General features: G+C 63.3%; 57 protein-coding genes (2 of these 57 cut by a window edge). 30 read left to right on the forward strand and 27 right to left on the reverse strand.

What is annotated here, in order from left to right; translation table 11 throughout:
* Window positions 1-307 carry the 5' end (the start) of a diaminopimelate decarboxylase gene (gene lysA / locus G533_RS0109445; RefSeq protein WP_027949749.1) on the reverse strand. 944 nt of this gene lie to the left of the window's left edge, so the window shows 307 of its 1,251 coding nt (coding positions 1-307); it begins with the start codon at window positions 305-307; its stop codon lies beyond the left edge, outside the window.
* A gap of 14 nt (window positions 308-321) precedes the next feature.
* A complete protein-coding gene (gene lptM, locus G533_RS24920; RefSeq protein ID WP_169515390.1) occupies window positions 322-486 on the reverse strand; it encodes an LPS translocon maturation chaperone LptM in 165 nt (54 codons plus the stop codon).
* A gap of 215 nt (window positions 487-701) precedes the next feature.
* On the opposite strand from lptM, the gene G533_RS0109455 reads away from it, so the two are divergent.
* Window positions 702-1,706: a DUF3187 family protein gene (locus tag G533_RS0109455; protein WP_027949750.1), complete on the forward strand. Its 1,005-nt coding sequence runs from the start codon at window positions 702-704 to the stop codon at window positions 1,704-1,706.
* Window positions 1,707-1,746: 40 nt separating this feature from the next.
* On the opposite strand, the gene argH is transcribed toward G533_RS0109455, so the two are convergent.
* On the reverse strand, window positions 1,747-3,150 hold the full coding sequence (gene argH / locus G533_RS0109460; protein WP_027949751.1) for an argininosuccinate lyase: 1,404 nt from the start codon (window positions 3,148-3,150) through the stop codon (window positions 1,747-1,749).
* Between the two features lie 113 nt (window positions 3,151-3,263).
* Here argH and G533_RS21345 point away from each other — a divergent pair, with 113 nt between their 5' ends.
* From G533_RS21345 to G533_RS0109490, 6 genes are all read left to right on the forward strand, one after another.
* Window positions 3,264-4,322, forward strand: coding sequence for a sensor histidine kinase (locus G533_RS21345; protein ID WP_035527414.1), 1,059 nt, complete (start codon window positions 3,264-3,266; stop codon window positions 4,320-4,322).
* Window positions 4,319-5,047 carry a LytR/AlgR family response regulator transcription factor gene (locus G533_RS0109470; RefSeq protein WP_027949752.1) on the forward strand — a complete coding sequence of 243 codons (729 nt, stop codon included), beginning with the start codon at window positions 4,319-4,321 and terminating at the stop codon, window positions 5,045-5,047. The genes G533_RS21345 and G533_RS0109470 overlap by 4 nt, the downstream gene beginning before the upstream one ends.
* A 95-nt stretch (window positions 5,048-5,142) precedes the next feature.
* Window positions 5,143-6,075 (forward strand): hydroxymethylbilane synthase, encoded by a 933-nt coding sequence (gene hemC / locus G533_RS0109475; RefSeq protein ID WP_027949753.1) that lies wholly within the window; start codon window positions 5,143-5,145, stop codon window positions 6,073-6,075.
* Window positions 6,065-6,841, forward strand: coding sequence for a uroporphyrinogen-III synthase (locus G533_RS21350; protein WP_051230160.1), 777 nt, complete (start codon window positions 6,065-6,067; stop codon window positions 6,839-6,841). The genes hemC and G533_RS21350 overlap by 11 nt, the downstream gene beginning before the upstream one ends.
* A complete protein-coding gene (locus G533_RS21355; RefSeq protein WP_051230161.1) occupies window positions 6,838-8,037 on the forward strand; it encodes a uroporphyrinogen-III C-methyltransferase in 1,200 nt (399 codons plus the stop codon). The genes G533_RS21350 and G533_RS21355 overlap by 4 nt, the downstream gene beginning before the upstream one ends.
* Before the next feature lie 2 nt (window positions 8,038-8,039).
* The gene (locus tag G533_RS0109490) at window positions 8,040-9,287 is read left to right on the forward strand and encodes a heme biosynthesis HemY N-terminal domain-containing protein (RefSeq protein ID WP_027949754.1); all 1,248 of its coding nucleotides are present in this window, start codon (window positions 8,040-8,042) and stop codon (window positions 9,285-9,287) included.
* An 8-nt stretch (window positions 9,288-9,295) separates the two neighbouring features.
* Here G533_RS0109490 and ubiD read toward each other — a convergent pair whose 3' ends face one another.
* The 3 genes from ubiD to trxA form a co-directional block, all read right to left on the reverse strand.
* Complete coding sequence (gene ubiD / locus G533_RS0109495) at window positions 9,296-10,801, reverse strand: 4-hydroxy-3-polyprenylbenzoate decarboxylase (RefSeq protein WP_027949755.1); 1,506 nt, start codon at window positions 10,799-10,801, stop codon at window positions 9,296-9,298.
* Between the two features lie 80 nt (window positions 10,802-10,881).
* Complete coding sequence (rho, locus tag G533_RS0109500; protein ID WP_027949756.1) at window positions 10,882-12,150, reverse strand: transcription termination factor Rho; 1,269 nt, start codon at window positions 12,148-12,150, stop codon at window positions 10,882-10,884.
* 247 nt (window positions 12,151-12,397) lie between these two features.
* The gene (trxA, locus tag G533_RS0109505; protein WP_027949757.1) at window positions 12,398-12,724 is read right to left on the reverse strand and encodes a thioredoxin TrxA; all 327 of its coding nucleotides are present in this window, start codon (window positions 12,722-12,724) and stop codon (window positions 12,398-12,400) included.
* A gap of 159 nt (window positions 12,725-12,883) precedes the next feature.
* Between trxA and G533_RS0109510 the strand changes: the two genes are divergently transcribed.
* Entirely contained in the window at window positions 12,884-13,150 is a 267-nt protein-coding gene (locus G533_RS0109510) for a GIY-YIG nuclease family protein (RefSeq protein WP_027949758.1), read from the forward strand.
* Here the strand turns inward: G533_RS0109510 and G533_RS0109515 are convergent.
* The gene (locus G533_RS0109515; protein ID WP_027949759.1) at window positions 13,134-15,032 is read right to left on the reverse strand and encodes an ABC-F family ATP-binding cassette domain-containing protein; all 1,899 of its coding nucleotides are present in this window, start codon (window positions 15,030-15,032) and stop codon (window positions 13,134-13,136) included. The two genes, G533_RS0109510 and G533_RS0109515, sit on opposite strands and share 17 nt — an antisense overlap.
* 51 nt (window positions 15,033-15,083) lie before the next feature.
* Here G533_RS0109515 and G533_RS23475 point away from each other — a divergent pair, with 51 nt between their 5' ends.
* Together G533_RS23475 and G533_RS21365 are read left to right on the forward strand one after the other, a co-directional pair.
* On the forward strand, window positions 15,084-15,572 hold the full coding sequence (locus tag G533_RS23475; RefSeq protein ID WP_051230162.1) for a TIGR02444 family protein: 489 nt from the start codon (window positions 15,084-15,086) through the stop codon (window positions 15,570-15,572).
* Window positions 15,573-15,648: 76 nt separating this feature from the next.
* Window positions 15,649-16,416 carry a BamJ family beta-barrel-assembly machinery protein gene (locus G533_RS21365; RefSeq protein WP_035527419.1) on the forward strand — a complete coding sequence of 256 codons (768 nt, stop codon included), beginning with the start codon at window positions 15,649-15,651 and terminating at the stop codon, window positions 16,414-16,416.
* Here G533_RS21365 and G533_RS0109530 read toward each other — a convergent pair whose 3' ends face one another.
* The 3 genes from G533_RS0109530 to gshA all read right to left on the reverse strand — a co-directional run bounded on the left by G533_RS0109530 (window position 16,417) and on the right by gshA (window position 19,111).
* On the reverse strand, window positions 16,417-16,905 hold the full coding sequence (locus G533_RS0109530) for an Rsd/AlgQ family anti-sigma factor (protein WP_027949760.1): 489 nt from the start codon (window positions 16,903-16,905) through the stop codon (window positions 16,417-16,419). It lies immediately after the preceding gene.
* 87 nt (window positions 16,906-16,992) lie between these two features.
* The gene (locus G533_RS0109535; RefSeq protein WP_027949761.1) at window positions 16,993-17,487 is read right to left on the reverse strand and encodes a disulfide bond formation protein B; all 495 of its coding nucleotides are present in this window, start codon (window positions 17,485-17,487) and stop codon (window positions 16,993-16,995) included.
* 34 nt (window positions 17,488-17,521) lie between these two features.
* Window positions 17,522-19,111, reverse strand: a complete 1,590-nt coding sequence (gene gshA, locus G533_RS0109540; protein WP_240472411.1) for a glutamate--cysteine ligase — start codon at window positions 19,109-19,111, stop codon at window positions 17,522-17,524.
* 165 nt (window positions 19,112-19,276) lie between these two features.
* Between gshA and G533_RS0109545 the strand changes: the two genes are divergently transcribed.
* Both G533_RS0109545 and G533_RS21370 read left to right on the forward strand, forming a co-directional pair.
* Window positions 19,277-21,013: a ShlB/FhaC/HecB family hemolysin secretion/activation protein gene (locus G533_RS0109545; RefSeq protein WP_027949763.1), complete on the forward strand. Its 1,737-nt coding sequence runs from the start codon at window positions 19,277-19,279 to the stop codon at window positions 21,011-21,013.
* A 223-nt stretch (window positions 21,014-21,236) separates the two neighbouring features.
* The gene (locus G533_RS21370; protein ID WP_035527422.1) at window positions 21,237-22,379 is read left to right on the forward strand and encodes a PilT/PilU family type 4a pilus ATPase; all 1,143 of its coding nucleotides are present in this window, start codon (window positions 21,237-21,239) and stop codon (window positions 22,377-22,379) included.
* A gap of 20 nt (window positions 22,380-22,399) precedes the next feature.
* Here G533_RS21370 and G533_RS21375 read toward each other — a convergent pair whose 3' ends face one another.
* The 4 genes from G533_RS21375 to moaA are packed head-to-tail and all read right to left on the reverse strand — an operon-like array spanning window position 22,400 to window position 26,034.
* Window positions 22,400-22,606 (reverse strand): hydrogenase maturation nickel metallochaperone HypA, encoded by a 207-nt coding sequence (locus tag G533_RS21375; protein WP_144079840.1) that lies wholly within the window; start codon window positions 22,604-22,606, stop codon window positions 22,400-22,402.
* A gap of 7 nt (window positions 22,607-22,613) precedes the next feature.
* Window positions 22,614-24,068, reverse strand: a complete 1,455-nt coding sequence (locus G533_RS0109560; protein WP_240472412.1) for a vWA domain-containing protein — start codon at window positions 24,066-24,068, stop codon at window positions 22,614-22,616.
* Entirely contained in the window at window positions 24,061-25,002 is a 942-nt protein-coding gene (locus tag G533_RS0109565) for an AAA family ATPase (protein ID WP_027949765.1), read from the reverse strand. The genes G533_RS0109560 and G533_RS0109565 overlap by 8 nt, the downstream gene beginning before the upstream one ends.
* A gap of 21 nt (window positions 25,003-25,023) precedes the next feature.
* The gene (moaA, locus tag G533_RS0109570; RefSeq protein WP_027949766.1) at window positions 25,024-26,034 is read right to left on the reverse strand and encodes a GTP 3',8-cyclase MoaA; all 1,011 of its coding nucleotides are present in this window, start codon (window positions 26,032-26,034) and stop codon (window positions 25,024-25,026) included.
* Between the two features lie 109 nt (window positions 26,035-26,143).
* Here moaA and G533_RS0109575 point away from each other — a divergent pair, with 109 nt between their 5' ends.
* Both G533_RS0109575 and G533_RS0109580 read left to right on the forward strand, forming a co-directional pair.
* Window positions 26,144-27,214: an SMP-30/gluconolactonase/LRE family protein gene (locus G533_RS0109575; RefSeq protein ID WP_027949767.1), complete on the forward strand. Its 1,071-nt coding sequence runs from the start codon at window positions 26,144-26,146 to the stop codon at window positions 27,212-27,214.
* On the forward strand, window positions 27,211-28,590 hold the full coding sequence (locus tag G533_RS0109580) for an SLC13 family permease (protein WP_027949768.1): 1,380 nt from the start codon (window positions 27,211-27,213) through the stop codon (window positions 28,588-28,590). Before G533_RS0109575 ends, G533_RS0109580 begins: the two co-directional genes overlap by 4 nt.
* A gap of 42 nt (window positions 28,591-28,632) precedes the next feature.
* Here G533_RS0109580 and G533_RS0109585 read toward each other — a convergent pair whose 3' ends face one another.
* Window positions 28,633-29,112, reverse strand: a complete 480-nt coding sequence (locus G533_RS0109585; RefSeq protein WP_027949769.1) for a peroxiredoxin — start codon at window positions 29,110-29,112, stop codon at window positions 28,633-28,635.
* Window positions 29,113-29,163: 51 nt separating this feature from the next.
* Here G533_RS0109585 and G533_RS21380 point away from each other — a divergent pair, with 51 nt between their 5' ends.
* Complete coding sequence (locus G533_RS21380; protein ID WP_205622594.1) at window positions 29,164-29,847, forward strand: methyltransferase domain-containing protein; 684 nt, start codon at window positions 29,164-29,166, stop codon at window positions 29,845-29,847.
* Here G533_RS21380 and G533_RS0109595 read toward each other — a convergent pair.
* From G533_RS0109595 to G533_RS0109605, 3 genes are all read right to left on the reverse strand, one after another.
* A complete protein-coding gene (locus tag G533_RS0109595) occupies window positions 29,825-30,487 on the reverse strand; it encodes a TetR/AcrR family transcriptional regulator (protein WP_027949770.1) in 663 nt (220 codons plus the stop codon). The genes G533_RS21380 and G533_RS0109595 overlap by 23 nt on opposite strands.
* Before the next feature lie 22 nt (window positions 30,488-30,509).
* Window positions 30,510-30,983, reverse strand: a complete 474-nt coding sequence (locus tag G533_RS0109600) for a phasin family protein (RefSeq protein WP_233248662.1) — start codon at window positions 30,981-30,983, stop codon at window positions 30,510-30,512.
* A 173-nt stretch (window positions 30,984-31,156) separates the two neighbouring features.
* Window positions 31,157-31,729 (reverse strand): hypothetical protein, encoded by a 573-nt coding sequence (locus G533_RS0109605; protein ID WP_027949772.1) that lies wholly within the window; start codon window positions 31,727-31,729, stop codon window positions 31,157-31,159.
* 224 nt (window positions 31,730-31,953) lie between these two features.
* On the opposite strand from G533_RS0109605, the gene G533_RS21385 reads away from it, so the two are divergent.
* Window positions 31,954-33,147, forward strand: a complete 1,194-nt coding sequence (locus G533_RS21385) for an efflux RND transporter periplasmic adaptor subunit (RefSeq protein ID WP_051230163.1) — start codon at window positions 31,954-31,956, stop codon at window positions 33,145-33,147.
* Window positions 33,148-33,149: 2 nt separating this feature from the next.
* Window positions 33,150-36,275, forward strand: a complete 3,126-nt coding sequence (locus G533_RS21390) for an efflux RND transporter permease subunit (RefSeq protein WP_051230164.1) — start codon at window positions 33,150-33,152, stop codon at window positions 36,273-36,275.
* 52 nt (window positions 36,276-36,327) lie between these two features.
* Here the strand turns inward: G533_RS21390 and G533_RS0109620 are convergent, their stop codons facing one another.
* Together G533_RS0109620 and hslO are read right to left on the reverse strand one after the other, a co-directional pair.
* Window positions 36,328-37,887 carry a phosphoenolpyruvate carboxykinase gene (locus tag G533_RS0109620; protein ID WP_027949773.1) on the reverse strand — a complete coding sequence of 520 codons (1,560 nt, stop codon included), beginning with the start codon at window positions 37,885-37,887 and terminating at the stop codon, window positions 36,328-36,330.
* A gap of 146 nt (window positions 37,888-38,033) precedes the next feature.
* Window positions 38,034-38,930: an Hsp33 family molecular chaperone HslO gene (gene hslO / locus G533_RS0109625; RefSeq protein ID WP_027949774.1), complete on the reverse strand. Its 897-nt coding sequence runs from the start codon at window positions 38,928-38,930 to the stop codon at window positions 38,034-38,036.
* Window positions 38,931-39,135: 205 nt separating this feature from the next.
* On the opposite strand from hslO, the gene G533_RS0109630 reads away from it, so the two are divergent.
* The 3 genes from G533_RS0109630 (at window position 39,136) to G533_RS0109640 (ending at window position 41,267) form a co-directional block, all read left to right on the forward strand.
* Window positions 39,136-40,002 (forward strand): TIGR03619 family F420-dependent LLM class oxidoreductase, encoded by an 867-nt coding sequence (locus G533_RS0109630; protein ID WP_027949775.1) that lies wholly within the window; start codon window positions 39,136-39,138, stop codon window positions 40,000-40,002.
* A gap of 83 nt (window positions 40,003-40,085) precedes the next feature.
* Entirely contained in the window at window positions 40,086-40,961 is an 876-nt protein-coding gene (locus G533_RS0109635; RefSeq protein ID WP_027949776.1) for a DMT family transporter, read from the forward strand.
* 30 nt (window positions 40,962-40,991) lie between these two features.
* A complete protein-coding gene (locus tag G533_RS0109640; RefSeq protein WP_084638917.1) occupies window positions 40,992-41,267 on the forward strand; it encodes a polyhydroxyalkanoic acid system family protein in 276 nt (91 codons plus the stop codon).
* Here G533_RS0109640 and G533_RS0109645 read toward each other — a convergent pair.
* Both G533_RS0109645 and G533_RS0109650 read right to left on the reverse strand, forming a co-directional pair.
* Entirely contained in the window at window positions 41,260-42,330 is a 1,071-nt protein-coding gene (locus tag G533_RS0109645; RefSeq protein ID WP_051230165.1) for a patatin-like phospholipase family protein, read from the reverse strand. The genes G533_RS0109640 and G533_RS0109645 overlap by 8 nt on opposite strands.
* Window positions 42,320-43,321, reverse strand: a complete 1,002-nt coding sequence (locus G533_RS0109650) for an AraC family transcriptional regulator (RefSeq protein ID WP_035527429.1) — start codon at window positions 43,319-43,321, stop codon at window positions 42,320-42,322. Before G533_RS0109650 ends, G533_RS0109645 begins: the two co-directional genes overlap by 11 nt.
* A 111-nt stretch (window positions 43,322-43,432) precedes the next feature.
* Between G533_RS0109650 and G533_RS21395 the strand changes: the two genes are divergently transcribed.
* Window positions 43,433-44,614 carry a ferritin-like domain-containing protein gene (locus G533_RS21395; RefSeq protein ID WP_051230166.1) on the forward strand — a complete coding sequence of 394 codons (1,182 nt, stop codon included), beginning with the start codon at window positions 43,433-43,435 and terminating at the stop codon, window positions 44,612-44,614.
* A 69-nt stretch (window positions 44,615-44,683) separates the two neighbouring features.
* Here the strand turns inward: G533_RS21395 and rpsT are convergent, their stop codons facing one another.
* Window positions 44,684-44,953: a 30S ribosomal protein S20 gene (gene rpsT, locus G533_RS0109660; protein WP_027949780.1), complete on the reverse strand. Its 270-nt coding sequence runs from the start codon at window positions 44,951-44,953 to the stop codon at window positions 44,684-44,686.
* Between the two features lie 127 nt (window positions 44,954-45,080).
* On the opposite strand from rpsT, the gene G533_RS25240 reads away from it, so the two are divergent.
* Both G533_RS25240 and G533_RS23480 read left to right on the forward strand, forming a co-directional pair.
* On the forward strand, window positions 45,081-45,752 hold the full coding sequence (locus tag G533_RS25240; RefSeq protein WP_051230167.1) for a TetR/AcrR family transcriptional regulator: 672 nt from the start codon (window positions 45,081-45,083) through the stop codon (window positions 45,750-45,752).
* A 12-nt stretch (window positions 45,753-45,764) separates the two neighbouring features.
* The gene (locus G533_RS23480) at window positions 45,765-46,763 is read left to right on the forward strand and encodes a tyrosine-protein phosphatase (protein WP_051230168.1); all 999 of its coding nucleotides are present in this window, start codon (window positions 45,765-45,767) and stop codon (window positions 46,761-46,763) included.
* Here the strand turns inward: G533_RS23480 and G533_RS0109675 are convergent, their stop codons facing one another.
* Both G533_RS0109675 and G533_RS0109680 read right to left on the reverse strand, forming a co-directional pair.
* Window positions 46,764-47,036 carry a hypothetical protein gene (locus tag G533_RS0109675; RefSeq protein ID WP_027949781.1) on the reverse strand — a complete coding sequence of 91 codons (273 nt, stop codon included), beginning with the start codon at window positions 47,034-47,036 and terminating at the stop codon, window positions 46,764-46,766. It lies immediately after the preceding gene.
* Window positions 47,037-47,311: 275 nt separating this feature from the next.
* Window positions 47,312-47,533 (reverse strand): hypothetical protein, encoded by a 222-nt coding sequence (locus tag G533_RS0109680; protein WP_027949782.1) that lies wholly within the window; start codon window positions 47,531-47,533, stop codon window positions 47,312-47,314.
* Between the two features lie 173 nt (window positions 47,534-47,706).
* On the opposite strand from G533_RS0109680, the gene G533_RS21410 reads away from it, so the two are divergent.
* Window positions 47,707-48,876: a 1-acyl-sn-glycerol-3-phosphate acyltransferase gene (locus G533_RS21410; RefSeq protein WP_035527432.1), complete on the forward strand. Its 1,170-nt coding sequence runs from the start codon at window positions 47,707-47,709 to the stop codon at window positions 48,874-48,876.
* The gene (dinG, locus tag G533_RS0109690) at window positions 48,870-51,002 is read left to right on the forward strand and encodes an ATP-dependent DNA helicase DinG (protein WP_027949783.1); all 2,133 of its coding nucleotides are present in this window, start codon (window positions 48,870-48,872) and stop codon (window positions 51,000-51,002) included. Before G533_RS21410 ends, dinG begins: the two co-directional genes overlap by 7 nt.
* Here dinG and nhaR read toward each other — a convergent pair.
* Window positions 50,980-51,897, reverse strand: coding sequence for a transcriptional activator NhaR (nhaR, locus tag G533_RS21415; protein WP_035527435.1), 918 nt, complete (start codon window positions 51,895-51,897; stop codon window positions 50,980-50,982). The genes dinG and nhaR overlap by 23 nt on opposite strands.
* A gap of 169 nt (window positions 51,898-52,066) precedes the next feature.
* On the opposite strand from nhaR, the gene purE reads away from it, so the two are divergent.
* From purE to G533_RS0109720, 5 genes are read left to right on the forward strand one after another with little or no spacing between them, the layout of a single operon-like run.
* A complete protein-coding gene (gene purE, locus G533_RS0109700; protein WP_027949784.1) occupies window positions 52,067-52,564 on the forward strand; it encodes a 5-(carboxyamino)imidazole ribonucleotide mutase in 498 nt (165 codons plus the stop codon).
* Entirely contained in the window at window positions 52,561-53,655 is a 1,095-nt protein-coding gene (locus tag G533_RS0109705; protein ID WP_027949785.1) for a 5-(carboxyamino)imidazole ribonucleotide synthase, read from the forward strand. Before purE ends, G533_RS0109705 begins: the two co-directional genes overlap by 4 nt.
* 1 nt (window position 53,656) lies before the next feature.
* Window positions 53,657-54,601, forward strand: a complete 945-nt coding sequence (locus G533_RS0109710; RefSeq protein ID WP_027949786.1) for a sodium-dependent bicarbonate transport family permease — start codon at window positions 53,657-53,659, stop codon at window positions 54,599-54,601.
* 2 nt (window positions 54,602-54,603) lie between these two features.
* Complete coding sequence (locus G533_RS0109715) at window positions 54,604-54,906, forward strand: P-II family nitrogen regulator (RefSeq protein ID WP_027949787.1); 303 nt, start codon at window positions 54,604-54,606, stop codon at window positions 54,904-54,906.
* Window positions 54,907-54,935: 29 nt separating this feature from the next.
* Entirely contained in the window at window positions 54,936-55,253 is a 318-nt protein-coding gene (locus tag G533_RS0109720; protein WP_027949788.1) for a YqcC family protein, read from the forward strand.
* A 106-nt stretch (window positions 55,254-55,359) separates the two neighbouring features.
* Here G533_RS0109720 and fadA read toward each other — a convergent pair whose 3' ends face one another.
* Window positions 55,360-55,682, reverse strand: partial view of an acetyl-CoA C-acyltransferase FadA gene (fadA, locus tag G533_RS0109725; protein WP_027949789.1) — the final stretch only. The gene runs 853 nt beyond the window's last position; only the last 323 of its 1,176 coding nucleotides appear in the window; its start codon lies beyond the right edge, outside the window; the stop codon is at window positions 55,360-55,362.

Here is a 55,682-nt window from a genome sequence, read left to right on the forward strand (position 1 = left end):
CGGAAAACACGGTTTTCGCCGGGTCACCACCGGCGGCAATCACGCGCTCCAGTTCGCCCACGGACACGATGTCAAAGCCCGCGCCGAGCCGTGCCAGTACATCGAGTACCGCGAGGTTGGAGTTGGCCTTGACCGCGTAGCAAATGAGGTGGGGCCAGTCGGCCAGGGCATCCTGATAGGCCTGCAGCGCCGTTTCGAGGGCGGCGCGTGAGTACACATAGCATGGCGTGCCGTGCTGCTGGGCGATGGCGTCTGCGGTGACGTCTTCGGCATGCAAGATGCCGTCGCGGAACTGGAAAAAACTCATGGCTCTCTGCGTACTCAGTCGGTTGCGGAAGAAGGTGTTGTGCCAGCCGGCGGCGCACCAACGGCGGGCGCTGCCGGAACGCTGGCGGCGTCCGGGGGCGGCAGCTGCAGTGGGCCTGTTTGCCCGCAGCCCGCCAGTAGCGCCAGGGCGAGCAGCCAGTGGAGGCGCGTGTGAAGCATAACAAGGATTCCGCTGGGAAAAGCGCGCAGTATACCCGAATTGACGCCGGATTCTGCGTTGCCTGGCATGCGCAGGCAACCGTGTGTCGAGCGTGAGGGTCGCCGCGTTCTTGTGCGATAGAGGGTCGAATTGCACGCGGGATCATGGCAGGATTCCAGTCCCATGCTTCGTCGCAAGGCGCAGCCAGCTTTGAATCCTCAATGAGGGCCCACGCGTGCGCGTCACAGTTCCCCCGCTGTTATCGATACGGCAGTTCATCGGCTGCGGCCTGCTCGTCCTGTCGCTGTTGCTGGGCCGCGCCGCGCAGGCCGTTGAGCCCCTCTACGGCAAGAACCTGACGCCGGTGGCTGGCCTTTTCGGTATACCCTCGGCGCGCAGCGCGGCGCTGCTGTCCACGGGTGAAGTGGCATTCGCTGCGCACGGCGCTCTGGCCAGTCACGCCGTCTTTGATGCCTCAGCGTTGGAGGCGCTGCGTCTGGATGGTGAAACCCACCGTTTCGCCCTCGAATGGCGCTATGCCTTTGCGCCGGGCTGGGAGTTCCAGATGGAGCTGCCCTGGCTGAGCCACAGCGGTGGCTCACTCGATGCGCTGATCGACGGCTGGCACAGCCTGTGGGGAATGCCGGATGGCGGCCGCGATACTGTGCCCCGGGACCAGCTGGATTTTCGCTACCAGATCTCCTCTGCGTCACTGTCACTGCGCGACAGTGCCTCGGGGGCGGGTGATGTCACGCTCGCGCTGCACCGCGCACTCGTCGATGACAGCGAGTGGCAGGTGAGCGCGGGGCTCGGTTACAAGCTGGCGACGGGAGAAGAACGCGAGCTCCTCGGCAGCGGTGCGGAAGATGCGTTCGCGGTGCTACGGGCCAGCTGGGCGCCAGCCGGGAGTCGCGGGCAACTGTTCGGTCAGGCCGGCTATTTGCGCGCGGGCCAGATTGCGGGCCTGCAGGCCGTGCAGGAACGCGACCTCTGGTTTGCCGGGGTGGGTGCCGGCTGGGCGGTGCATGAGCGCGTGACCTTGCTGGCCCAGATTGATGCCCAGTCAGCGCCTTTGCAGAGTGATTTGACGGCGTTGGGCGCCGCGGCACTGCTGTTGAATGTAGGCGCGCGCTGGCAAGTGAGCCCCCGCTGGGCGCTGGAGGCCGGGTTTATCGAAGATATCCGCGTAGAGACCGCACCGGACGTCACCTTTCAGGCCAGCCTGCGCTTTACGCCCTGACGCGCTGTCGGCTGCGCCGGGGCAGGCAACGCTGCTGCGCTTACGCTGGCCGTGCGTCGAGACGCTGCAGGGCAGTGCCGGCCGCGGCCTGCACCTGACGCGGCGCGGTGCCTCCCAGGTGGTCGCGCGCGGCGACGGACCCCTCCAGGGTCAGCACATCGAACACATCCGCGGCGATGTCCGCGTGGAAGCCCTGCAGTGTGGCAAGTGACATCTCCGCCAGGTCGGCGCCGCTGGCCACACCGTGGGCGACGGCCTTGCCCACCACTTCGTGGGCATCGCGAAAAGGCAGGCCCTTGCGCACCAGATAGTCGGCGAGGTCCGTGGCGGTGGAAAACCCACGGCGTGCCGCTTCGCGCATCTGCTCGCTGCGGGGCCGGATGGCGGGGACCATGTCGGCGAAGGCGCGCAGGCTGCCCAGCACCGTATCGATCGTGTCGAACAGCGGCTCCTTGTCCTCCTGGTTGTCCTTGTTGTAGGCCAGCGGCTGGCTTTTCATCAGAGTGAGCAGGGAGATCAGGTGCCCATTGACCCGGCCCACCTTGCCCCGCACCAGTTCGGGCACATCCGGGTTTTTCTTCTGCGGCATGATGGATGAACCGGTGCAGAAGCGGTCCGGCAGTTCAATGAAGTTGAACTGGGCCGATGTCCACAGCACCAGCTCCTCGGACATGCGCGACAGATGGGTCATGAGCAGCGCGGCAAAGCTGCAGAATTCGATGGCGAAGTCGCGGTCCGACACCGAATCCAGCGAGTTGGCGGTGGGGCGGTCGAAGCCCAGGGCGCGCGCGGTCATATCGCGGTCGATCGGGTAGGTGGTGCCCGCGAGGGCGGCGGCACCCAGCGGCGACTGGTTCAGACGCGCGCGGCAGTCCATAAGCCGGCCGTAATCGCGCTCCAGCATCTCGTTCCAGGCCAGCAGGTGATGGCCGAACACCACCGGTTGTGCGGTTTGCAGGTGGGTGAAGCCCGGCATGATGGTGTTGCACTGGTCAGCGGCGAGCTCAATGGTACCGCGCTGCAGGCGGGTGAGCTCCGCCGCGATGAGGTCAATCGCTGCACGCAGGTGCAGGCGAATGTCGGTGGCAACCTGGTCGTTGCGCGAACGGCCAGTGTGCAGTTTCTTGCCGGTATTGCCGATCAGCTCGGTCAGGCGCGCCTCAATATTCATGTGTACGTCTTCGCGCTCGATAGACCAGCTGAAGTCGCCCCGGGCAATCTCCGCCTCGACCTGGTCGAGCCCGGCCTGGATCTGTTCGCGCTCCTCTGCGGTGAGCACGCCCACCGCGCAGAGCATGTCGGCGTGGGCACGCGAGCCCTGGATATCTTCCTGCGCCATGCGCTGGTCGAACTGAACCGATGCGGTAAAGCGCTGCACGAATTGATCGGTGGGTTCGGCGAAGCGGCCGCCCCAGAGAGTGTTGGTGTCTGTCTGCTTGCTCATGTTGATCCGTATCTGGTTGGGGGCCCGCTGCAGGCCATGGCTGGCGTTCTGGCGCTTGTGCCGGTCGCGCTTGGGTGCAAGTATACCACCGGGGTGGACGAGGGTTGGTGCACATGCAGGATGCGGGGGAGCAACAGCTGGCGGCGCAAGCGCAGGCCTCGGGCGCGTTCTTCATTCCGGACCTCTGTGCACCGCGTGCGCTGCTGTTCCTGGTTCTGCTCGCCGAGCTCATGGTGCTGATGTACACCCTGGCAGTCAGTAGTCTGCCGCGCTTCGACTGGACGGTGCTGGCGACCGGCTCGGTACTGGTGCAGTGGCTGGTGCTGGCGAGCGCCGTGGCGCTGTGCCTGTTGCGCGGCTGGTTTTCACGCCACAGTCTGTGGCTGGCGGCGGCGGGTAGCCTGCTGCTCGTGGTGATGGTCACGGGTCTGTCCAGTGAGTTGATTTTGCGGTTTTACCCGGCGCTGCTGGCGGATGCTGACGACCGCTGGTGGGTGTTGCGCAACACGCTGGTCGCCGCACTGGTGACCGGCATCGCCCTGCGTTATTTCTACCTGCAGCAGCAGCTGACCCTGCGCGAGCGTTCCGAACTGCAGGCCCGCATTGATTCGTTGCAGGCGCGTATCCGCCCGCACTTCCTGTTCAACACCCTGAATAGTATTGCCAGTCTCATTGCCTCGCATCCTGAGCGCGCCGAGGCCGCCGTCGAAGATCTGGCAGAGCTGTTTCGCGCCAGCTTGCGTCATTCCGGACCGGGTGACACCGTCGCCGAGGAGGTGCGTCGCTGCGAGCTGTACCTTGGCATCGAGCGCCTGCGCCTCGGCGATCGCCTGCAGGTGGAGTGGCAGGTGGCTGAGGGCGTAGGCGCACTACCCATGCCCAGCCTCATCCTGCAGCCGCTGGTGGAAAACGCGGTGTATCACGGCATATCTTTGTTGCCGGGAGGAGGGGTTGTGCGTGTTGCTGTGGCGGCTGAGAACGGGGAGGTGCAGGTGGTGATCGAAAACCCGCGGCCAGAGCCGCCCGCTGCCAGCCGCGGTGAGCGCATGGCATTGACCAATATCGAGCAGCGTCTGCTGGCGCTCTACGGGGAGGCAGCAAGTTTGCACCAATGGGCGGAAAGCGGGCGCTTTCGGGTGGCATTGCGCTACCCGGCGGAGGCCCTGGTGTGAAAGTCCTGCTGGTCGATGACGAGCCTTTGGCGCGCGAGCGCCTGCGTCGACTGCTGCAGCGGCTGCGCCCCGAAGCGTGTGTGATTGAGGCGGATTCGGGGGAGGCCGCACTGGCGCTGTTGGCGAAGGAAGATCCCGCGCTGGTGTTGCTGGATGTGCGCATGCCCGGCATGGATGGTATCGAAGTGGCGGCCGCCATGGACCGCCTGCCGGCACCGCCCGCGGTGATTTTTTGCACCGCGTACGATGAATATGCGCTGGAGGCCCTGCGTCACCAGGCCGTGGCCTACCTGCTGAAGCCCGTGCGTGAGTCGGAGCTCGCTCGGGCGCTGGCCACGGCCGGGCGGGTTAACCGGGTGCAGCTGGCCGCGTTGTCTGACGGTGAGCCCGCGGGCCGCTCCCAGGTGAGCAGCCAGGGGCACCGCGGCCTGGAGACATTGCCGATCGCTGATGTGCGCTGTTTTATCGCGGAGCAGAAGTACGTGACGGCAGTCGCTCCCGGGCGTGAACTGCTGATTCAGGACGCGTTGAAGGATCTGGAGCAGGAGTTCGCCGCAGAGTTCCTGCGTGTGCATCGCAACGCCCTGGTAGCCCGGCGCCACATCCAGCGCCTGCGCCGCGATACGGAAGTTGGCTGGTCGGTCGAGCTGGATGGCGTGGACCTGCGACCGCAGGTCAGCCGCCGTCACCTGGCGGCCGTGAAGGCACGGTTACAGCAGGGCTGAACCCGCGCCCTTCAGCGCCCTGCCGGTGGCCAGGCAAAGTCGCAGCAGCAGGACGTGGCTGGTATCATCGCCGCTCGTCCTGCAGGAACCTGTTCATGCCCCGTACTATTACCATCGCTACCCGAGAAAGCCCGCTCGCCCTGTGGCAGGCCGAGTTTGTTCGCGACGCCTTGCAACAAACCCATCCGGGCCTTGACGTACAGCTGCTGGGCATGACCTCCCGCGGCGACCAGCTGCTGGATGTTCCGCTGGCCAAAGTGGGCGGCAAGGGGCTGTTCGTGAAAGAGCTGGAAACCGCGCTGCTCGATGGCAGCGCGGATATCGCCGTGCACTCGATGAAGGATGTACCGATGGAATTCCCTGAGGGCCTCTGCCTCGGTGTGATCTGTGCGCGCGAGGATCCCCGGGATGCCTTCGTCAGCAACCACTATGAGTCTGTCGCTGCGCTGCCGCCCGGCAGCATTGTCGGTACTTCCAGCCTGCGTCGGGAGTGCCAGCTGCGGGCCGCGCGGCCCGATCTTGAGGTGCGCTTTCTGCGCGGCAATGTGAATACGCGGTTGCGCAAACTGGATGCGGGAGAGTACGACGCTATTATCCTCGCGACCGCCGGGCTGCTGCGTCTGCAGATGGATGGGCGCATTCGGCAGCGCATGCCCGTGGCCGAGTCACTTCCCGCCGGCGGGCAGGGTGCCGTGGGCATTGAGCTGCGCAGCAGTGACCAGGAGCTGCTGACGTTGCTGCAACCGTTACACAATGTGCCCACGGCGCTGCGAGTGACAGCGGAGCGTGCGCTGAATCGTCGCCTGGAGGGTGGCTGCCAGGTGCCGATCGCCTGCTACGCGGAACTGGAGTCGGGCGATAAAACGCTGTGGCTGCGCGGCCTGGTGGGACGGCCGGATGGCGGCCTGCTGCTGCGCGCCGAGGCCCGGGCGCCGGTTGCCGAGGCGGAGGCGCTGGGCATTACCGTGGCGGAAGATCTACTGGAGCAGGGCGCGGGCGCGATTCTGGCCGAGGTCTATGGTCGCTAGATCGGTGCTGGTCACCCGTCCCGCCGGGCAGGGCGAGCAGCTGTGTTCTGCGCTGGCGGCGCGTGGGTTCACCGCGCACCACCTTCCCTTTCTACAGCTGCAGCCCCTGACGCCCCTGCCCGTCGCCGAGCGGCTTCGTGTACAGGCGCTCGATCGTGTGCAGCATGTCATTTTTGTCAGTGCCAACGCGGTCGGGTTTGGTATGCCAATCATTGAGGGCTACTGGCCGCAATTGCCACAGGGCCTGCAGTGGTACGCGGTGGGTGATGGGACTGCCCGTGCGCTCGGCGGGTTCGATATTGTGGCTGAAACACCCGGCGAGAATATGACCAGCGAGGGTTTGCTGAACCTGCCCGGACTGCGCGACTGTGCTGGGGAGCGGGTGTTGATCGTCAAGGGGCAGGGTGGACGCGACACGCTGCGGCAGGAGCTCAGCCGGCGCGGCGCTCATGTCGAAACGCTCGCCTGCTACCGGCGCGTCAGGCCGGCCATGGCGCCGGGTGCTCTTGCCACAGCGCTGGCCGATTGGCAGATCGAGGTGATCTGCATCAGCAGCGGTGACGGCCTGAACACGATGTTGGCGTTGCTTAGCCCCGAAGAAACCACTAAGTTACGGGGAGTCACCTTGCTATTGCCCTCGCGGCGCGTTGCGGATGCGGCGATGGCAGCGGGATTCCAGCATTGTCTGGTTGCGGACAATGCCTCCGACGGTGCCATGTTGCGCGCCCTGGAGCACTGGAGCCCGGCGAAGGGAGAGAAGAAGTGAGTGAAGAAAAAGACCTGACCGAATCATCTACCTCAGCGGCAGCCGAGCCACCCCGGGGGGAGCCAGACACCACGCCTGAGCCGGCGACCGAGCAGCCCGCATTCCAGTCGGAAGCGGCTCCCCGGGCGCGCAGCGGCGGCGCAGTCGCCTGGTTCGCCCTGTTGCTGGTGCTTGGTCTTGGCGCAGCGGCCGCTTGGCTGGTGCTGCAGGCACAGTCGCGGGAAGCCGCGGTGCTGCAGCGTCTGGTGGAACTGGAGGAGGTTGATCACAGTGCCCAGGTGGTCGCCGCGGACGATGCGGAGATTCGTGCCGAGCTGCGCGCGCTTGAACGCAGCGTGCAGGATACGCTGGAGCAGCGCCTGAACACGGTACAGCCACAGTTGCAGCGTCAGGCCGCGTCGGTGCAGGAGCAGGCTTCCCGGCTGCAGGCCCTGGAAACGCGCCTGGCAGAGCAGCGCGCGGAGCTCGCGCAACTGCGCGGTGGCGATCGCGACAGTTGGCTGTTGGCCGAGGTTGAGTACCTGTTGCGGCTCGCCAACCAGCGGCTGATCATGGCCGGGGATGCGGTGTCGGCGCGGCGCTTGCTGCAAAGCGCGGACGGTATTCTGCGCCAGCTCGACAGTACGGCGCTGCACCCGGTGCGTCGTGCTGTGGCGGAGGACCTCGCGGCATTGCGCGCGCTGCCGGAGCTGGATGTTGAGGGTTTGTACCTGCGTCTCGGAGCGCTGGTCGACCAGGTGGCCGGGCTGGTGATTTTCGAGCTGCCGGAGCGGACTTACGGCCCCGAGGCAGCAGCGGCTGACACCTGGCAACAGCGCCTGCAGCAGGGCTATCAGCAGGCGCTGGCGACCTTGTCCAAATACATTGTGGTGCGCCGCCGCGAGGTGCCGGTCGAGGCGCTGGTGGATCCGCAGTGGGAAGGCCTGCTGCGCCAGAATCTGGTCATGCTGTTGCAGCAGGCACAGGTGGCGCTGTTGTCGGGTAATCAGCCGCTCTACGAGGCGAGCCTGCAGCGCGCCCAACGCTGGCTGACCGAGTTTTTCCTGGCGGACGAGGCGGCGGCTAGTGCCGCGGCAAACGAACTGGAGGCTCTTTCCGATGAGGTCATTGCCGTGCCTCTGCCGGACATCTCTGCATCGCTGGCGGCGCTGAAGACCTACACCGAGCCGCGCCTGCAGCGCGACGGAGCGCAATAGTCATGCGTGGGCTGTTGATGGTGGCGCTGCTCGCGCTTTTGCTGGGGGTCGGGGTCGTTGCGCTGATCGAAAACCAGCCCGGTTATGTGCTGGTGGCTTACGGGCATTACACCGTGGAGACCAGCCTGTGGGTGGGGCTGGTACTGCTGGCGCTACTCGCAGTGCTGCTGTACGCGGCGATCGGCCTGCTGCGGAAGCTGTTTTCCGGCCAGCGCTCCATCGCCGGTTGGCTGGGCCAGCGCAAGACGCGCCGCGCGGCCCGGCTCACCCACCGCGGGCTGATCAACTTTATCGAGGGCAACTGGGAGCGTGCGCGGCGCCAGCTGATTGGCGGTGCCGAACACAGCGAGGTTCCGCTGCTCAACTATCTCATCGCTGCCCGCGCCAGCTTTCAGTTGAGCGAGCCGGACAAAATGCGCGAGTACCTGGGTGTGGCGGAGCAGGCGGGGTCGGATGCCGGTATCGCGGTGGAGCTTACCCAGGCCGAGTTGAAGCTGCAGGGTGGGCAGTATGAACAGGCGGTGGCCACGCTGGAGCGGGCGGGGCGCAATGCAGGTCGCCACCCGTACGTGCTGAAGCTGCTGCACAAGGCGTATTTCGGACTGGAGGACTGGGACGCGCTGCTCAAGCTGTTGCCGGAGTTACGCAAGCACGCCGTACTGGATGAGCCTGCATTGCTGGAGTTGGAGCGCACGGTGCATATCCGGCTGTTGGAGCATTGCGCCACGGCAGAGTCCGGCGATGTCCCGGCCGCGCTGCATCAGCGCTGGCAGGCAACCCCCACGGCGCTGCGCCAGGACAAGGTGATTCTGCGCAACTATGTGGGCGCTTTGATTCATGCTGGCGATGCCAGTGGGGCGGCCAAGGTGATCCAGCGCGCACTGAAGCAGGACTGGGACGCCGATCTGGCGCGCCTGTTTGGTTACGTGGAGTTGCCGGATGCCGGACGCCAGCTGGCCCAGGCTGAAGCCTGGCTGGTAGACCACCCGCGCGATCATCAGTTGTTGCTGACCCTGGGGCGGCTGGCCTGTCGTCACGAGCTGTGGGGCAAGGCGAGAGACTACTTTGAAGGCAGCTACCGACAGCGGCGCACGGCAGAAGTGTGCGCGGAGTTGGGTCGATTGCTGGCCGCTCTGGGCGAAGATCGGGAGAGCGCTACGTACTTCCGTGAAGGTCTCTTGCTGCGTGAAAAAAGCCTGCCGTTGCTGCCGCAGCCGAAGCAGCGCGCACCCGCGCTCGCCGCCCCGTAGGCGCTGCGCTAGCGCGGCTTGCCCTGCAGCGGCAGGTCAATGCGCAGTTCGTCCCACAGCGTATCCACTCGCGCCTTGACCTCGCTGCTCATGACGATGGGGCTGCCCCACTCGCGGGTGGTTTCGCCCGGCCATTTGTTGGTCGCATCAAAGCCGACTTTTGAACCCAGGCCGGCCACCGGCGAGGCAAAGTCCAGGTAGTCGATGGGTGTGTTTTCGATGAACACGCTGTCGCGTTGCGGATCCATACGGGTGGTCATGGCCCAGATCACATCCTGCCAGTCGCGGGCATTGACGTCCTCGTCGGTGACAATCACAAACTTCGTGTACATGAACTGGCGCAGGAATGACCACACGCCCAGCATCACGCGCTTGGCGTGCCCCGGGTACTCCTTGCGCATGGTGACAATTGCCATTCGGTAGGAGCAACCCTCGGGTGGCAGGTAAAAGTCGACGATTTCCGGGAACTGTTTTTGCAGGATAGGCACGAAGACTTCGTTCAGCGCCAGGCCGAGAATGGCGGGCTCGTCCGGCGGCCGGCCGGTATAGGTGCTGTGGTAAATCGGGTCTTCGCGGTGCGTGATGGCTTCCACGGTGAATACCGGGAAGCGCTCGACTTCATTGTAGTAGCCCGTGTGATCGCCGAAGGGGCCCTCATCGGCCATTTCGCCCGGCTCCAGATAACCTTCCAGGATGATCTCGGCGCTGGCCGGAACCTGCAGCCCGTGATCGCGGCAACCTGCGGTATAGCACTCGGCGAGTTCAGTTTTGGCGCCGCGCAGCAATCCGGCGAAGGCGTACTCGGACAAGCTGTCCGGCACCGGGGTAACGGCACCCAGCGTCGTGGCGGGGTCTGCCCCCAGGGCGATGGCAACCGGATAGCGCTGGCCGGGGTGCTGCAGCTGCCAGTCGCGATAGTCCAGGGCGCCGCCCCGATGTGACAGCCAGCGCAGGATCAGCTTGTTGCGGCCGATAAGCTGCATGCGATAGATGCCGAGATTCTGCCGCGTCTTGTTGGGCCCGCGGGTGATGACCAGCGGCCAGGTGACCAGCGGGCCCGCATCGCCCGGCCAGCAGGTCTGTATGGGGAGCTGGTAGAGGTCCACATCGTCGCCACTTTTGGCGTGGAACTGGCACGGCGCATTGCGTACCACCTTGGGCCCCATATTCATGACCTGCTTCAGCAGCGGCGCTTTCTCCCAGGCATCGCGCAGCCCCTTGGGCGGGTCGGGTTGACGCAGGTAGGCCAGGATTTCCCCGATCTCGCGCAGGGCCTGCACATTCTCCGCGCCCATGCCCAGGGCCACGCGCGTTTGTGTGCCGAACAGGTTGGCCAGCACCGGAATGCGGCTGCCTTTCGGGTTCTCGAACAGCAGTGCGGGGCCACCGGCGCGCAAGGTGCGGTCGGCGATCTCGGTCATTTCAAGGTTGGGGTCCACTTCGTGGCGAATACGTACCAGTTCACCGCGTTGTTCCAGTACCGCAATGAAGTCGCGAAGGTCTTTGTAGTTCACAGGCTGTCCTGGCGGGTGTTGCGGGCGAGGGGACAGTATAGCGTGTTGCGAAGCCGGCTCCTGCCGGCTCCGCAACAACGCTATTTACGTTTCATGGACATGAAGAATTCATCGTTGGTCTTGGTATCCCTGAGCTTGTCGAGCAGGAATTCGATAGCCGGGCCATCTTCCATGCTGTGCAGCAGCTTGCGCAGAATCCACATGCGTTGCAGCTCTTCCTCGCCGGTAAGCAACTCCTCACGGCGTGTGCCGGAACGGCGGATGTTGATGGCGGGATAGACGCGCTTCTCGGCAATCTTGCGGTCCAGGTGCAGTTCCATGTTGCCGGTGCCCTTGAACTCCTCGTAGATCACTTCGTCCATCTTTGAACCGGTGTCGACCAGCGCGGTGGCGATGATGGACAGGCTGCCGCCTTCTTCGATATTGCGCGCCGCGCCGAAGAAACGCTTGGGGCGTTCCAGTGCGTGGGCATCTACACCGCCGGTGAGCACCTTGCCGGAGCTGGGCACCACGGTGTTGTAGGCGCGCGCCAGGCGCGTGATGGAGTCGAGCAGAATCACCACGTCGCGCTTGTGTTCCACCAGCCGTTTGGCTTTCTCGATCACCATATCGGCAACCTGCACGTGGCGTGAGGGTGGTTCGTCGAAGGTGGAGGCAACCACTTCCGCGCCGCGCACGCCGACGGTGCGCTGCATATCGGTCACTTCTTCCGGGCGCTCATCAATCAGCAGCACAATGATGTAGCACTCGGGGTTGTTGGTCAGGATCGCCTGCGCGATGCTCTGCATGATCACCGTTTTACCCGCTTTCGGCGGTGCCACCAGCAGGCCGCGCTGGCCCTTGCCGATGGGGGCGACGAGGTCGATTACGCGGCCGATCAGGTCCTCGCTGCTGCCATTGCCTTTTTCCAGCATCAGGCGCTTGTCGGCGAACAGCGGCGTCAGGTTTTCAAACAGAATCTTGTGCTTGGCGTTTTCCGGGCGGTTGAAGTTGATCTCGCTGACCTTGAGCAGCGCGAAGTAACGTTCGCTGTCTTTCGGGGGGCGTATCTTGCCGGAAATGCTGTCGCCGGTGCGCAGGTTGAAGCGGCGAATCTGGCTGGGCGATACGTAGATATCGTCGGGCCCGGCGAGATAGGAACTGTCGGAGGAGCGCAGGAAACCGAAGCCATCCTGCAGGATTTCCAGTACACCGTCGCCTGAGATATCTTCGCCACTTTTGGCGTGACGCTTCAGAATGGCAAAAATGATGTCCTGCTTGCGGGACCGGGCCATATTGTCCAGGCCTATTTCCTTCGCAATATCAATCAGTTCCTGCGTGGATTTGGTTTTAAGGTCAGTTAGATTCATAGAGGAGCGCTGAGTTGTTGTTCGGGGAAGATGATCTATGCAAACGGGCGCGCTGCCGGGAGGCCGGACAGAGGCAACAAGAATGCAGCGTTAAGTCGTTGGGTGGCAGAGTTATTATCGCGGCACGGGGCCGTGCAACGAACAAGAATGTAGCACGCTGGGTGGGAGGCGTCTAGGTTTTTTGCGGCTCGCCACGCCGTAGGCCCTGGGGCGGGTTACGGTGTGGCAAGCCGCGGGGCGGGGCGGCCTAGATGGCTTCCTTGATGAAGTCCACGAGCTGGCTCTTGGACAGGGCGCCGACCTTGGTCGCCTCCGCGCTACCGCCCTTGAACAGGATCAGGGTGGGAATGCCACGGATGCCAAACTTGGGCGGAATGTCGGGGTTGGCGTCAACATCGACCTTGCACACCTTGAGTTTGCCGGCGTACTCGGTGGCAATTTCATCAAGCACCGGTGCAATCATCTTGCAGGGGCCGCACCACTCTGCCCAGAAATCAACCAGTACCGGCAGGTCGGCATTGAGGACGTCGGCGTCAAAACTCGCATCGCTGACGTGTACGATATGTTCGCTCATGGTGCTCTCCAGTTACGTTGGCGTTGTTACGACAGCCTGTGTGCTGTGGTTCACCGCCTGTCATAGAGGCGCAATGATACCATTGGGTCATGCGCGTACAACCGGCGGGTAGGAGTTTTTCGTTATGACCTTATATCACCTGATGCGGAATGTGCGCCGGTGACGTCGTGGGTGGTTTATCTGCTGCAGTGCGTTGATGGCAGCCTCTATACCGGCGTTACCGTCGACGTGCAGCGCCGGCTTGCGCAGCATAACGGTGAGCGCAGTGGTGGGCCCCGGTATACCCGTGGCCGGCGTCCGGTGCAGCTGCTCTGGTGGGAGCCGGCAGAGAATCGTGGGGCAGCCCAGCGCCGTGAGGCGGCGATAAAACGCCTGCCACGCAACGCCAAACTCGCGCTGTGTCAGCGTGTCATTTCGGGGGAGTGATGGCTTCCAGCTCTTCCTGCTGCGCCAGCCACAACTCTTCCAGCCGGGCCTGTTCCGCTTGCAGCGCGCCTTCCTGTTTCACCAGTTCCGCCACCTCGCCGGCGCTGTCGCCCTCGTAGAGCGCGGGGTCGGCAAGGCGTGCCTGTAGTGCTTGCAACGCCTGCTCAGCCTGCCCCATGGCTTTTTCGGTCTGTGTGATTTCGCGCTGCAGGGGGCGCAGCCGCTCGCGCTGGGCCGCCGCCTGCTGACGCCGCTCTTTGGCTGATGCCTCCGTGGCAGCCGGCACACTCGCGGTGGGTGCATCACCGGAACGATAGCTGGCAAGGACCCATTTTTCATAGGCGCGCAGGTCATCGTCGTAGTCCTCTACCACACCATCGTGCACCAGCAGCAATTCATCCGCCGTGTTGCGCAGCAGGTGGCGGTCGTGGCTGACCAGAATCAGCGCGCCTTCATAGCCCTGCAGGGCCATTTCCATGGCGTTGCGCATGTCGAGGTCGAGGTGGTTGGTGGGCTCGTCCAGCACCAGCAGATTGGGCCGCTGCCAGACGACCAACGCCAGTGCCAGGCGGGCTTTTTCACCGCCGGAGAAGGGGGCGATGGGCTGTGTGGCGCTGTCCCCGCGAAAGTTGAAGCCACCGAGGAAGTTGAGAATCTCCTGTTCTCTTGCCTCGGGGCTGAGGCGCTGTACATGCAGCGCGGCGCTGGCGGTCAGGTCCAGCGCTTCCAGCTGTTGCTGGTCGAAATAGCCGGTGCGGCAGTGTTCGCCGGCCTGGCGTGTGCCATTGAGCAGTGGCAGGCGGCCAATCAGGCTCTTCAGCAGGGTTGATTTGCCGGCGCCATTCTTGCCCAGCAGGCCAATGCGTGAACCTGGGCGCAGGACCAGGGTAACGTTGCTGAGTACCGGCGCGCCCGCATAGCCCAGCTGCGCCTCATCCAGGCGCAACAGGGGGTCGCTGCTCTTGCCGGCCGCCGGGAAGGCAAAATTGAACGGCGAGTCGATGTGCGCAGGCGCCAGTTGCTGCATGCGCTCCAGCTCCTTCAGCCGGCTTTGTGCCTGGCGCGCCTTCGTCGCCTTGTAGCGGAAGCGGCGCACGAAGTCTTCGATGTGTGCGATGCGTTGCTGCTGTTTCTCAAAGCTGGCCTGCTGATTGGCAAGCATTTCCGCACGCAGGCGCTCGTAGTCGGAGTAATTGCCCTTCCAGGTCTGCAGCTGCTGGCTTTCAATGCTGAGAATGCGTTCGCAGGTGGCATCGATAAAATCCCGGTCGTGGGAGATCATGAGCAGCGTGCCGGGGTAGGCCTGCAGCCACTGCTCCAGCCACAGCGTTGCATCGAGGTCCAGGTGGTTGGTGGGCTCGTCCAGCAGTAGCATGTCCGAGGGCGTCATGAGGGCGCGCGCCAGGTTCAGGCGGATGCGCCAGCCCCCGGAAAAGTCGCTGACCGGGCGCGCCTCGGCTCCGGGTGCAAAGCCCAGGCCCTGTAGCAGCCGCTGTACGTGGCTGGCCGCGCTGTAGCCGTCGGCTTCATCCATGGCGCTGTGCAATGCTGCGGCGCGCTGGAAGTCGCCGGCCTTCTCGGCCGCTTCAAGCTCCGCACACAGGGTGGCGAGTTCGGCGTTACCTTGCAGCACGTAGCGCCCCGCGGTCTCCTGTGTGGTAGCCACTTCCTGGGCCATGTGCGCGAGTCGCAGGTTGTTCATGCCTTCGATATCGCCGCCATCAGCTTGCAGCGTACCCAGCAACATGGCGAACAGGCTGGATTTGCCACTGCCATTGGCACCGATCAGGGCCAGCTTCTGCCCCGGTTGCAGTGTCGCGTTGGCACGTTCGAGCAGCAACTTGCTGCCGCGCCGCAGTTCGATGTCGCGTAGTATGATCATAGGGACGCGCATTCTACGCGCAGCCCGTTTCTCTCACCAGCCGGGGCCGTGATGAATAATCCGCTGTGGGTGTTTTCCTTGCATCATTATGAGCAACCCGGTGTTGCCGAGGCCTGCCTCGCAGCGCAAGACCTGTGCGGGGCGGATGTAAACCTGCTGATGTATGCAGCCTGGTTATCAAACAACGGCCTCAACCTGCCGGCAGAGCAATGGCCGGCGCTGGAGGCCCGTGTGGCAGAGTGGCGGCAACGCGTGGTCTCGCCGCTGCGTAGCCTGCGTCGCGACTGGCGAGCGCTGCCCGGGGCGGAGCAGCTCCGGGAACAGGTCAAGACGCTGGAGCTGGCAGCGGAGCAGGCACAGCAGGCGGCGATGTGGGCCTGGCATGAGCAGCACGCTGAGTGTGTGCCGGCGGCCCGGCCGGTAGTGGAACTGACCGCGGTGCTGGCGCGCCTGCTACCCACCGGAAATCTGGCGCCGGCTGCGCGGAATGCCCTGCTGCAGCGGCTGGCGCGGCTGCTCGCGGGGTCGGGGGTGGCATAGTGGTGGCTCGCGGTAGTATGATCTGCCGCCTGTCGGTTTTTCCGCATGTCCATTTATCTGACTCTTGGAATCCATTATGAAGAAATACGCATTGCCGCTTGCCCTGGTTGCTACTGTGACCTTGCAGGCCTGTAATCAGCAGTCTGCCCCCGAGGCGGTAGATAGCGCTGCGACTGTAACGCTGGAAGACAGCAACGAGCGCCTGAGCTATGGCATCGCCTTCGGGTTGGGCCAGCGCATGGCCGCAGATGGTGTGCCCATGGACGTTGATGCGTTCAGCGCCGGTCTGCGCGACGCCATGGAAGGTGCCGAGCCGCGCATGACCCAGGAAGAAATCCAGACTGAGATGCAGGCGTACCAGGAGCGTGCCATGGCTGAACAGCAGGCGGCGATCGCTGCTGCGGGTGAAGCAAACCTGGCGGCCTCCGAGGCCTTTCTCGCAGAGAACGCGACGCGCGAAGGCGTTGTGGTTACCGAATCCGGCCTGCAATACGAAGTCATTGAAGCCGGCGAAGGCGCGAGCCCGAATGCCGAAGATACCGTGGAAGTTCACTACCGTGGCACGCTGGTTGATGGCACTGAATTCGACTCGTCCTACAAGCGCGGCGAGACCGTCAGCTTTGGGGTAAGCCAGGTTATCGCGGGCTGGACCGAAGCGCTGCAGCTGATGTCACCGGGTGCGAAGTGGAAGCTGTTCATTCCGGCGGATCTGGCCTATGGTCCCGGTGGTGCCGGTAACCTGATCGGCCCGAACGCGGCACTGGTGTTTGAAGTGGAGCTGGTGTCCGTTACCGAGGCGGCTGATGACGCCACGGACCCTGCTGCGGAAGGCACCGAAGGCTGATCAGCCTGTACCCTCCGGCGCCTCCTGCATCTGGCGCCGGTGATTGCTGTGAAGGCCGGCGATTAGCCGGTCTTCCAGTACAAAGCGAGACTCCAGCAGTTCCCCCAGGGCAGACAGGTCCCTGACCAGCGTTTCGGGGTATTGATCCCCACTGCCGTATTTCTGCTCATAGGCAAGAATCACATCGGTTGTGTCCGCAATGTCCCCGATGAGTTTGGCAGCCAGCGCGCTGCCGTCGTCGCCGAAGGCTTCCGCTTCGTGTAGCAACTCGTTATAGACCTCGAAATGGCCCACTGAGACATAGTCCACCAGCAGTTCGCACAGCTGACGTTGGCGCTGGGTAATGGATGCCGAGCCGGGCAGGTCATCACTCGCCACCACCAGAGCGGTGTAGCGCGCGAGTACGGCACGGCGTTCGCTGAGCCAGTTGGTGAGAAGGGATTCCACCGTATGAAACTGTTCGGCGGGGTTTTGATTGCGCTGTGGCATGCGATGTGCTCTTGCGTTGCGAGTGATGAGTGCGCCAACTATAGGCACAGGCCCATGCCTCCCGCAAGCAGCACGGGCCGCGGTGGGTCAGCTGCGCCGCAGTGTCTGCCAGAGGCTGGCGGCGGTAATCGCGATGAACAGCAACAGGGTCTGCTCCGGAATGCTCAATCCCAGCAGTGTCCAGTGGGTTTCCGCACAATTGCCGTCGCCCATGAGCACCATGCTCAGGGTGTCCTTGAAAGGCAGGGTTTCCAGCATATATTCCAGGCTGGGTCCGCAGGCGGGTACCTGGTCCGGCGGCAGGTGCTGCAGCCAGACATGACGCGCTGCCACGGCACCACCACCGATGGCCACCAGGGCGCACAGTGCGCCGTACACACGCCGGCCCCAGGTGCGCGGATTGTGCAGTGCAGCCAGCAGGGCGACTACGCCACCGGCGATGACAAACACGCGCTGGGTCATGCACAGGGGGCAGGGGTTGAGCCCCACCTGGTATTCCAGATACCAGGCAAACAGCATGGCACACAGTGCCAGTGCGGCCAGGCCGAAGTAGACCAGGCGTGGAGTGAGCAGTGCGAGCATGGGTGTAAATCCTTGTGCGGCCGGTGCCGTCATTCTAGAACAGTGTTCGGTACTGGCCAAAGAAGCGCGCCAGGTATTCCTCGAAAGTCAGCTCGTCGCCGGCTTCAAGTTGCTGTTGCGCCGCCAGTGATTGCCGGGTTTCCTGCTCGAAACGCTGGCGGCAGGTATCTGACAGCGCCTGTTCGCGGAAGTGCCGTGCCCAGTGTTCACTGTAGGCCATCGCCAGGCGGAAGAACGGTAGATCGCGGTCCCGCATCTCCGCGAGTACGCGCGCGGAGGGTGTGAGCGCACTGTCCTGCACTTTGGCCTGTTGTGCCGCCAGTGCGGCGCGGTAGCTTTCGCTGGCGTGAGCGTTATCCAGCAGCTCGGCGATCCCCGTCATGCCGCCCAGCAGCTCGCCGGCCAGCTCTTCGAGGGAGGCATCACCCACAGGGGTGCGCAGCCGAAGCCCGGGTTCCCTGCCGCGGTTGACTACGGTGCTGAGGTTGGCAGCCTGTAGTGCGCGTTCCGTATCGTCACAGGCCGGGCTGTCCTCCAGCAGGCAGTGCAGCAGGAACGTGTCGAGGAAACGGATCTGGCTGGCGTCTATACCCACCGGTGTGAAGGGGCTGACATCGATACAGCGGATCTCGACATATTCGATACCGGCGCGGCGCAGTGCCGCCAGCGGCGCCTCGCCGGGCTGGGTGACCCGCTTGGGCCGGATGGTGCTGTAGAACTCGTTCTCGATCTGCAGCAGGCTGTCGTTGAGCTGCTGGTAGTCGCCATTCTGGCCGGCAGGAAAGGCCTGATACGGGGGGTGCGGGTGCATGATGGCATCCCGCAGTGCCAGCACGTAATTGTCCAGTGAGTTGTAGCAGACATTGAGGCCCTTCTGCGCCTCGCTGTTGTAGCCGAGGTCGCCCATGCGCAGGGCGGTGCCCCAGGGGCGATGCAGGGTGCGGCCGGTTGCGTCGAAGGGTTCCAGGCCCTGGGTGTCACGATCGCGCAGGAAGCTGGCGCACACCGCGGGCGACGCGCCGAACAGGTAGATCAGCAACCAGGAGTGGCGGTGGAAATTGCGTATCAGGCCCAGGTAGCGCTCTGTGACGTAGTCCTGCAGGGTGCCGGGATTGCCGGCATCATCCCAGGCGCGCTGCCAGTAGTCCGCTGGCAGAGAAAAGTTGTAGTGAATACCGGCGATGGTCTGCATCAGGCGGCCGTAGCGGTGGCCGAGGCCGTAGCGGTAGACCTTTTTCATGCGCGCCACGTTGGCGCTGCCATACTCGGCGACGGGTATGCTGTCGTCCCCGTTGACGACGCAGGGCATGCTGGTCGCCCAGAGCAGCTCATCACCCAGCTGGCTGTAGGTGAAGCGGTGAATGTCCGCCAGTGTCTCCAGACTTTCTTCGATGCCCGTATCCACGGGTGTGATGAATTCCATCAACGCTTCAGAGTAGTCGGTGGTGATCGAGGCATGGGTGAGTGCCGACCCGAGGCCGGTGGGGTGCGCTGTCTGGGCGAGGCGGCCCTCCGGCGTGATGCGCAGGCTTTCTTTTTCCAGGCCGCGCTGGATGCGCCGTAGCAGGTCAGCGTAGCCGGGCCCGGCCAGGGTCTGCAATTGGCTTTGCAAATGAGGGGTCAAAAGGAACTCCTTGTGGTGGCTGGGGGCACGCCGGGATTGTGTCCCGCCGCCGGGGCGCGTGAAAGTGTAGCCGCCATTGCAAGGCGAGTACAGATTGCACTGCGATGTGGGCGAAAGCCCGGTTGGGCATTGTTGTTGCGCGAACTTTGTGGCTATCCTGCAATCATGATATGCCGCGTCGACATCGCCACTTGCCTGCGTGTGCCGTGCCAGGCGCTCTGGCGCGGGTGCCTGTTATTGGCATTTGTCGCCGGCAACGCGCACGGGCAAGGTGCTGAGCCTGCCTGCAGGCAGGCCCCGCAGCAGAGCGATTCAGCGAGCTTTCGCTTCGAACCGGTGCCACAGATGGAGGCGTTTCTGGCCACGATACCGGCGGGCGCGCGCATCGGCACTATCCGCCAGCGGCGTTTTGCCGTGTTCGATGCCGAGGACCCCCGGGAAGACAATGCGCTCTATCGCTGGGCCAACGACTTTCACAGCGTGACCCGGCACTGGGTCATCGAGGATCATCTGCTGGTGGCGCCCGGCGAAGCCTACAGCGCCCCGCGTGTCGCGGAATCAGAGCGCATCCTGCGCAACCTTGGCTTCATCTACGACGCCCGGGTGCGGCCCTGGCGGGTGTGTGGCGAGGTCGTGGACCTCGAAGTCATTACCAGGGACATCTGGACCTTTACCCCCATGCTTTCCGTGTCCCGACGCGGTGGTGAAAACACCTTCGCCTTCGGTTTTCGCGATGCAAACTTCCTGGGGACCGGCAAGCAGGTGGTGGTACAGCGCGATAGCGATGAAGAGCGCGCCGGCACCACCGTGCGCTATTTCGACCCCGCGCTTGCCGGTTCACGCTGGCGGCTGCGTCTCTCGATCGCCGATAACGACGATGGCTATGAACAGGGTGTAAGTCTCGTTCGGCCGTTCTTTTCCGTGTACGAACGGTGGTCGGCGGGCGCCAACCTGAATCGCTCCAAGCTGGAGGAGACACTCTGGTTTCGCGGTGATGAGCAGAACGAGTTTGACCACGAGATCGAATTTGCCAATGTGTTTGGTGGCATCGCCGCAGACAGCGGGGATCATGGTCGTGTGGGGCGCTGGTTGTTTGGCTACACCCTGGAAACCCACAGCTTCGCATTCAGTGATTCCGCGCTGCCCCCAGATACCCTGCCGGAGGATAGGGAATACAGCTATCCCTACATCGGTTACGAGTCCACCGAAGACCAGTTCGTGGAACTGCATAACTTCAACTATCTTGGCCGCACCGAGGATGTGTACGTCGGTGAGCGCTACTCCTGGGCGCTGGGCTGGTCCGCCGATACGCTGGGGGCAAGCCGTGACCAGCTGGTACTGCGCGGCAGCTATGCCAACACGCTGCTGGTCGACGCGCGCCGCCTCTGGCAGGTCGACAGCAGCGTCAGCGGTTTTCTCGGCGTGGATGGCAGCGGTTTTGAGAACCTGCTGTGGAGCAGCGAGACCCGCTATCATCACAAGCAATCCCGACAGTGGGTGTTGTTCAGCCGCCTGCGCTTCGACGTGGCCGATGGTCTGACCGGGGAACGTCAGCTGACCCTGGGGGGTGACAACGGTCTGCGCGGCTATGATCTCTTCTACCAGACGGGGGATCGCGGCTTTGTGTGGAATCTGGAGCAACGCTATTACTCCGACTGGCATCCGTTTCGCCTGTTTCAGGTGGGCCTGGCAGCCTTTATCGATGTCGGGCGTGCCTGGTTCGAGGGCGAAGATAACGGCGCCAACGGCGGGGTGCTGGCGAATGCGGGGTTTGGCCTGCGGCTGAATTCCAGCCGCGCCGAAAAGAGCTCGGTGGTACACGTGGATGTCGCATTCCCCTTTATGCGTGACGATACCGTCAGCAGCCCCCAGATCCTGTTCACGGTCAGGGACCGGTTTTAGCGGTGTTCGCCGGCGCCACTGGGGCGACGTCGCCCTGCGCAGCGCGACCGTAAACAGTGCCGAAGCACTGGGGCAGGCCGAGCGCACGCATGAGCCGTTGACCCGCAGCCTGTGCTTGTCGAATGCGTGCGGGATGCTAGAGTGATGCTTCGCCTGAGCGGAAGGCGGGGTTGATGGATGGTTCTGCCGGTCGCGCGGCGGATGTTCCGGGGGATAGTACAGCGTGCGTATTGCAGAATGGCTCAAGACACTGGCGAAAGAGCAGGGCTCCGACCTCTACCTGAGTACCGGGGCACCGCCCTGTGCAAAATTCCAGGGCAAACTGCGTCCCATTGCGCGGGAGACGCTCAAGCCCGGTGAGATTCGCGAAATCGCCTGCGAGCTGATGGATGCCACACAGCAGGCGGACTTCGCGCAGGAGCTGGAGATGAATCTGGCGCTATCGCTGTCGGGGTTCGGTCGCTTCCGCATCAATATTTTCATGCAGCGCAATGAGGTCAGCATTGTCGCGCGGAATATCGTGGCCGAAATTCCCCACTGGAAAGACCTGCGACTCCCCGAAAGCCTGACCGAGGTTGTCATGCGCAAACGTGGCCTCGTGCTGTTTGTCGGCGCGACCGGGTCGGGCAAGTCGACATCGCTGGCCGCGCTCATCGACTACCGCAACAGCAACAGCGCCGGTCACATCGTGACCATCGAAGATCCGGTGGAGTATGTGCACAATCACAAGAAATCCATCGTCAACCAGCGCGAGGTCGGCGTCGACACGCGCAACTGGCACAACGCCCTGAAGAACACCCTGCGTCAGGCGCCGGACGTGATTCTGATTGGTGAAATCCGCGACCGCGAAACCATGGAGCACGCCATCGCCTTCGCCGAAACCGGCCACCTGTGTATATCCACCTTGCACGCCAACAACGCCAACCAGGCGCTGGACCGTATTATCAACTTCTTCCCCGAGGCCAAGCGCCAGCAGCTGCTGATGGACCTGTCACTGAACCTGCAGGCCTTTGTCTCCCAGCGCCTGATTCCCACCGTGGACGGCAAGCGCTGTGCCGCGATCGAGATTCTGCTGGGCACGCCGATGGTGGCTGACCTGATTCTCAAGGGCGAGATCGACGGCATCAAAGAGGTGATGGCGAAGTCCGAGAACCAAGGGATGAAAACCTTCGACAGCGCCCTGCTGGAACTCTTCCAGGAGGGGCTGATTTCCGAGGATGAAGCGCTGCGCAACGCCGACTCCCCCAACAATGTGCGCCTGAAGATCAAGTTCGCCCGCGAGGGGCAGCAGCGCGATTCAGGTGGCGCGTTCAAGCTCAGCCTGGAAGGCCAGGAAGAAGAGGACGAACCGCCCTCCATATTCTAGGGCGGGCCGCAGCGCTGCTGTCAGGACATCAGCTTGGATACCAGCAGCCCGGCAAAAATCGCCCACAGCGCAACGACCAGCACCAGTTGTCGTTTGCGTGGCTTGGGTGGCGCCTTCGCCGGAGCCTTGCCGCCGATGTGGATGTCCGGTGAGCCGCAGGCGGGGCAGTAGCCGCGCTCGTCCAACCGGTGCCCCCGATAGCTGCATTGCCTGCAGTGATAACTCATGTTCACCCTACCGATTCATTTTCAGCAGTTGGTCCACAATGCGCTCCAGCTGCGTCAGGTTATTGCACTCCGCAGCAAAATGACAGGCGCTCAGGTAGCGCGGCATTTCCGAGTCACCCGTGCCCCAGGCCCTGCGCGACTCGGGGTTTAGCCAGATGACCCGGCGGCTGCGCTGGTAGATGCTGCGCATGATGTCCAGTTGCGGATCGCCGTGGTTATTCCTTGCATCACCGAGCATGATCACGGTGGTGCTGCTGTTGATGTCATCCAGCGCCAAACGGGCGAAGTCCTGCAGGCTCTTGCCGTAATCGGTCGCCCCCCCATAGCGCCAGTTGACCAGCTCTATAGCCTTGTCCACCGGGTGTTGCGCAAACAGCTCGCTCACTTCGCCGAGGTGGCTGGAGAATGCGAAGCTGCGCACCTTCGGCAGCACATCCTGCAAGCTGTAGAGAAACAGCAGCAGGAACTTGGCGTAGGCCGCCACCGAGCCACTGACATCGCAGATCGCCAGCAGCTGCGGTTTGTTTTTCCGGGTCCGCTTCCAGTGAGTATGGAACAGGATGCCGTCGTTGGCGATACCGCGGCGCAGGGTGCGGCCCATGTCCAGCTTGCCGCGGCGGTAGGTGCGCCGTTTGCGCGCATGGCGTTCGGCCAGTTTGCGCGCCATTCTCTGCACCAGCTCCTGCACCCGATGTTGGTAGCGCAGCTCCAGGTTGCTGAGCCGGGTGCGGCGCAGCAGCTCATCCATGAAGCGGGCATTTTCGCCCTCCGCCTGTAACAGGTATTGTCGCTCCACATAGTCGCGGACCTGTTCGCGGAGGATGTCCCGGTAGCGGCGCAACGGCTCCAGCGCGGGGCTGTCTTCCTGTTCCAGGCGGGCCAGGGTCCGGCGCAGTTGATCTTCACCCATGGCATCCAGCATACGGCGCGTGAACTGGCCTTTCTGGGTGAACATGCGAATCTGGCTCAGCCCGACGCTGGCCGCCGCCTCGCCCATTGCCAGGTTGAGCGCGGCGCTGTCGTTGTCCTGTAGCTGTTGCAATAGCGGAGTTGTCAGCAACGCCTGCAAGTCGCTGTCAGTCTGTGCAGCCGTTTCCAGTAGCTGCTCGGCACTGTGGTCGGCAGCGCCTTTTGGCACGCTCGTGGCTTCCGGGCCGGACGCTGCTTCCTGCTCGCCGGCCTGGTTGGCGCGCTCTTCCCGGGTGCTGCTGAAGTCGGCCAGCTGCTGGTCGAAGAAGCGGCCAAAACAATGCTGGAAAATGGCTTCCTCTGCTGGCGTTTTTGCCAGTGCCGCGGCCAGGCCATCGCGCAGCCGATCGCGCTGGGCGTAGCCGAGTGTTGCGGCCACGTTCATGGCATCCAGTGTTTCCGCTGGTGAAATGCGAACATCGTGGCTGCGCAGCAGGCCAATGAAATTGACCAGGTGACTCTGCATGGCGCTGGACAGCGCGTGCTCAGCCATGCGCGGGCCGCGGCAGCAGCTCGCGCAGCGCACTTTCAGCTGTGTTGATGTCGTCTTCGAATTTGAGCAGCACATTGAGGGTGCTTTGAATCACCTGAGCATCCAGCTCCCGGGCATGCAATAGCAGCAGGCTGCGCGCCCAGTCGATGGTTTCGGAGATGGCCGGTGACTTTTTCAGGTCGAGATCGCGCAGTGAGTGGACGAATTCAACCAGTTGATGCCGCAGTTGCCGGTCGATATCCGGCACCCGGCTGAGCACGATCCGCTCTTCCAGTTCCACGCTGGGGAAGGGGATGTACAGGTGCAGGCAGCGGCGCTTCAGCGCATCACTGATGTCCCGCGTATTGTTGCTGGTGAGAAAAACCATGGGAGTGACGCGCGCCTGCACCGTACCGATTTCGGGAATCGATACCTGATAGTCAGACAGAATTTCCAGCAACAGCGATTCGAATTCGTAGTCGGATTTGTCGACTTCATCGATCAGCAGTATCGCGCCGCGCTCCTGCTGCATGGCCTTGAGCAGGGGTCTGGGTTCGAGAAACTCCTCCGAATAGAAGGTGTCGCCGAACTGGTGCAGGCGCTCCACGGACTCAGCAAGGCCCTGCGCTCCTTGCAACAGATCCCCGAGTTTTTCCTTGAGCACCTGCGTGTACAGTAGCTGCTTGCCGTATTTCCATTCATAAAGTGCCTTGGCTTCGTCCAGGCCCTCGTAGCACTGCAGCCGAATCAGGGGCACATCAAGCAGCATGGCCGTGGTTTTCGCCAGCTCTGTTTTGCCCACGCCCGGGGGGCCTTCGACCAGAATCGGCTTGCGCAGCTGGAAGGCCAGAAAGACGGCAGTGGCAATCTTCGGGCTGCAGATGTAGCCAAAGGATTCAAAACCCTGCTCAATGGCCTCAATGGAGGCCAGCTGCGGAAAATCCTGGGTATGCACGGTGTGTCCTCGTGAGGGCGGTCAGCCGCCGGTGGCGTTCATGAAACGGAGAATCTCCGGTTCATCGCTGTGGGTGAAATGGTGTTTTTCCGGCTTCAGCGCGAGCGCCGCAACCAGCGCGCGGGCGATGTCGTCACGGTTGCTGCCCGGTCGGCGCAGCAGGGGGCGCAGGTCGACGGCGTGTTCGTTGCCGAGGCATAGCAGCAGGCGGCCTTCCACCGTAAGTCGCACACGGTTACAGAGGTGGCAAAAGTTGTTGCTGTGTGGCGAGATAAAACCGACCCGCGTGGCGCTGTCTGGCATGCTGAAATAGCGGGCGGGCCCGGCACTGCCCGTGGGTTCGCCCAGTGCCGTCAGCGGGTAGCGCTCTGCGATCCTGCGGCGCAGTACCTCACTGCTGCAGAAACTCAGGGGCCTGCTGTGTTCGTCAATGCGCCCCAGCGGCATTTCCTCGATAAAGGCAATGTCGATATCGCGTTCGCGGGCGAAGTCCACGAGGTCCAGCGCCTCGTCGTCGTTACGTCCGTTGAGAATCACGGCGTTCAGTTTGATGCGCGCAAAACCGGCGCGGGCCGCCGCATCGATGCCGGCCAGCACCTGGTGCAGGTCGCCGGTGCGGGTAAGCTCGCGGAAGCGCTTCGGTTGCAGGCTGTCGAGGCTGATGTTGAGCGCATTGACGCCTGCCCGTTGCAGGGCGTCCGCCATGCCGGCCAGCCGCGAGCCGTTGCTGGTCATGGCCAGTGTCTGCAGCCCGGGGAGGGCGCCCAACCGTTCCACCAGGGAAAGCACATTGCGCCGCACCAGGGGCTCGCCACCGGTCAACCGTATCTTGCTGATACCCAGGCTTACGCCTGCCTCCGCCACACGGAACAGCTCCTCCAGGGAGAGCACCTCCGAGCGTGGCACGAACTGCATGTCCTCTGCCATGCAATATACACAGCGGAAGTCGCAGCGGTCGGTGACCGACAGGCGCAGGTAGTTGATCCGGCGCTGGAAGGGGTCGACCAGATGAGTCGGGCGTTCGGGCTTCATCACCGCAGTGTACTGGCTGTCGCGGCTTCACTCTAGTCATGTTGCCTGCCGGGCTTTACACGGCGATGGGCTGTGGGCAGGATGCGAGCTGCACTTCCCGGAGACGACTATGCGCATAACAACCCTGCTGGCCTGGTCACTGGCTGCCCTGCCTGGCTTCTTTGCCCTGCCGCTGGTGGCCAGCGAGCACTGTGAACCGGTGGACGGTATCGTGTCCATCTGTGGCCTGGCCGCCCCGGAGGACCTGGTGCCTGCCCCCAACGGGCGCGACCTGATATTCGGGCAGATGGCGGGAAGCGGTGGCCTGTACCTGCTGGATACGCGGGACGACTCGGTCCACCCCCTGCTCGCGGTGCAGGAGGCCGATGCGCCGCGCGAGCTGTGGGGTGACCCCGCCTGCGTGCAGCCCACATCGCGGCTGGAAGCGCACGGCCTGGACATTCGCCGCCGTGCCGACGGTCGCTGGCAGGTGCTGGTGGTAAACCACGCCGAACGTGAATCCGTGGAATTCTACGAGTTGCAGGCGCCCACCAGTGATCGCCCGCAGGCACGCTGGCGCGGTTGCGCAGAGGCCCCTGCCGCGGCCAACTTCAATGACGTGGCCGGCCTGGCCGACGGCAGCCTGCTGGTCACCCACATGGCGGACCGACGCTGGCAACTGGTCAACGCGTTGCTGGCCGCGCTGGGTCGCAACACCGGGTTTGTCTATCACTGGAGCCGCGACGACGGCTTCACGCCAATGCCTGCCACCCGGGCGGCGCATCCCAATGGCATTCTGTTGGCGCCCGATGAACAAAGCTTCTTCCTCAATGTTTACCTGGGCAACGCGCTGCAGCACCACGCACTGCCCGGGGGCGATTTGCTGGGGGCGGTGGCCGTGCCGAAACCGGACAACGCCAGTTGGGCGAAGGACGGGCAACTGCTGGTGGCCTCCCACGAAGGCAGCCTGTGGCAGATTTTTCGCAGCCTGTCGCAGGACCATGAACGGCCCAGTGAGCTGCCGTTCAGCATCCTCTCGATAGACCCCGTTACGCTTTCGCAATCCACACTGTTGCAGCGCTCCGGGCCGCCCCTGGGTGCCGGCACCGTTGCCCTGCAGCGGGGTGATGACCTGTATGTCGGCTCTTACGTGGGTGACAGGATCATCCGCCTGCCCCTGCCGGAGCCTCAGCGCCCTTGATAGCCCTGCGTCGCATTCTGCTCTGGGGCACACCGCCACTGGTGATCTGCCTCGCATTGCTGTTGCTCGCGGCGGGGTACAGCCAGGATATCGCGGTAGTCGCCATGGTCGCTCTGTGGTGTGTGCTCTGGTGGGTGTTCGAACCGGTGCCGATTCCTGTGACGTCCCTGCTGCCTATCGCGCTGCTGCCCCTGCTGGGGGTGTTGACGCCGGCACAGGTGGGACAGGCCTACGGTTCTCCCCTGATCCTGCTGCTGTTGGGCGGCTTCCTGTTATCCAAGGCGATGGAACACTCCGGTGCACACCGGCGGATCGCGCTGGGTATGGTGCGGCTGGTCGGCGCAGACAGTGGTCCGCGACTGGTACTGGGTTTCATGATCGCTGCCGCCAGCCTGAGTATGTGGATATCCAATACGGCAACTACCCTGATGCTCCTGCCGGTTGCGCTGGCGGTGCTGGAAGCCACTGACCGGCGCCGGGAGCTGGCCGTGCCGCTGTTGCTGGGGGTGGCGTATGCCGCCAGTGTGGGCGGCATCGGCACGCCTATCGGTACGCCGCCCAACCTCATTTTCATGCAGGTTTATGAACAGACCACCGGGCAAGCCATCAGCTTCACACGCTGGATGGGCTGGGCGGTACCGGTGGTGCTGGTGATGATCCCGCTCATGGCGCTGGCACTCACCCGCGGTTTGTCCGGCTCGGTGGCTGTGCAGCTGCCGACCACCGGTGCCTGGCGCAGCGAGGAGAAGCGGGTACTGTGGGTATTCGGCCTCACCGCACTGGCCTGGATCACACGCAGTGAGCCATTCGGTGGCTGGCAGGTGTGGCTGGGCCTGCCTCAGGCCAATGATGCGTCGGTGGCGCTGCTGGCTGTTGTGGTGATGTTCGTATTGCCCAACGGTTCCGGCGGGCGACTGCTGGACTGGGAGCGTGCAAGCACCATTCCCTGGGGTGTGCTGCTGCTGTTTTCGGGCGGTATCTGCCTGGCCAGTGGCTTCGTTGCTTCCGGCCTCAGCGACATCATGGGCGAAGCGCTGGCAGGCCTGACCGGTATACCCGTGTGGCTGCTGCTGTTGCTGGTGTGCCTGGCGGTGACATTCATGACCGAGACCACATCCAACACTGCCAGCACCACGTTGCTGATGCCGGTACTGGCCGCTGCCGCAGTGGCGGCGGACTTGCCGCCCGAGCTGATCATGGTGCCGGCGGCGATGAGCGCCAGTTGTGCGTTCATGTTGCCGGTGGCGACGGCGCCCAATTCTGTCGTCTATGGCAGCGGGCTGATAACCACGGCGCAGATGGCCAGAGAGGGGCTGTTGTTGAATCTGTTGGGTGCCGTGGTGATAAGCACCCTGTGTTTTATGCTGGTGCGCTAGCACCTGCGGCCGGCGTGTGCGGCCACAGGCGCCGGGCGTGCCCTAGAGCAGCGCCAGCATGCTGTCGGCGGAACTGACGTCTACGCCGGCGCCGGGTTCCACATTCAGGTGGGTGACGGTGCCGTCATCCACCAGCATGGCGAAACGCTGGCTGCGCTTGCCCAGGCCAAAGCCGGTGCCGTCGAGTTCCAGGCCCAGGGCAGCGGTAAAGTCGCCGTTGCCGTCGCCCAGCATCAGCAGTTCCTCTGCGTTCTGCGACTTGCCCCAGGCGTCCATGACGAACGCATCGTTCACGGCCATGCAGGCGATGGTGTCTACGCCCTTGGCCTTGATCTTGTCGGCGTTTACGACATACCCGGGCAGGTGAGTGAGGGTGCAGCCCGGTGTGAATGCGCCGGGCACCGCGAACAGCAGGACTTTCTTGCCGGCAAAAATCTCGTCGGTGCTGATGTTGACCGGGCCTTCGGCGCCCATGGTCTTGAGGGTTACTGCGGGGATCTTGTCGCCAACCTTGATGGTCATGTTACTCTCCTTGTCCCGAACGGGTTTGCCGTGGAGCGTGGATCATACCAGATGCACCGTGACTTGCACTGCCCACTCTGCGGCGCAGGCAGTGGGCCTTTCCATCAGGACCGCAAGCGTCGCTACCTGCGCTGCGAATGCTGTTTCCTGGTGTTTGTGCCGCCCGAATTTCATCTGCCAGCCGAGGCTGAAAAAGCCGAGTACGACCTGCACGAAAACCGCATTGATGACCCGCGCTACCGTGCTTTCCTCGGTCGACTGGCAACGCCACTGCTGGCCCTGCTGACGCCGGGTTCACGCGGCCTCGAGTTTGGCTGTGGCCCCGGCCCCGCGCTGGCGGCCATGTTGCGTGAAGCAGGGCATCAGCTGGCCCTGTATGACCCGTTTTATTATCCCGATGTCTGTGTGCTGCAGCCCGGCTACGATTTCATCACCGCGACCGAGGTCGTGGAGCACCTGCACCAGCCGGGGGTCGAGCTGGAGAGGCTCTGGGGGCTGCTCGCGCCCGGCGGGCTGCTCGGTGTGATGACCAAGCTGGTGACGGACCCCGAGGCGTTTGCCGGCTGGCACTACAAGAACGATGTCACGCATGTGTGCTTTTTCAGCCGCGAGACCTGGACCTGGTGGGGCCGCGGCCGAGGCGCCGAGCCCGGATTCGAGGCGGCGGATGTCATCCTGCTGCGCAAACCCTGCGAGCACAGACCGCTGCCCCTCAATCCTCCTGCAGCTGGCTGATCATGCCCTCGAAAATTGCCTGGCAATCCCGGTAGAAGGTCAACTGGGCAGCGCCCAGGTAGGGCGCCACCATGGTGAGCAGCTGCAGCACGCCCTGATGCACAACAATGTGTGGTGCGCGGGGGGCGTGCAGCAGCTGGTCGTAACTCAGCCAGAACGTCAGCACCAGCGTCATGTTGTCCACGAGGCTCAGCAACTGGTCGTCATCGGTATTGATGACCGCCTGTTCCAGCAGTTTGTGACAGATGGCGAGTAACGCGGAGCGTTGCAGTTGCAGCAAGCGGCGGAAACCCTTGCGGATAGCGGGGTAGCGCTGCTGCAGGTCATCCAGGTTGTGGTACAGGAAGCGGTATTGCCACATCTCTTCCAGCACCACGTAGAGGTAGTACCAATTGTCTTCTACCCGGCTGGGGTCGTTGCCCAGCGGGCCTTCCAGCGGCGCGGTCAGCGTATCGGTGAGCGCCACCTCATATTGCTGGAAGAGTTCGTCGATGATCTCGTCTTTCCCCTTGAAGTGGTAGTACAGGTTCCCGGGGCTGATATCGAGCTCATTGGCGATGTCGATCGTGGTCGTGTGCGCTTCACCCTCCTCATTGAACAGGGCCAGACTGGTGACCAGTATGCGGTCGCGCGTTTTCACCCTGTCGCTGTCGGGTACGTCTTCAGGCGGGCTTGCGGCCGGCCGCAGGCTTGCTCTTCACGGCGGCGCGCCGTGTGGCGGCCTTCTTGCGGGCGGCTGGCTTGCGTGCGGGTTTGCCCTGGGCCGCGAGTGCGGCGCTCAAGTCATCCACCTTGCGGGTCAGGCGGTCGATTTTTTCGTGCAGGGCGAGCAGGTCTTCTCCGCGGGCGGGCAGTTGCATGTGGAAGCTTTCCCGCACGCGGTGAATACGCTCCTCAACCGAGTTGCGTGCGCTGCGGCCGCTGCTCAAGCCCTTGCGCGCCTCGTCCTCCAGCGCGGCGCCGGCCTTGACCAGGTCGCGAAACAGCTTGGGCGTTTCCACCCCGGCCTTCTCCATGCGGTCCTGAGCCTCGTCGACTGCGCGTCCGTACGCGCCTACGCCGGCAAGCCAGATATTGCGGGCAATTTCGCCCGCCTTGTCAGTGACTTTGCTTTTATCGTTTTTATCATCGCTCACGTCGTCCTCCATTGCGCGGGGCGCATCGGGCCATCGGGCGGACATTTAAGCAGAAAACCCGCAACCCGTGCCACTCGCTGTTTCCGTCCGTCGGCCTGGCGTTCAAGAGCAAAAAAAAGGGCCACAATGTGGCCCGAAAAGCTCCCTGACAGGCAGGGAGTAGGGAACGTGCTTCAGGCCGCCGAGCGGAAGCCCACTGAGCCGCGCAGTTCGGCAAAGCGGCTGCGGGCCTGTTCCAGGCGCGCTTCCAGCTTCTTGCGGTCTTTCAGTGTGTCGAGTTGCTTGGGCAGCTCGATGTCGCCAATCATGTCTTTGGCGTCTTTCTCGATCTTGGTGCCACGCTTGACCAGGTCAGCGTAGGCCACTTCTGCGGCCTTGCCGCGTGCATCCAGACGGGCCTGCAGCTTGTCGAGGCGATCCTGCATTTCGTCAAAGGCCTTGCCGTAGAAGCCCAGGCTGGCGAGGAATGCATTGCGGCTCACCGTGCGGGCGCGGTCGCCGAGGCGGGCGGCAGACTTCTCGGTTTCCTTGGTCACCTTGGTGGCGCGGCGCTTGTAGGTGCGGACTTTCTTTTCCGCTTTGGCCACAGTGCTCTTGCTGGCGGCGCGGCGTTTCGTGGGTGCCTTGCTGGCGGTGGCGGCTTTCTTCGGAGCAGCCTTGCGCTTGGCGGTCGCACGCTTGGGTGCCGCAGCCTGTGTAGATGCCGCAGTGCTGTTGGTAGCGGTGTTGGTGGTTTCGTCAGCCATGTTTCTACTCCTTGTGAATTGAGTACGGTGCGTCTCTACACCGAACAGGGGGCAAGGTACCGAAGAAAATTAGAATGTTCCTACTAGAAGCGACAAATTGCCGTTTTCCGCATCCGCGGTCGGTTCCGGTGCGTAAATCCCGGAACAGGAGTAGCATTGCGCTGTCCAGATAATGTCTTCTTCACGGCGGTCGCAGGGTCGCTCAGTTGCCCATCAGGTGATACATGAATTGGAAAAACGCTCGCTCAGTCCTCGCGGCAGGGGCTGTCTTCGTTGTTGGCATTGTGCTGTCGTGGCTGCTGTTCACGGGAAAGTCTGCGCCTGAGCCGCAGGAGATGCCGGAACAGGCGGCGCCCATGGTCGACGTGATGACGGTCGACCCCACTCCACTCGCGCTGTCCGTGAGTACACAGGGCACGGTACAGCCACAGCGCGAGATCGACCTCGTGAGCCGTGTGGCGGGCCGGGTGGAGACCGTGGCGACGGATTTCGCTGCCGGCAGCTTTTTTCGTGAAGGCAGCCTCCTGGTGGGCATTGAGGATGTGGATTACCAGCTCTTGCTTGCGCGTATGGAGTCACAGGTAGCTGCCGCACGCCAGCGCGTTGCTGAAGAGGAGGGTCGTGCACTGCAGGCGAAGCGGGAGTGGCGCGACCTGGGCAACACGCAGGCAAACGCGCTGTTCCTGCGCGAACCGCAGCTGGCCTCAGCGCGGGCCGCGGTGCGCGCCGCCGAAGCGGAACTCGCGGCGGCTCAGCTGGACCTGGAGCGCACACGAATCACGGCCCCGTTTGATGGTCGCATCAGCGAAAAATTTGTCGATGCTGGGCAGTATGTGGTGCCCGGCGCGCGCCTGGCCCGCGTGTATGCGACTGAGTTCATGGAGGTGCGCCTGCCGCTGACGGACCGGCAGGTGGCGCTGATCGACCTGCCCTTGCACTTCCGCGCCGGCGACACGGCAGCGGTGCTGCCCGAGGTGCGGTTGCGTGCCACGTTCGGTGGGCGCGAGTGGTCCTGGCAGGGCAGTATAGTGCGCACCGACGCCAGCATCGACGCCCAGACACGCGTGGTTTACGCGGTAGCGGAAATCGCTGCACCGTTTGCCCCCGGGCCCGATGGTGATCGCCCTCCGCTGGTGCCCGGGCTGTTTGTGCATGCGACTATTGAAGGGCGCAGCCTGCCCGCGGTGGCGGGCCTGCCGCGCTCGGCGCTGCGCAGCGACGACACGGTGATGGTGGTGGATGCCCGGCAGCAGGTAGCCGCCAAGCCGGTATCCGTGCTGCAGAGCGAAGACGGGCAGGTATGGGTGCAGGGGCTCACCCGGGGCGATCGGGTGATTGTCCGCGAGCCCACGGCCACGATTGCCGGCATGCGGGTCGAGATCAATGAAGTGGCGCGTGTCGCCGGTGCGGGGCGCTGAGGATGGGCGGTCCGGTTCGCTGGTTTATCCACAATCCCATTGCGGCAAACCTGCTGATGATTTTCCTGGTGGTAGGGGGGCTGCTCAGTGTCCCCGCGCTGGACAAGCAGTTCTTTCCGCAGATTGAACTCAACCGGGTGAGCATATCGCTGGTGTACCCCGGTGCCGGCCCGCGCGAAGTGGAGGAGCAGATCTGCGTGCGGGTGGAAGAGGCGGTGCACGACTTGAGCGGCGTGCGCGAGATTCGCTGTACCGCGCGTGAGGGCATGGGCACGGTGCTGGTCGAGGCAGAGCCGGACTACAACATGCAGCGCCTCTCGGCAGAGATCAAGACCCGGGTCGATGCCATCAACACCTTCCCGGTGGAGGCCGAGCGGCCTGTGGTCACCGAACTCGCGTACCGGCATTACATGGCGGCGGTATCGCTGGCCGGCAACCTCGGCGAGCGGGACCTGAAGCGTCTGGGGGAGCGGTTGCGCGACGACCTGGCCGCGCAGTCCCATGTGTCGGTGGTGGAGCTGGATACGCCGCGGCCCTATGAGGTGTCGGTGGAGGTTTCCGAGTACACCCTGCGCCGCTACGGGCTCACCTTCAGTGATGTGGTTGCGGCCATTCGCGGCTCTTCCCTCAACCTGCCGGCCGGTGCGATCAAGGACGCCGGTGGCGATATACGCCTGCAGACGCGTGGCCAGGCTTACGATCGCTTCGAGTTCGAACAGATCCCCGTCGTCACGGCGCGGGACGGCACACAGGTTCTGCTGCACGATGTGGCGACGGTGGTCGACGGTTTCGAAGACATTGACGTGCGCACCCGCTTCAACGACAAGCCCTCACACACCCTGCACGTATTTGTCACCTCCAACCCCGATACGTTAAAGACCAGCGAGGTTGTCCACCAGTGGGTGGAAGACACCCGCCCGGGACTGCCGCCGGGAGTGGAGTTGTCGGTATGGCGGGATTCCTCGGTGCCGTTCAAGGGGCGGGTAGACACCCTGCTGAAGAACGGTATCGGCGGCCTGGTGCTGGTGTTCCTGGTGCTGGTGCTGTTCCTGCGCCCGCGGCTGGCTATGTGGGTGTGCGTGGGTATCGGCGTCGCTTTTGTGGGCACGCTGTTCCTGCTGCAGTACACCAATACCAGCCTGAACATGATCTCGCTGTTCGCTTTCCTGCTGATACTGGGTATTGTGGTGGATGACGCGATTATCGTGGGCGAATCCGTACACGCTCGCCAAGTGGCGGGTGAGCGCGGTATCGCCGGTGCTGTCAACGGCACCCAGGCAGTGATCAAGCCGGTGATGTACGCCGTGATCAGCACCATGATCTTCTTCGTACCGATGTTTTTCATGCCCGGGGACATGGCGCAGGCGGCGATGGCAATACCGTCCGTGGTGATTCTGGCCCTGGCCCTGTCGCTGATCGAGTGCCTGCTTATCCTGCCGCCGCACCTGGCGCACATGCCTCCGGTGAAGCCCAGTCGCTTCGCTTTTCTGCGGCGCCTGGAGCTGCAGCGGCTGCGGTTTGCCGATGGCATGACGCGGGTTGCCCGCCTGCGCTACCGTCCCTTCCTCGCCCTGTGCCTGCGTCACAACCTGTTGATCATGGCACTCTTTTTCGCGCTGCTGCTCATTAGCCTCGCCCTGTATGGTGGCGGCTGGCTGCGGTCTGCGTTCTTCCCCTCCATCAACTCCGACTATGTGGTGGCTGAAATCGAGCTGCCCGAGGGCGGAGCCTTCGCCGATACCTTGAGTGTGCTGCACCAGGTTGAGTCGGCGGCGCTGCAAATCAAGCAGGAGTACAACGAGGACCCCCGTTATACGACCTTCGGCCCGGCAATTGGCCATATCGACTCCACGGGCAATGCCAATACGATAGAAGTGATCATCGAGACCGTGTCCGATGACGTGGATACCGGCGAGCTTTCCGAGCGCTGGCGCGAGGCAATTGGTGACCTGGGGCCGGTGCAGGATTTCAACCTGGACTACACCATCAACGAAACCGGCAAGCCGATTCGCCTGGTGGCCACCGCCAATTCGCTGGATGATCTCAAGGCGGTGTCAGCCGCCTTGCGTGAGGTGCTGCAGTCCTATGAAGGCGTGTACAACGTGAACGACACGCTGCAGGACCCGCAGGAAGAAATTGTGCTGGGCCTGAAGCCGGCGGCAGAGAACCTGGGTATTACCCTCGCCGACCTGGCCAGGCAGGTGCGTGAGGCTTTCTACGGTGCCGAGGTGCAGCGCATTCCCCGCACGCGCGAGGATGTGCGGGTGATGGTACGTTATCCGGAAGCGGAGCGTTTGTCGGTAGACAATCTGCAGGAAATGCGCGTGCGCACCCCGGCGGGTGGCGAGGTGCCGTTCGCGACGGTTGCCGAGGTGCAGTACGAGCCGGGTTACCTGACCATTGATCGCCTGAACCGCAAGCGCACGCTGGAAGTTTCGGCGGAAGTGGTGCCCGGGAGTGTGGTGCCGCGCGCCGTGGTCGACGCCATCCTGCGCGATCACCTGCCTCAGTGGAAGCGGCAGTTTCCGGGTCTCTCGCTGTCGCTGGATGGCGAGCTGCAGGAAGAATCAGCGTTCATGGATGCCATGTTGAAATATCTGGTGCTGGCGATGCTGGTGATCTACGCCCTGATGGCGGTGCCTTTTCGTTCCTACTTCCAGCCGCTGCTGGTAATGACCGCGGTGCCGTTTGGCGTGATGGGGGCGATTTTCGGCCACTTCATCCTGAACTGGGAGGTGAGCATGTTCTCCTTCCTGGGCGTGATTGCCTGTGCCGGTGTTGTGGTCAACGATAACCTGGTGCTTATCGATCGCATCAATCAACTGCGGGCGGCGGGGCACCCAGTGCTCAGGGCGCTGTTGCAGGCCGGAGAAGACCGCTTCAGGCCGATTATTCTCACCTCTCTGACCACCTTCGTGGGCCTCTTGCCCATCATGGCCGAGACCAGTGTGCAGGCGCAGTTCCTGATTCCGATGGTGACATCGCTGGCCTTCGGTGTGCTCTTCGCCACTGGCGTTACGCTGTTGTTGGTGCCCTGCCTGTATCTGGTGGGTGAGCAGATAGGCGCAAGTGTGCTGCACCGCCGGCAGCGGTTACAGGATATGGTCGACCCGGTGCAGGGCCGGTAACAGGGGGGGTGCCGGCACAACGGCGCGTTGGCGCCGCGTGCCGGCAGCAGGCTCAGCTCGCCTGTGGCCCAGCGGCAACGATGGCTGCGGCGACGTCGAACTTCTTGATGTTTTCCTGGAACAGGATGGCGAGTGTGCGCGCCTGCTCATCGTACGCCGCCGTATCGCCCCAGCTGTTGCGGGGGTTGGTGTACTTGGCGTCGACCCCGGGTATGGCGGTCGGGAAATCGAGGTTGAGAATGTCGAGGTGTTCACGCGGTGCATTCAGCAGGGATCCGCTTTGAGCGGCCGCCACGATCGCGCGGGTGACCGGGATCGGAAAGCGCGCGCCGGTGCCGCCGGGGGCACCTGAGCCACCGGTCCAGCCGGTGTTGATCAGGTAAACCTGACTGCCGAAATCCTCGATACGCTTCATCAGCAGTTCTGCATAGTCACTGGCCGGGCGCGGCATGAAGGGGGCGCCGAAGCAGGTGGAGAACGTAGGGTGAATGCCCGCTTCTGCACCCAGCTCGGTAGAGCCGACACGCGCCGTGTAGCCGCTCAGGAAGTGGAACGCCGCCGCTTCCTTGGACAGGATGGACACGGGGGGCAGCACGCCGGACACATCGCAGGTGAGGAAGATCACGCACTTCGGCTCGCCACCGGCGTTCGCTTCCGTGCGCTTGGCAACGTGCTCCAGCGGGTAGCAGCAACGGCCGTTCTCGGTCAGGCTGGTGTCGCTGTAGTCGGCATGTCGATGACCGTCCAGCACCACGTTCTCGATAATGGCACCGAAGCTGATGGCATCCCAGATGACCGGCTCGTTCTTCTGGCTGAGGTCGATGGTTTTGGCGTAGCAGCCGCCCTCGATGTTGAACACCGAACCCTTGGCCCAACCGTGCTCGTCGTCGCCGATCAGGTAGCGTTCGGGGTCGGCCGACAGTGTGGTCTTGCCGGTGCCGGAGAGGCCGAAGAACAGTGTGGTGTCACCGTCTTCGCCGACATTGGCCGAACAGTGCATGGACATGACGTCCTTTTCCGGCAGCAGGAAGTTCTGTACCGAAAACATGGCTTTTTTCATTTCGCCCGCGTAACGCATGCCTGCCAGCAGGATCTTGCGTCGGGCAAAGTTGAGGATGACGATGCCGTCGGAATTGCTGCCGTGCCGCGCCGGGTCGCAGACGAAGCCGGGGGCATTCATCACGGTCCACTCCGGCTTGCGGCCGATGTTGTACTGCTTGGGGCGAATGAACATGTTGCGCCCGAACAGGTTTTGCCATGCCGTTTCCGTGACAACCCGCACCGGCAGGTAATGATCGCTGTGCTCGCCAACGTGCAGGTTGGATACGAAGCGGTCGCGCTCGTCGAGGTAGGCTTCAACCTCATCCCACAACGCGTCGAAGCGCTCGGCATCAAAAGGGCGGTTGACCGGGCCCCAGTCGATGCTGTCTTCCGTGCTGGGCTCGCGAACAATGAAACGGTCGGCGGGGGAGCGGCCAGTGCGCTTGCCCGTGGTAACCAGCAGCGCGCCTGTATCGGCAAGGGTGCCTTCGCCGCGCTTGAGTGCTTCTTCAACCAGCTGTGCCGTACCCAGGTCGGTGAATTCCCGGGGAGTGTTGCTTTCAAGGGTCATGGTGAGTCCTGTGTTCCTGCTGCTCGGTGCAGCCCGCCGCTGTGGGCAGAGTTGCCTCTAGGGGTCTTTCAGGGGGTGGCATTATGTCAGAATCCCCGGGGTATGCGAACCGCATTATGGAAAATTTCGGCGATCGTCGGCGAGCTTCAGTGGACGGTGCCTGACGGGCCTGCCTGCAGCAGGTCCTGCAGCCCCTCCCGGTCGAAACGGTATTGCTGGTTACAGAACTCGCAATCGACCTCGACGTGGCCCTGTTCGGCGAGTATCTCCTCCAGTTCACGGGGCGGCAGCGCGGCGAGTGCGTTGCGGCTGCGCTGTAGCGAGCAGCTGCAGTGGAAGCGCACTGCCCGTGGCTCGAACAGGCGTACGGGGTCTTCGTGGTAGAGGCGGTGCAGCAGGGTTTCCGGTGCCAGCTGCAACAGCTCATCCCCGCTCAAGGTGGCGGCCAGGGTGCTGGCATGTTGCCACTGCAGCGCGCGCTGGTCTGCGCTGCGCTGGAGTTGGGCGGGAAGTTGCTGTAGCAGCAGCCCCGCAGCGTGTTGACCATCGCTGGCCAGCCAGAGGCGCGTCTGCAACTGTTCCGACTGCTCGAAATAGGCATCCAGGCTCGCTGCCAGCGAGTTCTCGGACAGTGGCACGATCCCCTGGTAGGGCTTGCCCCGCAGCGGCTCAATGGTAATGGCGAGCACCCCGCCTGCGAGAAGCTGGCTGAATTCCCCGGACGTGGCGTGCTGGGCGCCGCGCGCAATCCCGCGTACCAGCAGCTGGTCACTGCACTCTGCCATGAGCAGCGGCACCTCGCCCTCACTGCGTGCCTGCAGCACCAAACGCCCCTCGAACTTGAGCGTCGTGCTGAGCAGGGTGGCGGCAGCGAGGAACTCGCCGAGCAGCCGGGAGACACCGGGAGCGTACTGGTGAACCGCCAGCAAATCCGCAAGGGTGTGGTCCAGCTGCACGATTTCACCGCGAATGTCGGCATCGTCAAAGAGGAAGCGTTGGCTTTGATCGGCGTCGGTCTGGGGGGTGTCCGGGGTGTCATTCATGGGGCAAGTGTAATCCTTTTGCCGTCATTGGGCTGGCCATGGCGGCGGGTGGCTGAGTGTGGGGTTGCGGGGCAGGTTTAGTATTTGAGGCCGCAGGGGGCTATTTTAAAGCTTACCGTGACCCGGGTCATCCGCCGGAGTACAGTCATCGTACTTCTCAGGTGGCCGCACGGGTGGTCACATTACAATAGACAGGAGCGCCATAATGAGATTCAGCTACCAGATCGGCATGTGTGAGGCCGATCACTATGTCCCGCTGGCCAAGGCCGCAGAGCAGGCAGGCTACGATGGCCTGACCATCCCCGACAGTATTTGCTACCCGCAGGAAGCCAGTTCGAAATATCCTTACAACAAGGATGGTAGCCGTGAGTTTCTGGAAAGCGTGCCCTTTCTTGAAAGCCTGATTGCGGTAGCGGGCATGGCGACCGTAACCGAGAAGATTCGCTTCGCTACCTTTGTCTACAAGGTGGCTGTGCGCCAGGCGGCCATTGTCGCCAAGCAGGTGCAGAGCATACAGGCGCTCTCGAACAACCGCTTCGACTTCGGGGTGGGTATCAGCCCCTGGGAAGAAGACTTCGCGGTTTGCGACGTGCCCTGGGAAAAGCGCGGCCTGCGTCTGGACGAGCAGATCGACATCATCCGTGGTCTGGAGAGTGGCGAGTTCTTCGGTTACAAGGGTGAAATCCACAACATGCCGGCGATCAAGATGACGCCGAAACCCACCGCGCCTACGCCCATTCTGGTGGGTGGCCACGCCGAGCCCGCGCTGCGCCGCGCGGCCACAGTTGGCGATGGCTGGATGTGCGCCGGGGCCGACATGCAGCAGCTTGAGTCCTACATTCGTCGCCTCAATGAATTGCGCGACGAGCACGGTACCCGCGATCGGCCGTTCCGCATCTTCACCACCGGGCAGGATGCCTTTACTCGCGAGGGCATCGAAAAGCTGGAAAGCATTGGTGTGACCGACGTGGTGATTGGCTTCCGCAATGTCTATGAGCTGGAAGAAGACAAGCCGCTGGAGGAGAAAATTGCCATGTTGAACTGGTACGCCGGCGAGTTCATCAACAACTGAGCGCGCCCGCAGGGGCGCTGCGGCGCCCCGTAGGCGCGAGCTGGCGGATGCGCTAAAGTGCGCGCTTTTCCGCGGCCTTCGCCATGAATAATCTGCTGCTCTACGCCATTACGGTGGTGATCTGGGGTTCCACCTGGATCGCCATCAAGTTCCAGCTGGGCACAGTCGCACCCATGGTGTCCATTGCGCACCGTTCCATGCTCGCTGCGCTGCTTATTTTCCTCTACCTCATCCTGCGTCGCCGCCTGACACCGTTGTCACGGCGCGACCACGTGATGGTGTTTTTCCAGGGGCTTTGCCTGTTCAGCGGCAATTATCTCTTTATCTATCCTGCCAGTGAGCACCTGGCCAGCGGTCTGGTGGCGGTGGTGTTCTCGACCCAGGTGGTGCTGAACATGGTCAATGGTGCGATCTTCCTGCGCTTGCCGATCAGCGGTCTGGTGGCCCTGGGGGCCGGCATTGGGCTGGTGGGCATGGTGGGGGTATTCATGCCGCAGCTGGAGAGCTTCACCTTTGATGATGCCGGTTTTCGCGCGTTGCTGCTGTGTTTTGCCGGCACCTGCTGTGCGTCTTTCGGCAATATTTTCGCCGCACGCAACAGCCGGGATGGCTTGCCGGTGCTGGTGTGCAATGCATGGGGCATGCTTTACGGTGCTCTCGCCCTGTACGCATCGGCCCTGCTGCTGGGGGTCCCGATCACCGTCGACTGGCAGATCAGCTACCTGAGTTCGCTGCTGTACCTGGCGGTGTTTGGCTCGGTGGTGGCCTTCTGGGCCTACGTCACGCTCATTGGTAACATTGGCCCGGGCCGGGCGGCGTACAGCTCGCTGCTGTTTCCGGTGGTCGCGCTGTTGATTTCCACGGTGTTCGAGGACTACCACTGGACACTGCTGGGCCTGGCCGGTTTTGGCCTGGTGCTGGCGGGCAACTGGCTGGTCATGCGCCGGGGCTCGGCGTAATCTTGGGTTTACACAGACAGGCATGCAATCATGGCGGGATTCCGGCTGACCAAACCTTACACCATGCCCAAGGAGGATCTGCGTCAGGCGGCGCAGCGCCTCGCGGACAGGTTGGAACGCGAACACGGCGTGCGCTCCCGCTGGGAGGGTGACAGCGTGCGCATGAAAGGCGGCGGCATCGATGGCAAGCTCTCCTTCCACGATGGCCTGGTCGATGTGTCCGTGCAGCTGGGGCTGCTGGCGTCGGCGTTCCAGCGGCCCCTGCGTGCCGAAGTCCAACGCTACCTCGATGAAATGATCAGTTGAGCAGCGTCGCACCTGCCAGCGGGTCCGGCCCCGCCAACAGCGTCTGAAATTCCTCTGCAAGCGCCTCGCTGCGCGCAATGCACTCGCGCCACACGGCAACACGCGCCGCCGTGGCCAGACGGGTGAAATCCCTGCGGTCCGGAATCTTGCCACCCGGCAATGAGGCGACAAATTCCGGGGTTGGGCATAGCAGGACCAGGTCGTCCAGCGCATCGAGCCCCGACCGGCGCCAGGGCAGGAACTTGTCGAACCAGCCGGGGGTGAGGTCGGCGCGAAAGTGCGGGTAGAGAATCAGCCCGGTACCGCGGTAGTGGCGCAGGTCGAAGTGGTAATCAATGATGCCGCCATCCCAGTAGTGGCCTGCGGGTGCGCCGGCGATGTCGCGCTCGCCCGCCAGCACAAAGGGAATCGAGCCACTGGCCTGCAGGGCGAGGGCGACTGTGGCGGGTCGCAGCGGAGTGTAGGTGGTGTTGAAGTCCGTCAGGGAAAGCTGGGGAGCTGGTTGCTCGCCGCTGTGGAACACCACGCGCTGGAAACTGGCACCCAGCAATCGGCGGTGGACGCTATTGCCGAGGGCGGCAGCCCCCATGGCGGCACCGAGCAATGCCGGTTGCCTGGCGCCTGCCGGGCCTCTGCCGCGGGCAGTCACAATATGGGTGCGCCAGCGCGGGTGGCTGGCCAGTGCGGTGCTGCCCTCGGCACCCAGCAGCGCGGCCAGTATCTGCGCACTGGCGGCGCTGATTTCATCGGGCGGCGGCCTGGCGCTGTAAGCCTGCTCCAGATAGGCCTGTTGAAAGCGCTCCAGCGCCGCTACCGGGTCTGGCTGCGCCAGGCAGGCGTGGCGCCAGGAGCCGATGGATGACCCGAGCAGCGACAGCGGGCGCTGGCCGCGTTGCAGGAAGTCGCCGAACAGCACGCGATCCAGCTGGCTCAGCACCAGCCATTTGGGCCCCCCGGATGCGCCCAGCAGCAGGCTGAAATGATCCGGGTGCCAGCCGTCCTCGCGCAGGCGCTGTGCCGCGCGTCGCCCCAGGTAAACGGCGAGTGAGCGCTTAGCGTTCACTGCGCACCTCCCGCGGCGTACGCCCGGTCCATTTCTGGTAGGCGCGCCGGAAGTTCGAGGCATCGTTAAAGCCTACCAGGTAGGCAATGGTGGACAGCGGCAGGCGGCTGTTCTTCAGGTAGCGTGTGGCGTGCTCCGCCCGCACCCGGTCCAGCAGCTGTTGGTAGGCAGTACCCTCCTGCTCCAGCCGGCGCCGGTAGGTGCGCGGGCTCAGGTTGAGCATGTTGGCAACCTGTGGCATCTGCGGGTACTGGCCCTCCAGCTTGCGCAGCAGGCGCAGGGTCTGCTCCGATACCGAGTCATGTTCTTCGAGGTCCGCCAGCAGGCGCGCACATTCATTTTCGTACAGTGAGCGCAGGGCGGGGTTGGACAGCGGCAGTGCAACATCGAGCAGTTGGGCGTCGAAGGAGATGCGCCCCAGCGGGCAATCGAAGTGTACGTCATCGCCGAACACCTCGTGATAGGTGGCGGCGTGTGGTGGCGGGGGGTAGGGGAGCTCTACCCGGACCACCAGATCCTGCCGGTTGAGCAGGCCGCGCAGTGTGTTGAGCATCGCGGCGTACATCAGCTCGGTGCCGAACTGCGGAGGATTGTCGGTAGGGGCGGTGACCGTGGTCAGCACACAGCGGTTTTCATGCTCCGTGAGTTCCAGTTGCAGGGTGGGTGACGACAGCAGGTGGTAATAGCGCAGGAACAGCTCCATGACCTGCCGCAGGTCGCGACAGGTCATGAATGCCTGGCCGAGAATGGCGTGTGCACTCAGGTTCAGGCGCATGCCCAGGTGCAGGCCCAATGCCGTGTCCCCGGTTAGTGCCAGGGCGTTGCTGACGAGGCGGGCAAAATCATCTTCACTGACGCGCGCACCGATACCGGCGAGCCCCGAATCGGCCAGCGATGTGCCGTCAAGCACGGCCTCGCGCGCAAACCCCCGGCTCTCGACCATGTCGATCAGGATCAGGATGTACTGTGCTGGCGCGCTGACACGGGGCATCGGTCTATTTGGCCACAAATAACCTTATTTTGACAAGACTTCACCTTGTTAGCCTGCGGGCGCTCGCACATAGTGAAGCCCAATGCAATTTTGCATGTCAGGAGTACGGTTATGAAAGTAGAGTGGAGCTCCACCCCGCGCAAGATCCAGCGCTTCGCCAATGCCGACTACCCGCGTGAGAACCCGGATCTGGAGGATCTGCTGACCCCCGGTGATGTCGATCATATCGCCGAGATTTTCAGCACCCCGCTCACCGGATCCTACAACTGGGACTACAAGGTGCAGGACGATCGCATCAAGAAGCTCTATGACCTCGGCAAGCAGCTCAACTGGGACCCGGAGATGGATATCAACTGGGACCGCCCCTGGCCAGACGAAGAGCGCATGCCCGAGCTGATGAACCTGCACACCTACCAGCCCTACCTGGATATGGATGAGCCGACACGCAAGGAGTTCTGGCTGCACATGAATGCCTGGAGCCTGTCCCAGTTCCTGCATGGTGAACAGGGCGCGCTGCTGGTGGCATCGCAGCTGTGCTCCTGCGCCCCCACCCTCAACGCCAAGCTGTACGCTGCCTCACAGACGTTCGACGAGGCGCGCCACGTCGAGGTCTTCAACAAGTACCTGCAGAAGCGCATCGGCGTGATGTACCCGATCAACACGCACCTGAAGGCGATCATCGACAAGATACTCACCGACGCGCGCTGGGACATGAAGTTCATCGGCATGCAGCTGGTGATCGAGGGACTGGCGCTGTCGGCCTTCAATACCACCCGCGAAACCACCCCCGACCCGGTGCTCAAGGATGTTGTGTACCTGGTCACCCGGGACGAAGCGCGGCACGTGACCTTCGGTGTGAATTACCTCGAGGAGTTTGTCAAAACCCTGACCGACGAGGAGCGTGAGGAGCGCGCCCAGTTCGCCTACGAGGCCTGCGTGGTGAGCCGCGAGCGGCTGGTGGCAACCGATGTCTTTGCACACTTCGGCTGGGACGTGGAAGAGGCGCGCCTGCAGGTGCTGGAGGGCTTTGTCATGTCCACCTTCCGCAACCTGTTGTTCCAGCGCGTGATTCCCAACCTGAAGCGCATCGGTCTGCTGACCGACAAGATCCGGCCGAAGTTCGAGGCGCTGGGCATTCTGGAGTTCGAAAACCTGGCGACCGATGGCGATATCGACTGGACGCTGCTGGAGCGGCCTCTGGATACCAACGAGGCCCAGGGTTACGAGCAGAGCATGCTGGCAGAGTTCAACAAGCTGAAGGATGCACCTGAGGAGCCGCGCAAGGCGGGTTGAGGTCGCCTTCAGTCCCGCACAAAAAAGCCGGCTTCAAGCCGGCTTTTTTGTGGAATGCGATATCCCGGATCAGGCGGAGGCAAGTGCCTTGATCTGGGTATTGAGGCGGCTCTTGTGGCGAGCGGCCTTGTTCTTGTGGATGATGCCCTTGTCGGCCATGCGGTCGATGACCGGTACGGCGCTGGCGTAGGCCGCTTTGGCCTGCTCGGCGTCGCCGGTACCAATGGCAGCGATCACTTTCTTGAGGTTGGTACGCACCAGCGAACGCAGGCTGGCGTTGTGGGCGCGACGCTTTTCCGCCTGGCGGGCGCGCTTTCTGGCTTGCGGGGAGTTGGCCACAATAGTTCCTCGTGGGTTAGCAAATTTCAGGAGGCGAGATTATTCACATAAGCCTGTGTCTTGTCAACCATGGGGCCGCATTCCCGGCGGGTTCGCTGCGCCTGCCGGCCAAGCTGCGGTATACTGCGTGTTTGACTCGAAAGCGGTGGAATTGCACGCCATGGTCGCCAAGCAGGAACACAGAACCGAGCCCGCGAGCGGTACCGCCGAGCGCATTCTGGACGCGGCGGAAGATCTGTTCGCCAAGAAGGGCTATAAGGGCGCCTCACTTGGCGAGGTGGCAGAGCGCGTGGGTATTCGCTCTCCCAGCCTTTATAACCATTTTCGCAACAAGGAAGCGCTGTACCGAGCGGTGCTGAGTCGTCTCCTGGATGACTTTGCGGCACCGATGGAGGAGTTGCACAGGGCGCCGATTACCGACGAGCGCCTGTATCAGTGGCTCGAGGCGATTGTCCGCAAGCATCACGCCAACCCCAACCTGGCGCGGCTGCTGCAGCACGCGGCGCTGTCGGGCGGCCCGGGAACCAATGATCTTATCGAGCGCTTCTTTCGGCCCATGTTTCACGACGATGAAGGCCTGTTGCAGCCCGGCTTGCGTGCGCTGGGCGACGCCGGCCTGCGTCCCTGGGCGGTGATGGCCTTCAACAACCTGATCATGTCCTATGTGACCATGGCGCCGATGTACCGCGACCTGCTCGGGCAGGACCCGTTCAGCGACCAAGCGCTTGAGCGCCAGCTCACCCTGATAAAAACCCTGGTACAGGCGGTCATCGCTACCCCGTCGCCTGCAGCAAACTGATTCGGAGTTTATATGCCCCTACTGACCGACACGGTGCACATCTGGCGTGCGCCTGAAGGTGACTACCACGTTGAGTGGGAGGCGAGTCACCCGCACACGCAGGTCACCGTCAGTCCGCTGGAAGCGGATGCGAACCTGCAGATGCACTATGAAGAAGCCGTACCACGTATGCGGGTTCAGGGTTTGCCGGTTGGGCGTCGCCATCAGTTTCGCCTGCAGGATCAACATGGCAACGAGCTGGTCGCCATGGAGCGCCGGCTCGGTATGCAGGGTACACCCAATTTCCGTGATTTCGGGGGCTACCGCACGGAGGACGGCAGGCGCGTGCGCTGGGGTTATCTGTATCGGTCAGGCCAGCTTTCACAGCTGACAGAGCAGGACTTGACCCTGCTGGACCATCTGCAGCTCGACCTGCTGTGCGATTTCCGGCGCGAGACTGAGCAGAGTGCCAGCCCGAACCGTCTACCCAGTACGCGAGCGCCGCGGGTTGCCAGCGTGCCGATTACGCCGGGCAGCAACGACGCCGCCTTCGCTGATGGCCAGCTCGATCGCGGTGGGCGGCAACCGATGTTCGATTTCATGGTGGATATCAATCGCGACTTCGTGGAGGCGCAGAGCCCCGCTTATCGGCGCATGTTCAGTGAGATCCTGGCGCAGGACGATGCCCGCTTTCTGGTGCACTGCGCGGCCGGGAAGGATCGCACGGGCTTTGCCGCGGCTATTATCCTGATGGCGCTGGGTGTGTCCGGTGAGCAGGTGATGGCGGATTATCTGTTGACCCGTCGCTTCTTTGATCCGCGGCAGGAAATAGACCGTTTACGGGTCAAATACGGTTTTCAGTCACAGGAAGATGACGCGATCATGCCGATGCTGGAAGTGCACGAAGCGTATCTGGCGCGCGCGTTGCAGGCGATTGCCGACTATGGGGATGTCAACAGTTACCTGGCCCGCGAGCTGGGGGTTGGCAGCGCCGAGCGCGAAGAGTTGCGCCGGCGCTACCTGGAGGCCTGATTAGAGGGCGTTGCAGGCTGCCTTGGCGGCCTTGATCTGCTTGCGCTCACACTCATCGTTCAGCTCGTTGCCCGCACACCACTTGCGACGGTTTTCCCACGCGGTGAGAGTGGCGGTTTTGCCATTGGAGCACTTCACCATGTACTCGGAGTAGGCGGCGCCAGTGCTGGATTCATGGTTGCCCTGGAAAACAATGCTGGTCGGCTTGGCGGCGAAGGCAGCGGACGACAGGGCCAGCAGGGCAGAGACGGTGGCAATTTTGGCGAATTTCATGTGGGTTCCTCAGCAAACGATTACAGTGTATGGCCAGCCTGTGGCGGTGTAACACCGGCGGCAGGATGGCAGCAGTATACGTGTGTTCTACGTGTGTAGAACAGTTACAGATTCGTAACGCCGGGAATAAAGAAGTAACAGTGGGGCTGATATCAGGGTTTACTTTTTTCTTAACACATTGATTTATAATAATTAATTATGTAGATCAGGGCGCCTGTTGCGCAGGCGCCCGAAGGTTACAAATGTTTAATGGGGCGGGTGTCTGGGTAACAGCGTCAGGCCATGGCGATCAGCACAAGGCCGACAATGGCGAGCAGAACGGATTGCCCTGCCTTGTCCAGGCGGAACAGGCCATACAGGTAGGCGAAGGGGGGAAGTATGAGGGCGCACAGGCCCCACGCGTAATCCTCCTTCCAGGACTGAATCAGCAACAGCACCCAGCTGAGCAACAGGGTGGCGAGGCCGAAGGTAAGTAGTGTTGCAGACGTGGCTTCCATGGTTCCTCCCAATAGGCACGTGGCTCCGGCGGAGCGGGCTTGAGATTAGCAGAAGCCTGCGGTCGTGTCAGCGCATGCGAAGGCCGGAGTGATGCCCCCTGGCGGGATCTGGCGGATGACGTGCCGGGGGAATTTGGGTATCGTGTGGCGCTGTTTTTCTTGAGGATATTGCTTTGAGTGATCCCTTTGCGGATATCCGTCCCTATCGTGATGAAGAAGTGCCCGCGGTCCTCGATCGCCTCCTCGCGGACCGGGAGCTGCTCGACGCGATTGCCAGTTTGAGTCTGGGCCGGGTGGCGCGCGCGTTGCCCGGGCTGGTACGGCCTGTCGTGCGCTGGTACCTCGGCCGCCAGCTCCGCGGCGTGCAGGATGTCCACGGTATGCAGATGGTCATCAAGCATTACGTCGAGAAGGTGATCGACGATACCACCGCCGGCTTCAGCGTCTCGGGCCTGGATGAGCTGGATGTCTCGCGCCCCTGGCTGTTCATGAGCAACCACCGCGACATCGTCATGGATCCGGCGTTCACCAACTATGCGCTGCACCGCAGTGGTCACCAGACGGTGCGCATTGCCATCGGCGACAACCTGCTCACCAAGCCCTGGGTGTCGGACCTCATGCGGCTCAACAAGAGCTTTATCGTCAAGCGCTCGGTTGCCAGCGGGCGGGCGTTGCTGGCCGCTTCCCGCCACCTGTCCAACTACATCCGCCTGTCGCTGCAGGAAGAGCGCGCACCGATCTGGATCGCCCAGCGTGAAGGGCGCGCGAAAGACGGCATCGACCGCACCGAGCCCGCCGTCATCAAGATGCTGGCGATGAGCCGCGATAAACAGACCGAAAGCTTCAGTGAGCTGATTAACGGGCTGGGTATCGTGCCTGTGTCCATTGCCTACGAACTGGACCCCTGCGACGGCATGAAGGCGCGTGAAATGCACCTGCGCAGCACCACCGGTAGTTATGCCAAGGCCGAGCAGGAAGATGTGGCCTCTATAGCCCGAGGTATTTCCGGCCAGAAAGGGCGCGTACACGTGGCGTTCGGTACACCGCTGGTGGGCGAGTTCGACGGACCCGATGCGGTAGCGGCGGAAATCGACCGGCAAATTGTCTCGCTGTATTGCCTGCACCCCACTAACCTGCAGGCCTGGCGTATGTTGCAGGGCGATGCGGCCGTGGTGCCGGCCACGCTCACGCGCGAGGCGGGCAGTTGCTCGGAGGCCGACTTCCGCGCCCGCATCGAGAACCTGCCCGCGGAACAGCGCCCCTTCGCTCTGGCCACGTACGCTAACGCCGTGGCCAGCAAGCTGGCATTGCGTGCGGCGGCGGAGCCGCCAGCGTCTTGCTGAGCGACGCCCTCAAGGACCAGATTCGCGAAGCCTACGCCGCTATCACCGCCGCCAAGGGTTTGAAGCCGCGTTGGGGCCAACGGCAGATGATTGCGGAAATCGCCAATGCGCTGGCTCGCATCAACCCGGAGACAGGCCGCGCGCGCCCGGAAACACCGGCCGTCTGTGTTATCGAGGCGGGCACCGGCACTGGCAAGACGATCGCCTACGCCGTCACCGCCATTCCTCTGGCGCAGGCGCTGGGCAAGCGGCTGGTGGTGGCCACGGCCACGGTTGCCCTGCAGGAGCAGTTCGTCAACAAGGATCTGCCGGATATCCGCCAGCACAGCGGCCTCGAGTTCAGTTACACGCTGGCCAAAGGCCGCCGACGTTATGTCTGCCTGTCCAAACTGGATCATCACCTCGGCGGCAGCGGCGCCGGAGACGTACTCCCCCTGTACCCCGATGAGTTCCAGGCACCGGACAACGCCGAGGCGCTGCCGGTGTACAGCGCCATGCTGGAAGCGCTCGGGCGTGGTGAGTGGGACGGTGACCGCGACAACTGGCCGGGTCAGGTGCCGGACGCCATCTGGTTCGGGGCCACCACCGATCACAGCCAGTGCAGTGGCCGGCGCTGTCCGAACATCAGTCAGTGCAGTTTTTTTCGCGCGCGGGATGCCCTGCAGTATGCCGATGTGGTGGTGGCCAACCACGATCTCGTGCTCGCTGACCTCGCCCTTGGCGGCGGCGCCATACTGTCGGCGCCCGAAGACAGTATTTATGTGTTTGACGAAGGGCATCACCTGCCCGACAAGGCGCTGGGGCACTTTGCCAGTTTCTGCCGGCTACACACCACGGTGCAGTGGCTGCAGGACAACCGCAAACTGCTGGTGCAGGCCGCGTCTGCGCTGGCGCCATTGACCGATATCGCCCGGCCGTTGGCAGCGCTGCCCGGGGTGATGGAGGAGGCGCAGAACGCCCTGCAGGTGGCGGAGCAGGCGGTGGCCACCCTGTTCGCCGAACGCGCCCCCACCAGCGGGCGCGGCGACGAGCAGCAGATGCGTTTCGCGCACGGCCGCGTGCCGGAACAGCTGCAGCCTCTGGCGGCCGGTCTCGCCAGCCAGTTCCAGCAGATCAGCTCAGCGCTGGCGAAGATCGAGGCGCGCCTGGCGGAAGCGCTGGAAGAAGACGATTGCGGCCTGCCCCCCGGTGATGCGGAAACCTGGCACCTGAGCCTGGGTGGCCTGCTGAATCGAGCGGAGTCCACACTGGCCCTGTGGCAGGCCTACGCGGTGACTGGCGAGGGGGAGGTGCCGCCCATGGCGCGCTGGATCACCCTGCTCGACGGTGGCGGACAAACCGGTTTTGACCTGCGTTGCAGCCCCATTCTCGCCGCCGATATCCTGCAGGAGTATCTGTGGTCACGCGCGGCCGGCGTGGTGATTACCTCCGCCACCATCACCGCCCTGCGTTCCTTTGATCGCTTCATTTTGCATTCCGGCGCGCCTTCCGAAGGGGTTTTCAAGGTGGTGGCCAGTCCCTTTGACTATTCCCGGGCGACCCTGCGTGTGCCCGCCATGCCCTGCGACCCCGGAGACGCCGAAGCCCACACCGCGGCATTGATCGACCAGCTGCCCGGCTTGCTCGACCGCAGTGAGGCCAGCCTGGTGCTGTTTTCGTCCCGGCGACAGATGCAGGATGTGCACGCGGGTGTGTCGGCTCCGTTCGGCAGCCTGCTGCTGATGCAGGGTGATGGCAGCAAACAGGAGATTCTGCGCCAGCACCGGGAGGCAGTGGATGCGGGGCGTGGCAGCATCCTGTTCGGGCTGGCCAGTTTTGCCGAGGGGGTTGACCTGCCCGGTGCCTACTGCCGCCATGTGGTGATTGCCAAGATTCCCTTCGCCGTGCCCGACAGCCCTATCGAGGCCGCGCTGGCGGAATGGGTGGAGGCGCAGGGGCGCAACGCCTTCATGGAGATCAGCGTGCCGGACGCGGCGCTGCGCCTGGTGCAGGCCAGCGGTCGCCTGCTGCGCACGGAACAGGACAGTGGCCGGGTGACACTCATGGACCGTCGCCTGCTCACGCGCCGCTATGGCCAGGCCATACTGGATTCCCTGCCGCCGTTTACCCGGGAGTTGGGGCGCTAGCCGCGGATTCCACTGCCAGCGGCGTATTGACGATCTCCAGGGTTGCCGGGTGCTGCAGGCGGCGCTCGGGTGAAATCGCGTAGAACACATCCACGAATTCCCGCGTGCGGCCGATGACGGCCACTCCGTACTGCGACGTCACGTACTCCTCGATGATGGTGGGTGAGGCAAACACCCCCAAACCGGTTTGCCCGAAAGATTTGAGTAATGCGCTGTCATCGAATTCGGCCACGATCTCCGGGGTGATGCCGTGCTTTTCGAACCAGGCCTTGAGGAAGGAACGGCTGCCGGCCTTGCGGCCCGGGGCCAGGAAGGGCTTGCCGCTCAGGCTGCCGGGGAAATGCTCGCGGCAGGCAGCGGCCAGTTCAGGGACCGCAAAAAAGGTGAAACCGGATTCCAGGATACGGTAGTTCCAGGCCTTGATATGGCTGCCGGAGGGTAGCGGCTGATCGGTGATGATGCAGTCAAGGCGGCTCACCGCGAGTTCGGCAAGGAGTGTATCCTGGTCGCCCTCGTGGCACTGCAGGCGCAGCTTTTCCACGGCTTTCAGGGCGGGTTGCAGCAGCCGGTTGGCGAGAATTTTGGGAATGGAGTCGGTGATGCCCACACGGAAGGTTTCGGCGCTGGCACTTTCGGTTTGCAGAAGCTGGCGGATTTCACGGCCGAGCTGAAAAATCTCGTCGGCGTGGGCGTAGATTTGCCGGCCCTGCTCTGACAGCCGCAGGCGCCGGCCCTCGCGGCGAAACAGTTTCACGCCCAGTTGCTCTTCGAACGCGGCAATTTGCCCGCTGATGGTTTGCGGGGTCAAATTGAGGCGCTTGCTGGCGCGTGTGATGCTGCCGTCGGTGGCAACATGAAAGAAGTAGTAAAGGTGGTTGTAGTTAAGCGGTGTCATATCAGAAATAGTCGAATTGATTATTTATAAAAATCGAATATATCATGGCTTTCGTCTTGTGTAGGATTCGCGCGTTTCATATCCCGCCGGCCCCCGCCACAAGGATTCACGTCCGGGCACACAGACGCCCACCAGCCGCAATGGCAGGACACAAGGGGAAAGACTCACAATGAATGAACTTGTCGGTATTGTCATGGGTTCCCGTTCTGACTGGGAAACCATGCAGGGCGCCGCAGAGACCCTGGTTGAGCTCGAGGTGCCTCACACGGTCGAGGTGGTGTCGGCACACCGCACCCCCGATCGGCTCTTCAGCTACGCCGAGGCGGCCGAGTCAGTCGGGTTACAGGTGATTATCGCGGGTGCCGGCGGCGCTGCGCATCTGCCGGGCATGCTGGCAGCCAAAACACAGGTGCCGGTGTTGGGCGTGCCGGTGCAATCCCGCGCCCTGAACGGGCTCGACTCGCTGCTTTCCATTGCGCAGATGCCCGCAGGGATCCCCGTGGGCACGCTGGCGATCGGCCGTGCCGGCGCGGTGAATGCCGCGTTGCTGGCCGCGGCCATGCTCGCCAACCACGATCCCGCCCTGCGCGAACGGCTGCGCGCCTACCGCGCCCGTCAGTCAGACACCGTGCTTGCCCACTCCGACCCCAGAGTACCCCTGTCGTGAATATCGGTATCCTTGGCGCCGGTCAGCTGGCGCAGATGTTGGCCCTGGCGGGATATCCGCTGGGTTTACGCTGCACGTTCCTGGCCCCTGAGGCGGACCCGTGCGCTGCGCCGCTGGGGCAACACCTGCGTGCGGGGTATGAGGACGAAGCTGCGCTGGCATCCTTCGCCGAGCGTATCGACGTTGCCACCACGGAATTTGAGCATATCGCCCCGGTGGCACTGGATGCTCTGGAGCAGCGCGGCTTGCTCGCTCCCTGCAGTGAAGCCATCCTGCTCTCCCAGGAGCGGCTGCAGGAGAAATCCCTGTTTACGCGGCTGGGTCTGCCCACGGCGCGTTATGCGGCCATCGATTCCGAGACGGATCTGGAACAGGCGCTGGCGGTAGCCGGGGTGCCAGCCATCCTGAAAACCCGCCGCATGGGCTACGACGGCAAGGGGCAGGCGTCAGTGGCGGCAGCTTCCGAGCTGCTGCCTGCCTGGGAGGCCCTGGGCCGCGTGCCGTGCATTCTGGAAGCGCGTGTTGCGTTTGACCGTGAACTGTCGGTCATTGCGGTGCGTGGTCGGGACGGTGAGTGCCGCATCTGGCCACTGAGTGAAAACAGTCATGCGGAGGGTATTCTCCGCGTGTCACACTCCCTCGTAGACGACCCCATGGAGGGCCCCGCGCGGGATTACTGCGAGCGTTTGCTCAAAGCACTGGATTATGTCGGCGTGCTGGCGCTGGAACTGTTCCAGTGCGGCGACCAATTGCTGGTGAACGAGTACGCGCCACGTGTGCACAACAGTGGGCACTGGACGATAGAAGGCGCGGTAACCTCCCAGTTCGAGAACCACCTGCGCGCAATTGCCGGGCTGCCCCTGGGCTCCACGGCAGCGGTGGCCCCCAGCGTGATGGTCAACGTGATAGGCGAGTGGCCCGCGGCGCGCGAGTTGCTGGCGGTGGACGGCGCTCACCTGCACGATTATGGCAAGTCCCCGGCACCGGGGCGCAAGCTGGGGCACATTACCCTGGTCAACCGCGATACCGAGGCTTTGCAGCAGCGCACCGCCGAACTGACCCGGCTCGTCGCCGGCGCAACCGGCGCCTGATATGGACCCCGTTGTCCTCTTTTTCCTGTTGGGGGTCATCGCGGGGATATTGCGTTCGGAGCTGCGCCTGCCGGTACAGGTCTATGAGCTGCTGAGTATTCTGCTGCTGCTGGCGATTGGCATGAAAGGAGGCATCGAGCTTGCCCGCCAGCCCTTCCTGGAGCTGGCGCCGCAAATGCTTGCGGTGGTGGCCATGGGGTTCGTTTTGCCCTTGTTGAGCTTCCCGGTGCTGCTCAGTATCGGCCGCTTGCCGCGGGCTGACGCCGCATCCATAGCGGCTCACTATGGTTCGGTAAGTGTGGGCACCTTTGCCGTTGTGGTCGCCTACCTGGGTTCGCGGGAGATCGATTTCGAGGCCTATATGCCGCTTTTTGTGGTGTTGCTGGAGATCCCGGCGATCCTCGTCGGCATCGTCCTCGCCAAAGGGCTCGCCAGTGGGGCAAAGCTGCGCGATTCAGCCCATGAAGTGCTGCTCGGCAAGAGCATCGTTCTGCTCGTGGGCGGGCTGCTGATCGGCTGGATTGCCGGCGAAGAGGGGCTGGCGAAGCTGGCCCCCCTGTTCTTCGACCCCTTCCAGGGGCTGCTGGCGCTGTTCCTGCTGGAAATGGGGCTGGTGACCGCAAGCCAGATTAGCACGCTACGCCGCTATGGTTTTTTCCTGCTGGCCTTTGGTGTGCTCACCCCCGTGCTGTCCGCGTTGGTCGGGCTCGGGCTGGGCTGGGCACTGGGTTTGTCCGTGGGTGGTGCGGTGGTACTGGCGACGCTCGCCGCGAGCGCCTCCTACATTGCCGTGCCCGCCGCCATGCGTATTTCGGTCCCTGAAGCCAATCCGGCCCTGTCCCTGGCCGCATCGCTGGGCGTGACCTTCCCCTTTAATGTACTGTTCGGCATTCCGCTGTACCATTGGTTCGCTGGCCAATTCTACGCACTGACCGGAGCCGCCTGATCATGGAACAACACCCCCGACGCCTGCTGACTGTTGTCACCGAATCCACCATCGAGTCGCACCTGTTGCGCGATATGGAGCGCTGGGGAGCACACGGTTACACGATTACCGAGGCCCGCGGCAAGGGTGCGCGCGGGGTGCGCGAGGGCAACTGGGAAGCCAACCGGAACCTGCGCATCGAAGTCGTCTGCGATGATGTGACCGCGGACCGCATTGCGGCCGGGTTGCGCGAGCACTACTACGACAACTACGCCATGATCCTCTACACCTGCGATGTGGACGTGCTGCGTCGCGAGAAGTTCTAGCCCTCGCCTTGATTTCCGTCGGAGAGCCCATGCGCACGGACGTAGCCGAAGTGCTGATTGATATTGAGGCCGAACTGCGGCGCCTGGCGCTGTGGGATGCCACTCCGCCCCCGGCAGAGGCCCTGGCGTCCACAGAGCCGTTCGCTATTGATACGCTCACTCCACCCCAGTGGCTGCAGTTCATTTTTCTGCCCACGCTGTATCGTATGCTGGAAGAGGGCGCGCCGCTGCCCGAGCGCTGTGGCATTGCGCCGATGGCGGAGGAGTTTTTCAGCGGGTCAGCACTGCCCACGGCTGAGTTGCTGGATGCGCTCAGGCTTGTAGACGCGCTGCTGAGCAGTGAATAAGACGCAGAGTCAGGTCGCAAGGCTGCCAAGCGCTGCCCGGCGGAGAAGGTATGGATACGGCCGCCCTCTGGCGGAGGGCGGCCTCATCGGGTGACTGTCAGCGCTCTCAGATACGCTCGACGACCGTCGTAATGCCCTGGCCCAGGCCGATGCACATGGTGGAAACACCCAGGGTCAGGTCGCGATCCTGCATGACGGTCAGCAGAGAGCCGGTGATGCGGGTGCCGGAGCAGCCGAAGGGGTGTCCGAGGGCAATGGCGCCACCGTGCACGTTCACCTTGTCTTCCATGTCGTCCAGCAGGTCGAGGTCTTTCAGCACCGGCAGCGCCTGGGCGGCAAACGCCTCGTTCAGCTCTACCATCTCGATGTCCTTGATGGTCAGGCCGAGCTTTTTCAGCGCTTTCTGCGTGGAGGGCACCGGGCCATAGC

The organism is Haliea salexigens DSM 19537 (genome assembly GCF_000423125.1).
GTDB lineage: Bacteria > Pseudomonadota > Gammaproteobacteria > Pseudomonadales > Halieaceae > Haliea > Haliea salexigens.

Coding starts and splice junctions, on each gene's coding strand:
- lptM (WP_169515390.1), bottom strand. CDS start 486: ATGCTTCACACGCGCCTCCACTGGCTGCTCGCCCTGGCGCTACTGGCG.
- argH (WP_027949751.1), bottom strand. CDS start 3,150: ATGAGCAAGCAGACAGACACCAACACTCTCTGGGGCGGCCGCTTCGCC.
- G533_RS21345 (WP_035527414.1), top strand. CDS start 3,264: ATGCAGGATGCGGGGGAGCAACAGCTGGCGGCGCAAGCGCAGGCCTCG.
- hemC (WP_027949753.1), top strand. CDS start 5,143: ATGCCCCGTACTATTACCATCGCTACCCGAGAAAGCCCGCTCGCCCTG.
- G533_RS21350 (WP_051230160.1), top strand. CDS start 6,065: ATGGTCGCTAGATCGGTGCTGGTCACCCGTCCCGCCGGGCAGGGCGAG.
- G533_RS0109490 (WP_027949754.1), top strand. CDS start 8,040: ATGCGTGGGCTGTTGATGGTGGCGCTGCTCGCGCTTTTGCTGGGGGTC.
- rho (WP_027949756.1), bottom strand. CDS start 12,150: ATGAATCTAACTGACCTTAAAACCAAATCCACGCAGGAACTGATTGAT.
- trxA (WP_027949757.1), bottom strand. CDS start 12,724: ATGAGCGAACATATCGTACACGTCAGCGATGCGAGTTTTGACGCCGAC.
- G533_RS0109515 (WP_027949759.1), bottom strand. CDS start 15,032: ATGATCATACTACGCGACATCGAACTGCGGCGCGGCAGCAAGTTGCTG.
- G533_RS23475 (WP_051230162.1), top strand. CDS start 15,084: ATGAATAATCCGCTGTGGGTGTTTTCCTTGCATCATTATGAGCAACCC.
- G533_RS21365 (WP_035527419.1), top strand. CDS start 15,649: ATGAAGAAATACGCATTGCCGCTTGCCCTGGTTGCTACTGTGACCTTG.
- G533_RS0109530 (WP_027949760.1), bottom strand. CDS start 16,905: ATGCCACAGCGCAATCAAAACCCCGCCGAACAGTTTCATACGGTGGAA.
- G533_RS0109535 (WP_027949761.1), bottom strand. CDS start 17,487: ATGCTCGCACTGCTCACTCCACGCCTGGTCTACTTCGGCCTGGCCGCA.
- G533_RS0109545 (WP_027949763.1), top strand. CDS start 19,277: ATGATATGCCGCGTCGACATCGCCACTTGCCTGCGTGTGCCGTGCCAG.
- G533_RS21375 (WP_144079840.1), bottom strand. CDS start 22,606: ATGAGTTATCACTGCAGGCAATGCAGCTATCGGGGGCACCGGTTGGAC.
- G533_RS0109560 (WP_240472412.1), bottom strand. CDS start 24,068: ATGGCTGAGCACGCGCTGTCCAGCGCCATGCAGAGTCACCTGGTCAAT.
- moaA (WP_027949766.1), bottom strand. CDS start 26,034: ATGAAGCCCGAACGCCCGACTCATCTGGTCGACCCCTTCCAGCGCCGG.
- G533_RS0109575 (WP_027949767.1), top strand. CDS start 26,144: ATGCGCATAACAACCCTGCTGGCCTGGTCACTGGCTGCCCTGCCTGGC.
- G533_RS0109585 (WP_027949769.1), bottom strand. CDS start 29,112: ATGACCATCAAGGTTGGCGACAAGATCCCCGCAGTAACCCTCAAGACC.
- G533_RS21380 (WP_205622594.1), top strand. CDS start 29,164: ATGCACCGTGACTTGCACTGCCCACTCTGCGGCGCAGGCAGTGGGCCT.
- G533_RS0109605 (WP_027949772.1), bottom strand. CDS start 31,729: ATGGCTGACGAAACCACCAACACCGCTACCAACAGCACTGCGGCATCT.
- G533_RS21385 (WP_051230163.1), top strand. CDS start 31,954: ATGAATTGGAAAAACGCTCGCTCAGTCCTCGCGGCAGGGGCTGTCTTC.
- G533_RS21390 (WP_051230164.1), top strand. CDS start 33,150: ATGGGCGGTCCGGTTCGCTGGTTTATCCACAATCCCATTGCGGCAAAC.
- G533_RS0109620 (WP_027949773.1), bottom strand. CDS start 37,887: ATGACCCTTGAAAGCAACACTCCCCGGGAATTCACCGACCTGGGTACG.
- hslO (WP_027949774.1), bottom strand. CDS start 38,930: ATGAATGACACCCCGGACACCCCCCAGACCGACGCCGATCAAAGCCAA.
- G533_RS0109630 (WP_027949775.1), top strand. CDS start 39,136: ATGAGATTCAGCTACCAGATCGGCATGTGTGAGGCCGATCACTATGTC.
- G533_RS0109635 (WP_027949776.1), top strand. CDS start 40,086: ATGAATAATCTGCTGCTCTACGCCATTACGGTGGTGATCTGGGGTTCC.
- G533_RS0109640 (WP_084638917.1), top strand. CDS start 40,992: ATGGCGGGATTCCGGCTGACCAAACCTTACACCATGCCCAAGGAGGAT.
- G533_RS0109650 (WP_035527429.1), bottom strand. CDS start 43,321: ATGCCCCGTGTCAGCGCGCCAGCACAGTACATCCTGATCCTGATCGAC.
- G533_RS21395 (WP_051230166.1), top strand. CDS start 43,433: ATGAAAGTAGAGTGGAGCTCCACCCCGCGCAAGATCCAGCGCTTCGCC.
- G533_RS23480 (WP_051230168.1), top strand. CDS start 45,765: ATGCCCCTACTGACCGACACGGTGCACATCTGGCGTGCGCCTGAAGGT.
- G533_RS0109675 (WP_027949781.1), bottom strand. CDS start 47,036: ATGAAATTCGCCAAAATTGCCACCGTCTCTGCCCTGCTGGCCCTGTCG.
- G533_RS0109680 (WP_027949782.1), bottom strand. CDS start 47,533: ATGGAAGCCACGTCTGCAACACTACTTACCTTCGGCCTCGCCACCCTG.
- nhaR (WP_035527435.1), bottom strand. CDS start 51,897: ATGACACCGCTTAACTACAACCACCTTTACTACTTCTTTCATGTTGCC.
- purE (WP_027949784.1), top strand. CDS start 52,067: ATGAATGAACTTGTCGGTATTGTCATGGGTTCCCGTTCTGACTGGGAA.
- G533_RS0109710 (WP_027949786.1), top strand. CDS start 53,657: ATGGACCCCGTTGTCCTCTTTTTCCTGTTGGGGGTCATCGCGGGGATA.
- G533_RS0109715 (WP_027949787.1), top strand. CDS start 54,604: ATGGAACAACACCCCCGACGCCTGCTGACTGTTGTCACCGAATCCACC.
- G533_RS0109720 (WP_027949788.1), top strand. CDS start 54,936: ATGCGCACGGACGTAGCCGAAGTGCTGATTGATATTGAGGCCGAACTG.